At 61.0% G+C, this 56426-nt stretch carries 56 protein-coding genes (2 of these 56 only partly in view); 31 read left to right on the top strand and 25 right to left on the bottom strand.

Features of this window, described 5'->3' with window-relative positions:
• The 3 genes from APH28_RS04685 to prlC form a co-directional block, all read right to left on the bottom strand.
• Window positions 1–1554, bottom strand: the 5' portion of a protein-coding gene (locus tag APH28_RS04685) for a M3 family metallopeptidase (RefSeq protein WP_060507810.1). 441 nt of this gene lie to the left of the window's left edge; only the first 1554 of its 1995 coding nucleotides appear in the window; it begins with the start codon at window positions 1552–1554; its stop codon lies beyond the left edge, outside the window.
• Between the two features lie 124 nt (window positions 1555–1678).
• The gene (locus APH28_RS04680) at window positions 1679–1960 is read right to left on the bottom strand and encodes a YheV family putative zinc ribbon protein (RefSeq protein WP_054884391.1); all 282 of its coding nucleotides are present in this window, start codon (window positions 1958–1960) and stop codon (window positions 1679–1681) included.
• Window positions 1957–4044, bottom strand: coding sequence for an oligopeptidase A (prlC, locus tag APH28_RS04675; protein WP_060507809.1), 2088 nt, complete (start codon window positions 4042–4044; stop codon window positions 1957–1959). Before prlC ends, APH28_RS04680 begins: the two co-directional genes overlap by 4 nt.
• Before the next feature lie 66 nt (window positions 4045–4110).
• Between prlC and APH28_RS04670 the strand changes: the two genes are divergently transcribed.
• Window positions 4111–4659: a gamma carbonic anhydrase family protein gene (locus tag APH28_RS04670; protein WP_060507808.1), complete on the top strand. Its 549-nt coding sequence runs from the start codon at window positions 4111–4113 to the stop codon at window positions 4657–4659.
• Between the two features lie 20 nt (window positions 4660–4679).
• The gene (locus APH28_RS04665; protein WP_060507836.1) at window positions 4680–5330 is read left to right on the top strand and encodes an HAD family hydrolase; all 651 of its coding nucleotides are present in this window, start codon (window positions 4680–4682) and stop codon (window positions 5328–5330) included.
• A 40-nt stretch (window positions 5331–5370) separates the two neighbouring features.
• Here the strand turns inward: APH28_RS04665 and APH28_RS04660 are convergent, their stop codons facing one another.
• Window positions 5371–6453 (bottom strand): aminopeptidase, encoded by a 1083-nt coding sequence (locus tag APH28_RS04660; protein ID WP_060507807.1) that lies wholly within the window; start codon window positions 6451–6453, stop codon window positions 5371–5373.
• 67 nt (window positions 6454–6520) lie between these two features.
• Between APH28_RS04660 and APH28_RS04655 the strand changes: the two genes are divergently transcribed.
• A complete protein-coding gene (locus tag APH28_RS04655) occupies window positions 6521–6934 on the top strand; it encodes a hypothetical protein (RefSeq protein ID WP_060507806.1) in 414 nt (137 codons plus the stop codon).
• 55 nt (window positions 6935–6989) lie between these two features.
• Window positions 6990–7403, top strand: coding sequence for a hypothetical protein (locus APH28_RS04650; protein WP_060507805.1), 414 nt, complete (start codon window positions 6990–6992; stop codon window positions 7401–7403).
• A gap of 32 nt (window positions 7404–7435) precedes the next feature.
• Here APH28_RS04650 and APH28_RS04645 read toward each other — a convergent pair whose 3' ends face one another.
• Both APH28_RS04645 and APH28_RS04640 read right to left on the bottom strand, forming a co-directional pair.
• On the bottom strand, window positions 7436–7669 hold the full coding sequence (locus tag APH28_RS04645) for a DUF1161 domain-containing protein (protein WP_060507804.1): 234 nt from the start codon (window positions 7667–7669) through the stop codon (window positions 7436–7438).
• 74 nt (window positions 7670–7743) lie between these two features.
• Window positions 7744–8169 carry an OsmC family protein gene (locus APH28_RS04640; RefSeq protein ID WP_060507803.1) on the bottom strand — a complete coding sequence of 142 codons (426 nt, stop codon included), beginning with the start codon at window positions 8167–8169 and terminating at the stop codon, window positions 7744–7746.
• Between the two features lie 154 nt (window positions 8170–8323).
• On the opposite strand from APH28_RS04640, the gene APH28_RS04635 reads away from it, so the two are divergent.
• On the top strand, window positions 8324–9328 hold the full coding sequence (locus APH28_RS04635) for an LLM class flavin-dependent oxidoreductase (RefSeq protein WP_060507802.1): 1005 nt from the start codon (window positions 8324–8326) through the stop codon (window positions 9326–9328).
• Window positions 9329–9366: 38 nt separating this feature from the next.
• Here APH28_RS04635 and APH28_RS04630 read toward each other — a convergent pair whose 3' ends face one another.
• Both APH28_RS04630 and APH28_RS04625 read right to left on the bottom strand, forming a co-directional pair.
• Window positions 9367–9588 carry a DUF1161 domain-containing protein gene (locus tag APH28_RS04630; protein ID WP_060507801.1) on the bottom strand — a complete coding sequence of 74 codons (222 nt, stop codon included), beginning with the start codon at window positions 9586–9588 and terminating at the stop codon, window positions 9367–9369.
• 104 nt (window positions 9589–9692) lie between these two features.
• Window positions 9693–9908, bottom strand: coding sequence for a dodecin (locus APH28_RS04625; RefSeq protein ID WP_056793784.1), 216 nt, complete (start codon window positions 9906–9908; stop codon window positions 9693–9695).
• Window positions 9909–10058: 150 nt separating this feature from the next.
• On the opposite strand from APH28_RS04625, the gene APH28_RS04620 reads away from it, so the two are divergent.
• A complete protein-coding gene (locus tag APH28_RS04620) occupies window positions 10059–10382 on the top strand; it encodes a YqjD family protein (RefSeq protein WP_060507800.1) in 324 nt (107 codons plus the stop codon).
• On the opposite strand, the gene APH28_RS04615 is transcribed toward APH28_RS04620, so the two are convergent.
• Window positions 10379–11275, bottom strand: a complete 897-nt coding sequence (locus tag APH28_RS04615; protein ID WP_060507799.1) for a LysR family transcriptional regulator — start codon at window positions 11273–11275, stop codon at window positions 10379–10381. The two genes, APH28_RS04620 and APH28_RS04615, sit on opposite strands and share 4 nt — an antisense overlap.
• Window positions 11276–11385: 110 nt before the next feature.
• Here APH28_RS04615 and trpB point away from each other — a divergent pair, with 110 nt between their 5' ends.
• The gene (gene trpB / locus APH28_RS04610) at window positions 11386–12603 is read left to right on the top strand and encodes a tryptophan synthase subunit beta (protein ID WP_060507798.1); all 1218 of its coding nucleotides are present in this window, start codon (window positions 11386–11388) and stop codon (window positions 12601–12603) included.
• Entirely contained in the window at window positions 12600–13409 is an 810-nt protein-coding gene (gene trpA, locus APH28_RS04605) for a tryptophan synthase subunit alpha (protein ID WP_060507797.1), read from the top strand. The genes trpB and trpA overlap by 4 nt, the downstream gene beginning before the upstream one ends.
• Before the next feature lie 112 nt (window positions 13410–13521).
• On the opposite strand, the gene APH28_RS04600 is transcribed toward trpA, so the two are convergent.
• Both APH28_RS04600 and APH28_RS04595 read right to left on the bottom strand, forming a co-directional pair.
• Window positions 13522–13854 (bottom strand): DOPA 4,5-dioxygenase family protein, encoded by a 333-nt coding sequence (locus tag APH28_RS04600; RefSeq protein ID WP_060507796.1) that lies wholly within the window; start codon window positions 13852–13854, stop codon window positions 13522–13524.
• 50 nt (window positions 13855–13904) lie between these two features.
• Window positions 13905–14804, bottom strand: a complete 900-nt coding sequence (locus tag APH28_RS04595; RefSeq protein ID WP_060507795.1) for a LysR family transcriptional regulator — start codon at window positions 14802–14804, stop codon at window positions 13905–13907.
• Window positions 14805–14912: 108 nt separating this feature from the next.
• Here APH28_RS04595 and betC point away from each other — a divergent pair, with 108 nt between their 5' ends.
• Both betC and choX read left to right on the top strand, forming a co-directional pair.
• Entirely contained in the window at window positions 14913–16430 is a 1518-nt protein-coding gene (gene betC, locus APH28_RS04590; RefSeq protein WP_060507794.1) for a choline-sulfatase, read from the top strand.
• A 14-nt stretch (window positions 16431–16444) separates the two neighbouring features.
• Window positions 16445–17368, top strand: coding sequence for a choline ABC transporter substrate-binding protein (gene choX, locus APH28_RS04585; protein WP_060507793.1), 924 nt, complete (start codon window positions 16445–16447; stop codon window positions 17366–17368).
• Window positions 17369–17495: 127 nt separating this feature from the next.
• Here choX and aroE read toward each other — a convergent pair whose 3' ends face one another.
• Together aroE and hemF are read right to left on the bottom strand one after the other, a co-directional pair.
• The gene (gene aroE / locus APH28_RS04580; protein ID WP_060507792.1) at window positions 17496–18320 is read right to left on the bottom strand and encodes a shikimate dehydrogenase; all 825 of its coding nucleotides are present in this window, start codon (window positions 18318–18320) and stop codon (window positions 17496–17498) included.
• Window positions 18321–18345: 25 nt separating this feature from the next.
• Window positions 18346–19257 carry an oxygen-dependent coproporphyrinogen oxidase gene (hemF, locus tag APH28_RS04575; protein WP_060507791.1) on the bottom strand — a complete coding sequence of 304 codons (912 nt, stop codon included), beginning with the start codon at window positions 19255–19257 and terminating at the stop codon, window positions 18346–18348.
• 135 nt (window positions 19258–19392) lie between these two features.
• Here hemF and APH28_RS04570 point away from each other — a divergent pair, with 135 nt between their 5' ends.
• A complete protein-coding gene (locus tag APH28_RS04570) occupies window positions 19393–20370 on the top strand; it encodes an NADPH:quinone reductase (protein ID WP_060507790.1) in 978 nt (325 codons plus the stop codon).
• Between the two features lie 149 nt (window positions 20371–20519).
• Here the strand turns inward: APH28_RS04570 and APH28_RS04565 are convergent, their stop codons facing one another.
• Entirely contained in the window at window positions 20520–21077 is a 558-nt protein-coding gene (locus APH28_RS04565) for an L-threonylcarbamoyladenylate synthase (protein WP_060507789.1), read from the bottom strand.
• Window positions 21078–21118: 41 nt separating this feature from the next.
• A complete protein-coding gene (dprA, locus tag APH28_RS04560; RefSeq protein WP_060507788.1) occupies window positions 21119–22216 on the bottom strand; it encodes a DNA-processing protein DprA in 1098 nt (365 codons plus the stop codon).
• 208 nt (window positions 22217–22424) lie between these two features.
• Between dprA and def the strand changes: the two genes are divergently transcribed.
• The 5 genes from def to APH28_RS04535 are packed head-to-tail and all read left to right on the top strand — an operon-like array spanning window position 22425 to window position 26951.
• Window positions 22425–22931, top strand: coding sequence for a peptide deformylase (gene def / locus APH28_RS04555; RefSeq protein WP_016712797.1), 507 nt, complete (start codon window positions 22425–22427; stop codon window positions 22929–22931).
• Window positions 22932–22991: 60 nt separating this feature from the next.
• A complete protein-coding gene (fmt, locus tag APH28_RS04550; protein WP_060507787.1) occupies window positions 22992–23924 on the top strand; it encodes a methionyl-tRNA formyltransferase in 933 nt (310 codons plus the stop codon).
• Window positions 23921–25228 carry a 16S rRNA (cytosine(967)-C(5))-methyltransferase RsmB gene (gene rsmB, locus APH28_RS04545; protein WP_060507786.1) on the top strand — a complete coding sequence of 436 codons (1308 nt, stop codon included), beginning with the start codon at window positions 23921–23923 and terminating at the stop codon, window positions 25226–25228. Before fmt ends, rsmB begins: the two co-directional genes overlap by 4 nt.
• Window positions 25229–25251: 23 nt before the next feature.
• Window positions 25252–26625 (top strand): Trk system potassium transporter TrkA, encoded by a 1374-nt coding sequence (gene trkA / locus APH28_RS04540; protein WP_060507785.1) that lies wholly within the window; start codon window positions 25252–25254, stop codon window positions 26623–26625.
• Between the two features lie 11 nt (window positions 26626–26636).
• Window positions 26637–26951: a tetratricopeptide repeat protein gene (locus APH28_RS04535; RefSeq protein WP_060507784.1), complete on the top strand. Its 315-nt coding sequence runs from the start codon at window positions 26637–26639 to the stop codon at window positions 26949–26951.
• Window positions 26952–27076: 125 nt separating this feature from the next.
• Here APH28_RS04535 and APH28_RS04530 read toward each other — a convergent pair whose 3' ends face one another.
• Together APH28_RS04530 and APH28_RS04525 are read right to left on the bottom strand one after the other, a co-directional pair.
• On the bottom strand, window positions 27077–27964 hold the full coding sequence (locus APH28_RS04530) for a lysophospholipid acyltransferase (RefSeq protein ID WP_060507783.1): 888 nt from the start codon (window positions 27962–27964) through the stop codon (window positions 27077–27079).
• A gap of 40 nt (window positions 27965–28004) precedes the next feature.
• The gene (locus APH28_RS04525) at window positions 28005–28556 is read right to left on the bottom strand and encodes a DNA-3-methyladenine glycosylase I (protein WP_060507782.1); all 552 of its coding nucleotides are present in this window, start codon (window positions 28554–28556) and stop codon (window positions 28005–28007) included.
• An 83-nt stretch (window positions 28557–28639) separates the two neighbouring features.
• On the opposite strand from APH28_RS04525, the gene glyQ reads away from it, so the two are divergent.
• From glyQ to APH28_RS04505, 4 genes are all read left to right on the top strand, one after another.
• Window positions 28640–29587: a glycine--tRNA ligase subunit alpha gene (glyQ, locus tag APH28_RS04520; protein ID WP_060507781.1), complete on the top strand. Its 948-nt coding sequence runs from the start codon at window positions 28640–28642 to the stop codon at window positions 29585–29587.
• Window positions 29584–31635 (top strand): glycine--tRNA ligase subunit beta, encoded by a 2052-nt coding sequence (glyS, locus tag APH28_RS04515; protein WP_060507780.1) that lies wholly within the window; start codon window positions 29584–29586, stop codon window positions 31633–31635. Before glyQ ends, glyS begins: the two co-directional genes overlap by 4 nt.
• Before the next feature lie 3 nt (window positions 31636–31638).
• Window positions 31639–32166: a D-glycero-beta-D-manno-heptose 1,7-bisphosphate 7-phosphatase gene (gmhB, locus tag APH28_RS04510; protein WP_060507779.1), complete on the top strand. Its 528-nt coding sequence runs from the start codon at window positions 31639–31641 to the stop codon at window positions 32164–32166.
• A gap of 64 nt (window positions 32167–32230) precedes the next feature.
• Entirely contained in the window at window positions 32231–33001 is a 771-nt protein-coding gene (locus tag APH28_RS04505) for a 1-acyl-sn-glycerol-3-phosphate acyltransferase (RefSeq protein ID WP_060507778.1), read from the top strand.
• Between the two features lie 177 nt (window positions 33002–33178).
• Here the strand turns inward: APH28_RS04505 and APH28_RS04500 are convergent, their stop codons facing one another.
• Entirely contained in the window at window positions 33179–34798 is a 1620-nt protein-coding gene (locus tag APH28_RS04500) for an MFS transporter (protein WP_060507777.1), read from the bottom strand.
• A 97-nt stretch (window positions 34799–34895) separates the two neighbouring features.
• The gene (locus APH28_RS04495; RefSeq protein ID WP_060507776.1) at window positions 34896–36542 is read right to left on the bottom strand and encodes a GMC family oxidoreductase; all 1647 of its coding nucleotides are present in this window, start codon (window positions 36540–36542) and stop codon (window positions 34896–34898) included.
• A 119-nt stretch (window positions 36543–36661) separates the two neighbouring features.
• On the opposite strand from APH28_RS04495, the gene APH28_RS04490 reads away from it, so the two are divergent.
• Window positions 36662–37549, top strand: a complete 888-nt coding sequence (locus APH28_RS04490) for a LysR family transcriptional regulator (RefSeq protein ID WP_060507775.1) — start codon at window positions 36662–36664, stop codon at window positions 37547–37549.
• Here the strand turns inward: APH28_RS04490 and APH28_RS04485 are convergent.
• Genes APH28_RS04485 through APH28_RS04475 form a run of 3 tightly spaced genes read right to left on the bottom strand, consistent with a single transcriptional unit; the run spans window position 37538 to window position 40534 of the window.
• Entirely contained in the window at window positions 37538–38356 is an 819-nt protein-coding gene (locus APH28_RS04485; RefSeq protein WP_060507774.1) for a sulfite exporter TauE/SafE family protein, read from the bottom strand. The genes APH28_RS04490 and APH28_RS04485 overlap by 12 nt on opposite strands.
• Window positions 38353–39609, bottom strand: coding sequence for an FAD/NAD(P)-binding oxidoreductase (locus APH28_RS04480; protein ID WP_371263062.1), 1257 nt, complete (start codon window positions 39607–39609; stop codon window positions 38353–38355). Before APH28_RS04480 ends, APH28_RS04485 begins: the two co-directional genes overlap by 4 nt.
• A gap of 40 nt (window positions 39610–39649) precedes the next feature.
• A complete protein-coding gene (locus APH28_RS04475; RefSeq protein ID WP_060507772.1) occupies window positions 39650–40534 on the bottom strand; it encodes an MBL fold metallo-hydrolase in 885 nt (294 codons plus the stop codon).
• A gap of 223 nt (window positions 40535–40757) precedes the next feature.
• Here APH28_RS04475 and APH28_RS04470 point away from each other — a divergent pair, with 223 nt between their 5' ends.
• From APH28_RS04470 to APH28_RS04460, 5 genes are all read left to right on the top strand, one after another.
• Complete coding sequence (locus tag APH28_RS04470) at window positions 40758–42047, top strand: sigma-54-dependent Fis family transcriptional regulator (RefSeq protein ID WP_060507771.1); 1290 nt, start codon at window positions 40758–40760, stop codon at window positions 42045–42047.
• 127 nt (window positions 42048–42174) lie between these two features.
• Window positions 42175–42543: an RcnB family protein gene (locus APH28_RS27805; protein ID WP_082432260.1), complete on the top strand. Its 369-nt coding sequence runs from the start codon at window positions 42175–42177 to the stop codon at window positions 42541–42543.
• Window positions 42544–43199: 656 nt separating this feature from the next.
• Window positions 43200–43601 carry a hypothetical protein gene (locus tag APH28_RS04465; RefSeq protein WP_012269857.1) on the top strand — a complete coding sequence of 134 codons (402 nt, stop codon included), beginning with the start codon at window positions 43200–43202 and terminating at the stop codon, window positions 43599–43601.
• Window positions 43602–43682: 81 nt separating this feature from the next.
• A complete protein-coding gene (locus APH28_RS27800; RefSeq protein ID WP_223296393.1) occupies window positions 43683–45080 on the top strand; it encodes a hypothetical protein in 1398 nt (465 codons plus the stop codon).
• 189 nt (window positions 45081–45269) lie between these two features.
• A complete protein-coding gene (locus tag APH28_RS04460; protein ID WP_012269855.1) occupies window positions 45270–45797 on the top strand; it encodes a hypothetical protein in 528 nt (175 codons plus the stop codon).
• Between the two features lie 101 nt (window positions 45798–45898).
• Here APH28_RS04460 and APH28_RS04455 read toward each other — a convergent pair whose 3' ends face one another.
• The 3 genes from APH28_RS04455 to APH28_RS04445 all read right to left on the bottom strand — a co-directional run bounded on the left by APH28_RS04455 (window position 45899) and on the right by APH28_RS04445 (window position 48847).
• Window positions 45899–46222, bottom strand: a complete 324-nt coding sequence (locus APH28_RS04455; protein WP_010951457.1) for a hypothetical protein — start codon at window positions 46220–46222, stop codon at window positions 45899–45901.
• A gap of 117 nt (window positions 46223–46339) precedes the next feature.
• The gene (locus tag APH28_RS04450; RefSeq protein ID WP_003253420.1) at window positions 46340–47014 is read right to left on the bottom strand and encodes a heavy metal response regulator transcription factor; all 675 of its coding nucleotides are present in this window, start codon (window positions 47012–47014) and stop codon (window positions 46340–46342) included.
• Window positions 47015–47503: 489 nt separating this feature from the next.
• Window positions 47504–48847 carry an OprD family porin gene (locus tag APH28_RS04445; RefSeq protein ID WP_003253422.1) on the bottom strand — a complete coding sequence of 448 codons (1344 nt, stop codon included), beginning with the start codon at window positions 48845–48847 and terminating at the stop codon, window positions 47504–47506.
• Window positions 48848–49250: 403 nt separating this feature from the next.
• Between APH28_RS04445 and APH28_RS04440 the strand changes: the two genes are divergently transcribed.
• The 5 genes from APH28_RS04440 to APH28_RS04420 form a co-directional block, all read left to right on the top strand.
• Window positions 49251–50522, top strand: coding sequence for a TolC family protein (locus APH28_RS04440; protein WP_010951456.1), 1272 nt, complete (start codon window positions 49251–49253; stop codon window positions 50520–50522).
• Between the two features lie 68 nt (window positions 50523–50590).
• The gene (locus tag APH28_RS04435) at window positions 50591–51841 is read left to right on the top strand and encodes an efflux RND transporter periplasmic adaptor subunit (protein ID WP_012269854.1); all 1251 of its coding nucleotides are present in this window, start codon (window positions 50591–50593) and stop codon (window positions 51839–51841) included.
• A gap of 24 nt (window positions 51842–51865) precedes the next feature.
• Window positions 51866–55027, top strand: a complete 3162-nt coding sequence (locus APH28_RS04430) for a CusA/CzcA family heavy metal efflux RND transporter (RefSeq protein WP_010951454.1) — start codon at window positions 51866–51868, stop codon at window positions 55025–55027.
• A gap of 162 nt (window positions 55028–55189) precedes the next feature.
• On the top strand, window positions 55190–55513 hold the full coding sequence (locus APH28_RS04425) for a DUF2790 domain-containing protein (RefSeq protein ID WP_003253432.1): 324 nt from the start codon (window positions 55190–55192) through the stop codon (window positions 55511–55513).
• A 202-nt stretch (window positions 55514–55715) separates the two neighbouring features.
• Window positions 55716–56426 carry the start of a heavy metal translocating P-type ATPase gene (locus APH28_RS04420; RefSeq protein WP_010951452.1) on the top strand. It continues 1287 nt past the right edge of the window, so 711 of the gene's 1998 nt are visible here — the first part of the coding sequence; its start codon is at window positions 55716–55718; the stop codon falls past the right edge of the window.

Here is a 56426-nt window from a genome sequence, read left to right as displayed (position 1 = left end):
TCGGCTCAGGTCTAGGCCATCCTGACGCGGGGCCGCAATGCTAGCCAGATAACTCGCATCCCATATCCAGCGCTCAAACAACTTGCCGAACAATTCCACGCCATCCGTACCCAGCTCGGTGACGTTTGACATGACGTGAGTGCCGGTACGCACGAGCAAATGATGGAGGGCGTGGCCGAACTCGTGATACAGCTTGCGCAGCGACAAATGGTCCAGGAGCGGTTCGGCGCCTGCCAAGGGCATTGGAATGTCAGTGGTGACCACCACGACAGCGGCCTGGTAGATCCCTTCGGCATCGACCCGCCGGTTGCGTACATAATTGGTGTACACCGCATCAGGTTGCTTGCCGGTATGCCCTGCTGCATCCAGGTACAGGCAACCGATGAGTGCATGATCTTGCCAGACTTCAAAGGTCTGAACGCTCTCGTCCCAAGTCGGTAGGTGGGTCGGTCGCAACTCAAGGGCAAAAAGTTGCTGCGCCAGGTTTTTCAGTGCTGTCACCACAACGCTCAACGGGAAATGCTCGCGGAACGTCTCATCGTCATGCGCTTGGCCGGTGGCTTCCTGGAGAGCGTCGACATCCCACGGCTCAACGCTTGGCAGGCCTTGCTCGACCGCCAACTGCTCAAGCTGCGCTCGCCATTTCGCCATTGCAGGACGAACAGCCAGCGCCAGCGCATGCAGAAACTCGCGAACCTGACTGGCTGAGCCTGCACTCTTGGATTGCAGGCTCAGTTCAAGATGATTGGCATGACCGAGTAAATGAGCTTTCTCATCCAAAAGTTCTGCCAGCTGCTGCAACAGGTTTCCGTTGTCCATCTGCGCATCAGCGCTCACGCCACGCAAGTGATAGGCACGGCAGACCTTTTCACGCAACGGCCGGTGTTTCGAGTGCCGAAGTACCGACTCAGTCACCGCGCTTTCGCAGTCGATCAACCACCCCTGCTTCCCTTCCTGGCGGGCACGCGCCGCCAACTGGTCGCGCAGCTTCTGTCGCAGACCGAGCAGTTCAGCTTCATTGTCGATCAGCAGGCCTGGCCGCGTGAGATTGCCTAAGAATTGCCCGCGCAAAGTAACGATCTGCGCTTGCAGAGCCAAAAGATGAGCTTTGTCCTTTTCGCTCAGCAGCGCGCCGCTAGCTGCAAACTTTGCAAGGTGCCAACGGAGAGTGGCGCGCTTGGAGGCGTCCAGATTCACGCCATTGGCCGTACTCGCCAGGCGCTCATACAGCGCCAGTAGCCTGCTGTTGGTGAATTTCTGGTCGAAACGCGCCACGGTTTTGCCGTAGTAATTGCCGAACGACTGCGCCCATTGCGCACCCTTGCCCACGAGTGGCAGAACAGCATAAAGCACTGCCAGCAGCTGCGCATCGAGGCCATCGATTGCCAGCACCAGATCGTCCCAGGTAGGCAGGGCATGTTGCTTTTCGATGATGCGCTCAATACCCAGCTCATGTTCACGCAGCACATGATCAAAGGCAGAGGCCATGTTTTCGAGGGTAATCGATGGATAATCGACAGGAATATGGCTGGCTTGCAGGAGAGGATTGTCCACGATACTTCACCTTGCTCACATGTAAGAGCAAGCGAGCATGCATGGCAGCCGGACGGCGAGTGGCCTGATTATCTACTACCCAGGCAGCCCGCCCGAGCACAAGGCCCGGGCGGTACCCACGGCTTCACTCGGCCGGCTTTTTCAGCTTCGGATTAGGGAAGAACTGCACGGTCTGGACCTTGGCTGGTGCCGCCTTCGGCGCCAGCTGGTTGACCCTTGTGCCAAGCTCCTTGGGCACCGACAGGCCCTGCTCGTTGAGGGTGTCGGTGAAGCCGCACGCCACACACTCACGGTGTGGCACGTCGTCTTCGCTCCACATCATCAGCTTGTCGGGCTCACTGCACGCCGGGCATACCGCCCCGGCGATGAAGCGCTTCTTGGTCTTGTTCACAGCTACCTCGCTCATGCCGCCGCAGCCTCGGTAAGGCCACTGTGGCGCAGCAATGCATCGATGGAAGGTTCACGCCCACGGAAGTCCACGAACAGCTCCATGGGTTCGCGCGAACCGCCGCGGGCCAGGATCGCTTCGCGGAACGCGCGGCCGGTCTCGGCATTCAGCACGCCTTCTTCCTCGAAACGCGAGAAGGCGTCGGCCGACAGCACCTCAGCCCACTTGTAGCTGTAGTAGCCCGCCGCGTAACCGCCAGCGAATATGTGCGCGAAGCTGTTAGGGAAACGGTTGTACGCTGGCGGGCGCATCACCGACACCTCGTCACGCACGCCTTCGAGCACCTGCAGTACGCTGCGGCCATCGCCGTGGCTGGCGTGCAGCTCGAAGTCGAACAGCGAGAACTCCAGCTGGCGCACCATCATCATGCCGGACTGGAAGTTTTTCGCCGCCAGCATCTTGTCCAGCAGGTCCTGGGGCAGGGCCGCGCCGGTTTCGTAGTGGCCGGAGATCAGCGCCAGGCCTTCCGGCTCCCAGCACCAGTTTTCCATGAACTGGCTCGGCAGCTCGACCGCGTCCCAAGCCACACCGTTGATGCCGGAAACACCGGCATGCTCGATGCGGGTCAGCATGTGGTGCAGACCGTGGCCGAACTCGTGGAACAGGGTGGTGACTTCATCGTGGGTCAGCAGCGCAGGCTTGCCGGGTGCAGCCGGGGTGAAGTTGCACACCAGATTTGCTACCGGGCTCTGCAGATCGCCGCCAGCCGTACGACGTCGGTCACGGGCGCCGTCCATCCAGGCACCGCCACGCTTGTTGGCGCGGGCGTACAGGTCGAAGAAGAAGCGACCGACGTGCTGGCCGTTTTCCTTGATCTCGAACAGGCGCACGTCCGGGTGCCAGCTGTCGAAGCCCTTGAGTTCGGCGATCTCGATGCCGTACAGGCGCTGAACGATGCTGAACAGGCCGCTGAGCACCTTGTCGATCGGGAAGTAGGCGCGCAGGGTTTCCTGCGACACGCTGTAACGCTGCTCACGCAGCTTCTCGCCGAAGTAACCGGCATCCCAGCTGGCCAGCTCCGGGCAGCCCTGCTCGGCAGCGTAGGCCTTGAGCTGCTCCAGGTCCTGGGCGGCAAACGGCTTGGAGCGCTTGGCCAGGTCACGCAGGAAGTTCAGCACCTGGTCGCTGGACTCGGCCATCTTGGTCGCCAGGCTCAGCTCGGCGTAATTCTTGTAGCCCAGCAGCCCGGCCAGTTCCTGGCGCAGGTCGAGGATCTGCTGCATCACCGGGCCGTTGTCGAACTGGCCGGCATTCGGGCCCTGGTCCGAGGCACGGGTGCAGTAAGCGGCGTACAGCTCTTCACGCAGGGCGCGGTCGCTGTCGTAGGTCATCACCGCGTAGTAGCTGGGGAATTCCAGGGTGATCAGCCAGCCTTCGAGGCCCTTGGCCTGCGCGGCAGCGGCCATCTGCGCCTTGGCCGAATCGGTCAGGCCGGCCAGCGCGGTTTCGTCGGTGACGTGTTTGGACCAGGCCTGGGTGGCGTCGAGCAGCTGGTTGGAGAAACGGCTACCCAGCTCGCTGAGCTTGCTCTGCACTTCGGCATAACGCTGCTGCTGGTCGGCCGGCAGGTCGATGCCGGACAAGCGGAAGTCACGCAGGGCGTGCTCGAGGATAGTCTTTTGCGCCACGTCGAAGCCGGCGGCTTCCGGGCTGTTGGCCAGTGCCTGGTAGGCGTCGAACAGCGCACGGTTCTGGCCCAGTTCGGTAGAGTAGGCACTCAGCGCAGGCAGGCAGGACTCGTAAGCCTCGCGCAGTTCCTGGCTGTTGCACACCGCATTGAGGTGGCTGACCGGGCTCCAGGCGGCGCCCAGGCGGTCGTTCAGTTCGTCCATAGCCAGCACCAGGCCGGCCCAGGTAGGGTTATTGCCCTGCTGTTCGAGGATCTCGGCAATGGCTTTACGGTTGTCGGCCAGGATCGCTTCGATCGCCGGCAACACGTGTTCGGCACGGATTTGCGAGAAGGGCGGCAGATCGTAGGACTGCAGAAGTGGGTTGTTCGCACTCACGGTTCGGATACCTTGGCAGGAGAAACACTGCCCCATCTTAATTACAATCGTCGCCGACCGCAGCAGGCAGCCTGCCTATCGGCACAGATGAGAGACGCTATCATGGCCATCCGCAGTTTCCAGCAACACACTCCGAAAGTGGGACTCCGGGCTTTCGTCGACCGATCGGCGGTGGTCCTGGGCGATGTGGAAATCGGCGAGGACAGCTCTGTCTGGCCGCTGACGGTGATCCGCGGCGACATGCACCGCATCCGCATTGGCGCGCGCACCAGCGTGCAGGACGGCAGCGTGCTGCACATCACCCATGCCGGGCCCTTCAACCCCGACGGTTATCCGCTGATCATCGGTGACGAGGTGACCATCGGCCACAAGGTGATGCTGCATGGCTGCACCCTGGGCAACCGCATTCTGGTCGGCATGGGCAGCACCATCATGGATGGCGCCATTGTCGAAGACGAAGTGATCATCGGTGCCGGCAGCCTGGTGCCGCCAGGCAAACGCCTGGTCAGTGGCTACCTGTACATGGGCAGCCCGGTGAAACAGGTCAGGTTGCTCAACGAACAGGAGCACGCCTTCTTCCCTTACAGCGCCGGCAACTACGTCAAGCTCAAGGACCAGCACTTGGCCGAAGGCTACGACCAACCGGAATGAACCCGACTACCGAGACGAACATGCATCAGCAGAACATCCTCTTCGACCTCGACGGTACCTTGACCGACCCGCGTCAGGGCATCACCCGCTCGATCCAGTACGCCCTGGCCAAGCTGGGCATCGACGAGCCCGACCTGACCCGCCTCGAACACTTCATTGGCCCGCCACTGCTGCAGGCCTTCATGCAGTTCTACAGCTTCGATGAAGCCAAGGCATGGGAAGCGGTGAATTTCTACCGGGAGCGTTTCCGTGTCACGGGTTTGTACGAAAACCTGGTGTTCGAAGGCGTGCCAGAGCTGCTGGAAGCCCTGAACGGGCAGGGCCGGACGCTGTATATCGCCACGTCCAAACCCTGGGAATTCGCCCGGGAAATTGCCCGGCACTTTGCTTTCGACCACCACTTCAAGGTGATCTACGGCAGCGAGCTGGATGGCACGCGGACCAACAAGGTCGAGCTGATCCGCCATTTGCTGGATCAGGAAGGGCTGGATCCAGCGCAGACGCTGATGATCGGCGACCGCAAGCATGACCTGATCGGGGCGCGCAGCAATGGCTTGCAGGCGGTGGCGGTAGGGTATGGGTTTGGAAGCAAGGAAGAGCTGGTAGCCGAGGCGCCAAATTTTCACTTCGCTACCGTGGCCGATATGCATCAGGCCTTTATCCGCGGTTGAGGGCCATGGGGCTGCTAAGCAGCCCCAAGATCTCACAGGCTCATATCAACCGCTGCAACGCCGCCTTCCTGTCCGCAGCCGGCAACCGCCCAAGCTGCTCAACCCGCAGGTAAAACTGCGACCAGTCCCCATTCACCTCGCGGAACAAAGCCGAAAACGCCGGCACCCACTGGTCATAAAGCCCGAACGGCAACAACTTGGCATTGCTCAACGGCGAATAGATCCAGGCGTCATAGCGCTTGTCGCCCTTCCACTGGCTGTCCCGCACCTGCTTGTATTCACTGCGCAAGCGCTCGAACTCCGCCTGCTTGGCCACCCGCTTGTGCGCATCGTCCAAGGGCCCTGCATAAATCGCCTGCAACCGCTCGCGGCTGGCCAGCACCAAGCGGATGAACTGGTCACTCTGCTGCAACTGATCCGTCCCGATCGCCGCTAGCCCGCGCGCTGCGCGCCATTGCCGCGTGCCTTCCTGCTCGACGAAGGTGGCGAATGACTCGTTGAACTCGGTGTCATCCTGCACATAAAAGCGCTGATGGGCCAGCTCATGGAAGATCAGCGTGGCCAGCCGCTCATCCCCCCAGCCGACCATCGACGACAGGATCGGGTCATCGAACCAGCCCAACGTCGAGTAGGCTTCGACCCCGCTCACATATACATCCAGGCCTTGCTCGCGCATCAACGCCGCCGCACCCCGCGCTGCACCCTGGCGGTAGTAGCCACGGTAGGCGACGCAGCCGGCGATGGGGAAGCAATGCGTCACGGGCTGCAGCGACAGTTCGGGTGTTGCGAACACGTTCCACACCACATAGGGGCGATGCAGGTCGGCATAGAGCCTGTAGCTGCGGTTATCAGGGAGTTTCAGCTGTTCGCTGGCAAATACCCGCGCATCTTCGGCGTGGGCGAGACGCGCCCGCAACATCGGGCTGCTGGCGGGGTCGGCGATCACCGTGTCCACAGGCTGACGGGCCCGTAACAGCTGCCATTGCCCCTCGGCCAACTGACCGTAATAGCCCAAGGTACTGCAACCGTTCAGCAGAAAGGCGCCCAGCAGCGGAACCAAAGCCCTGAAAAGGCGGTCGAGTGGCCCAGGGCCTGAGCGCTTGAAAAGAACAAAGAGATCCATCTGGGGCTATCCATCTCGCTCAGGGCCAATGCGCTCCAAGACTATCTCGCCAAGGGGGAGTTTCGCCATGCGTGCACTGTTGGTCACCGGCTCATTGCTGCTGGTATCTGCCTGTTCGACCCTGCCTGACCCGGACCCGAACCTGGCCTGGGTCGACCTCAGCCCCTACGGCGATACGTCGCTGGATGCGACACAGGTGGACGAGCGCGACTGGGCCGACAGCCGCTACTTCGAAGTGCAGCCCGGCAGCCACGAGCTGACCGTGCGCTATCAGTTCCCGGTCACGCCGAGCAATATCGGCCCGGTCGACGAGCCACTGTGGCGCGATTGCCAGGTCAAGCTGACCTTCAAGGACTTCAGCGCCGGTCAGCGCTACCAGCTGCATGCCGGCAGCATCGGCTTCCGCCCCTGGATCAAGCTGTACGACCACCAGCAGAAACTGGTCGGGCAGGGCCTGCCAGCGGGTTGCCAACGCACCTGAACGGCACAAACGGCGCTATGCTTGTAACTCGTGTATCGCGAGTGGGAGTTTTGCCATGCGCCAGCCCATGATGCTGATCGCCCTCAGTGCACTGGGGGCTTGCGCCAGCCCCTTGCCGCCCGTCGACCCTGCCAAGGCCTGGGTCGACCTCTATACCGTGACCCCTGGCCGCATTCTGATGGCCGATCGCCTCGACGGCCAGCGCCTGGACGATGGCCGCTACTTCCAGGTAACCCCTGGCAAGCATGAGCTGGTGGTGCGGTTCGACTATGAAATCTATGCCGGCGGCATGCTCACCAGCCCCAAGGAGCGGACCTGCTACCTGACCGTACGCTTCGACGAATTCAAGGCCGGCGAGCGCTATCGCCTGGAGGCGCGGGCACCGGTGATGGAGCCGCAGGTGCTGCTCTACGACGCCAGCCGCAAGGTGCTGTTGAACGAGCCAAGCGACGTGTTCTGCATACCCTGAAGCACTGGGGCCGCATTTGCGGCCCCAGTCATTTACCGGTCGTTCTTCTGGTAGATGATCTTCTTCGTCCCGCCATCACAGGTGCCGACGATCATGTTCTGATCCTTGACCTCACTGTTGGGCACGATTTCCAGCGTGTAGGACATCACACCCTGGGCCTGGATCTTGGCTTCAATCTCGGCCTTGAGTTCTTCGCACGGTTTTACCGCCGCCAATGCAGAAGTGGCCACAAGCGAAGCCAGCACGGCGATTGCTACGCGAATCATGGAACGGCTCCTGGCAAGGCAGCTGAGCTGCCGACGCTGTTTAGACTACAGCAAACCGCCGCCGTTGCGCCGCCTTAGCCCACCAACGCGGCGTCCAGGCTGATCTTCGCGTTAAGCACCTTCGACACCGGGCAACCGGCCTTGGCCTTGTTGGCGATTTCGAGGAACTGCGCTTCACTGGCCCCCGGCACCTTGGCCTTGAGGATGAGGTGCACGGCGGTGATCGCAAAACCGTCGGGCTGCTTGTCCAGCGTGACCTCGGCAATGGTATCGATGCGATCGGCAGTGAGCCCAGCTTCACCGAGCATCATCGACAACGCCATAGAGAAACATCCGGCATGGGCCGCGCCGATCAGTTCTTCCGGGTTGGTCCCGGGCGAACCTTCGAAACGGGTATTGAAACCGTAGGGGTTCTGCTTGAGAGCGCCGCTCTCGGTCGAAAGCAGGCCTTTGCCATCCTTCAGGCCACCTTGCCAGATCGCCGATGCCGTCTTTTTCATGATGCCTCCTGGTCGTAGGGTTACTTAACTACAGTTACGAGGTCAGCGTCCTACGGCAAGTTCAGAGCAATCGCTCAGTAAGCATTGAATCCTTCAAATCTGCCCATACAGAGTCAAAAGGGCCTCCGGGCCAACCACTCTTGCGGAGGCTCCGATGACGCAGCTGCGTGACCTGAAGATTTCTACCCTCGACCTGGTGCCCGTGCGCGCCGACAAAGGCCCGGCGCAATCGCTGCACAACTCGCTGGACCTGGCTCGGCATGTCGAACGGTTTGGCTACAACCGCTTCTGGGTGGCCGAGCACCACAATATGGACGGCATCGCCAGTTCGGCCACTTCTGTACTGATCGGCTACCTGGCGGGTGGCACTTCGACCATCCGCGTCGGTTCTGGCGGCATCATGTTGCCCAACCATGCGCCACTGGTGATCGCCGAACAGTTCGGTACCTTGGCCAGCCTGTATCCTGGCCGCATCGACCTGGGCCTTGGCCGTGCGCCAGGCTCCGACCAGATGACCGCCTACGCCCTGCGTCGCGACCGCGCTGGCAGCGCCGACGATTTCCCGGATGATGTCGAGGAGCTGTCGCGCTACCTCGGCCCACGCACCGATGATCAAAAGGTGATCGCCGTGCCCGGTCACGACACCGACGTCCCCCTGTGGCTGCTCGGTTCGAGCTTGTTCAGCGCCCAGCTGGCCGGCATGCGCGGCATGCCGTACGCCTTTGCCTCGCACTTCGCCCCGCGCTACATGCATGAGGCGATCCGCATCTATCGCGACCACTTCAAGCCTTCGACCACACTGGACAAGCCCTATGTGATGCTGGGGATTCCGATGGTGGTGGCAGAAACGGACGAAGAAGCCGAATACCTCGCAACCTCGGTGTACCAGCGCATTCTGGCGTTGATTCGAGGCCAGAGCCTGATGCAGAAGCCGCCTGTGCCGAGCATGGATGGGCTGTGGCTGCCCCATGAGCGCGATGCGGTGGGGAGTTTCCTCGGCCTGGCGATGATCGGCAGCCCGCAGAAGGTGAGGGCCAAGGTGGAAGTGCTGCTGGAGCAGACTGGGGCGGATGAGCTGATCTTTACCTGTGACCTGTATGAGCATGCGGATCGCATTCGATCCTATGAGCTGATGGCACAGGCCCTCAAGGCCGAGTAAGTATCTTCGCGGGCAAGCCCGCGAAGAAAACCATCGCATTAGCCGCGGCGGTAGACAATCTCCTTGCTACCGCCTTCACAGCTGCCGATTACCTTGCCAGCCGGCTCGCCCTTCTTGACGATTTCCAGCTTGTAACCCTTCACACCCTTGGCATCGAGCTTCGAGGCGATCTCGGCCTTGAGCTCTTCACAGGGTTTACCGGCGGCCATTGCCCCACCGGCCAGCATCATCAAACCCACCGCCAGCATCAGTTTCTTCATCGATCGCATTCCTTGTACAGATGAGAAAGACCACGAGGGCGCCGCCAAGGCACCCTCCGGTGTTATAACGCCATCACGCCGGGCCATTCCAGCCCACGAATGTTTCAGCTGTTGGCGATGCGGAAGCCAACCTTCAGCGTGACCTGGAAATGCGCGGCCTTGTTGTCGCGGATGTGGCCACGGGTATCGATCACTTCGAACCACTCCAGGTGTTTGATGCTCTTGCCAGCTTCGGCCAGGGCATTGTTGATCGCCTCTTCGATGCTGGTGGGGGACGAACCCACCAGCTCGATCTTCTTGTACGTGTGATGATCGGTCATGAACGCTCTCCTTGGGTGACAGTGAGATTGAGCCTAGCAGCGCAGGCCTGGTTTACCTGCGAGCCGCCACCGTTCAGTAAAGTTCGATCGCACTTTCTCGCAGCTCCGGAGTCGCAATCCTTACAGTCCATACTGCAAAGGAGAGTCAACATGCCCCGCAATTCGCTGCGTAAATCGTCCCTGGAAAGCATGGAAGCGGAGATCGAAAGCCTCCTGAAAAGCCTGGAGAACCTGAAGCACGATGCGTCCGAGGAAACCCAGAAGTCGGTGAAGGCAATGCGCAGCAACGCCGAAAGCGCACTGCGCCATTCGCGCAGCCTTGTCAGCGATGCCTATGAAGAAGTGAAGGCTCGCACCCGCCAGACCGGCATCGCCACCCGCGACTACGCCCAGGAGCACCCGTATACCACTGCCGGCGTTGCCATAGGGGCACTCGGCCTGCTGGCGGCGTACCTGCTGTGCAAGCGCAACTAAGCACTCTGCCTGGTCAGCTCGGCGCGTAACCACTGCGCCAACTGCTCGGCGCGCCCGTCTGCGGCGCGCCGAGGTACCCACAGCGCCAGCGCGGCAGGGGTCGGCGAAAAACCCCATGGCGCGCTCAGGCGCCCCGCTCGCAGATCATCGGCAACCAGAGGTTGTGGCGCGATCGCGACACCCAGGCCGGCAACTGCGGCCTCCAGCAAGTAATACAAATGCTCGAACGCCTGGCCGTACTTCAACGCGCCAGCCTCCAGCCCTTGTTCAGTCGCCCAGGTTGGCCAAGCCTGCGGGCGCGAGGTGGTGTGCAGCACGGCTTCGTCCAGCAGGGCCTTGGCAGGTGCGGCCTGCAAGCGGTCGAAGCCGGCGAAGTGTGGGCTTAGCACCGGGCCGATGCGCTCCTGAGCCAGCACGTGGACCTGCATGTCCGCGGGCCATGGCGGTTCGGCGTATACCAGCAGGGCATCCAGCCCGGGGCGACGCGGGTCGAGGTCGCCTTCACCCGCTGACAGGTGCAGGCGTAACTCGGGCAGGTCGGCCTTCAGCCGCCCCAACCGAGGGATGAACCAGCGCGCCAGCAGGCTGCCGGAACAGCCCAGCACGAATGGCGCCTCGCTCACATCACGGCTCAACTCGGCGCACACACTGCGCAGGCGGTCGAACGCCTCACCACTGGCGTCACGCAGGCGCATCCCTGCATCTGTGAGTTTGATGCCGCGCCCGTCCTTGACGAACAGGGCCACGCCCAGGTGCTCTTCAAGCACCTTGATCTGCCGGCTGACGGCGCCATGGGTGACGTGCAGCGCTTCGGCCGCCTGGCTGACGCTGTTGAGCCGGGCAGTGGCCTCGAAGGCACGCAGGGCGTTGAGGGGAGGGAGGTCGTGGGCCATTTTACCTGTGAGTTTTTCTGACAAGTTTGCGCAATCTTATCGGTTTTCAGCTGGGCTTGCCGTGGTTAGAGTAAAGCCCATCACTCATTCATCACGCCTTGGAGCGCTCCATGACCCAGTCCCAATACCGTCCCGGCCCCGACGCCAACGGCCTGTTCGGCTCGTTCGGCGGCCGCTACGTGGCCGAAACCCTGATGCCGCTGGTGCTGGACCTGGCCCGCGAATACGAAGCGGCCAAGGCCGACCCCAAGTTCCTCGAAGAACTCGCCTACTTCCAGCGCGACTACATCGGCCGCCCGAACCCGCTGTACTTCGCCGAGCGCCTGACCGAGCACTGCGGCGGCGCGAAGATCTTCTTCAAGCGTGAAGAGCTCAACCACACCGGCGCGCACAAGGTGAACAACTGCATCGGCCAGGTGCTGCTGGCCAAGCGCATGGGCAAGAAGCGCCTGATCGCCGAAACCGGTGCTGGCATGCACGGCGTGGCCACCGCCACTGTCGCTGCGCGCTTCGGCCTGCCTTGCGTGATCTACATGGGTGCCACCGACATCGAGCGCCAACAGGCCAACGTGTTCCGCATGAAACTGCTGGGCGCTGAGATCGTCCCGGTCACCGCGGGCACCGGCACCTTGAAAGATGCCATGAACGAAGCCCTGCGCGACTGGGTCACCAACGTCGACGATACCTTCTACCTGATCGGCACCGTGGCCGGCCCGCACCCGTACCCGGCGATGGTCCGTGACTTCCAGTCGATCATCGGCAAAGAAACCCGCGCCCAGCTGCAAGAGAAGGAAGGCCGCCTGCCGGACAGCCTGATCGCCTGCGTGGGCGGTGGCTCCAACGCCATGGGCCTGTTCCATGAGTTCCTCGAAGAACCGAGCGTACAGATCATCGGCGTCGAAGCCGGCGGCCACGGCGTGCACACCGACAAGCATGCCGCCAGCCTGAACGGCGGCGTACCGGGCGTGCTTCACGGTAACCGCACCTACCTGCTGCAGGACGAAGACGGCCAGATCACCGACGCCCACTCGATTTCTGCCGGCCTCGACTACCCGGGCATCGGCCCCGAGCACGCCTACCTGCACGAAGTGAAACGCGTCGAGTACGTCAGCATCACTGACGACGAAGCACTGGATGCGTTCCACGCCAGCTGCCGCCTGGAAGGCATCATTCCGGCCCTGGAAAGCTCCCACGCGCTGGCCGAAGCGATCAAGCGCGCACCGAACCTGCCCAAGGACCACCTGATGGTGATCTGCCTGTCCGGCCGCGGCGACAAAGACATGCAAACCGTGATGAACCACATGGCAGCCCAGGAGAAACAGGCATGAGCCGTCTTGAACAACGCTTCGCCGAACTGAAGGCCGAAGGCCGCGCCGCGCTGGTCACCTTCGTCACTGCCGGCGACCCGGGCTACGACGCTTCGCTGCAGATCCTCAAGGGCCTGCCGGCAGCTGGCGCCGACGTGATCGAACTGGGCATGCCGTTCACCGACCCGATGGCCGACGGCGTGGCCATCCAGCTCGCCACCCTGCGCGCCCTGGAAGCCGGCCAGACACTGGCGAAGACCCTGCAGATGGTTCGCGAATTCCGTGTGGATAACCACACCACGCCAATCGTGCTGATGGGTTACTACAACCCGATCCACCGCTTCGGTGTGGATAAGTTTGTCACCCAAGCCAAGGCCGCCGGCGTCGATGGCCTGATCATTGTCGACCTGCCGCCAGAGCATGACGCCGAGCTGGCCACCCCGGCCCAGGCTGCGGGCATCGACTTCATTCGCCTGACCACCCCAACCACCGACGACGCGCGCCTGCCGCGGGTGCTGGAGCGCAGCTCCGGGTTCGTCTATTACGTGTCGGTGGCGGGCGTGACTGGTGCCGGCTCGGCGACTACCGAGCACGTGACCGAGGCAATTGCCCGCCTGCGTCGGCACACCGATTTGCCGATCAGCGTTGGTTTCGGTATTCGTACGCCGGAGCAGGCTGCCGCGATCGCGCGCCTGGCTGATGGTGTGGTGGTGGGGTCAGCGCTGGTCGACAAGATTGCCCAGGCCAAAGAGCCAGCTCAGGCAGTGAACGACGTGCTGAGCCTTTGCTCGGCACTGGCTGAAGGTGTGCGCGGCGCCCGTCGCTAAACCGCGCCGCCTGCTTCGCGGGGCAAGCCCGCTCCTACAGGTACAGCGCCAGCCTCAGGCCCTGTGATACCCCTGTAGGAGCGGGCTCGCCCCGCGAAGAGGCCAGCACAGGCTATCCACCGAAAATCGATAGATCCAAAGGCCTCACAGCCCCCATCCAGATCGCATGATCCCGGTGATCCGCCAGCTCATCCCCGGTCAGCGGATGAAGAAACACCACTAACCCCTTCCGATACAGCGCCAACCAAGGCAACACCACCCCCACGAACTCCGGCTCGAAGGCCAGCTGGCAGCTCCAGTCCGGGTGCGGCCCGACCGGTTTCTGGTGCATGCGCCCCATGGTCACAGGAAACAGCCGCGCCGCCTCCTCGCACAGTTCACGAGCCTGCTCGATGGTCGAGGCGTCGTAGTAAACGTGAGCGTGGTAACCCTTGATCCTCTGCACGATAACTCCTGAAGACGAACGATGCGTATGACTATACGCCGAACTCGCCGCTACTGACGGCGCTCCTGCTCCAGCCAATCCACGAACCGTTCGATCAGCGCCCCGCGTCGCTTGCGCGGCGGCAACACCGCGTAATACCCCCGCGTCGAGCGCAAACTGCCCTGCAACGGCCGGCACAGCAGCCCTTGTTCCACCAACCCATCCACTAGGTGCCCCCAGCCAATCGCCACCCCTTGCCCGGCAATCGCCGCTTGAATCAGCAGGGTGTAGTTATCGAACCGCAACTGCCCGGGCGGCGGCGGGCTGGCCACGCCGTACCCGCGAAACACGCCCGCCCAATCAAACCATCGGCTGGCCTGCTCACCGCGCAAATGGAGCAATGGCAATCGTTGCAAAGCCACGGCTGACAAGGGTTTGCCATGGGTCAGCCGTGGGCTGCAGACCGGGAAAACCTCCTCGTCGAACAACCAGCGGCTCTCGCCCTGATGGAAGCGCCCATCACCAAACAGCACCGCCACATCGATATCCGGGCGCAGCATCCCCTGGCTGCGCTCGCCGGTCACCAGGCTCACGTCCACCTGTGGATAAGCCTCGTGAAAGCGCTGTAGCCGTGGCATCAGCCAGAACGCCGCAAACGCAAAGTCGGTGGCCACCTGCAGCACTTCACGCTGGCCGCGCCCACTGGCCAGGGCAAGGCCATCATCCATGGCCTGCAACCCTTGATGTACCTGCTCGAACAGCAGCTGGCCGGCCTCGGTCAGCTCGATGCCGCGGTAGATGCGGTCGAACAAGCGTGTGCCGAGCTGCGCCTCCAGGCGCTTCACCTGTTGGCTTACTGCCGGTTGCGTTGTGCCCAGTTCCAGCGCGGCTGCGGTAAAGCCACGCAAGCGGGCAGCGGCCTCGAACACGCGCAAGGCATCCAGCGACAACCCGGCAAGGTAATCAAACATAAGCAAAGCTAATCCCAGACATTGCCCGTCATGGGCTTTACCCATGTTATCCACAGTCGCATCTTGGTAGGCAAGCGGTTCGCATAATCCTCAACGATGGAAGCCACCATGACGCGCCCGAATATCCTGTTCATCATGGCCGACCAGATGGCCGCGCCCTTGCTGCCTATCTACGGCCCTACGCCGATCCAGATGCCACACCTGAGCCGCCTCGCCGAGCAGGCCGTGGTGTTCAACTCGGCCTACTGCAACAGCCCGCTGTGCGCACCGTCTCGCTTCACCCTGGTCAGCGGTCAGCTGCCGAGTCGCATCGGTGCCTACGACAACGCGGCCGATTTTCCCGCCGACGTGCCGACTTATGCACACTACCTGCGCCGCCTGGGCTACCGCACCGCGTTGTCGGGCAAGATGCACTTCTGTGGCCCGGACCAATTGCACGGCTATGAAGAGCGCCTCACCAGCGACATCTATCCGGCCGATTACGGCTGGGCGGTGAACTGGGACGAGCCGGACGTGCGCCCGAGCTGGTACCACAACATGGCCTCGGTGCTGCAAGCCGGCCCGTGCGTGCGTACCAACCAGCTGGATTTCGACGAAGAGGTAGTGTTCAAGGCGCGCCAGTATCTCTACGATCACGTGCGCGAAAACGACGGCCGACCGTTCTGCCTGACCGTGTCCATGACCCACCCGCACGACCCGTACACCATCCCCAAACGCTACTGGGATCGCTACGAGGCTGTGGATATCCCCATGCCCCACGCCGAGTTCAACCAGGCAGAACTCGACCCCCACTCGCAGCGCCTGCTCAAGGTCTATGACCTGTGGAACAAACCGCTGCCTGTGGACAAGATCCGCGACGCCCGCCGTGCCTACTTTGGCGCCTGCAGCTACATCGATGACAACATCGGCCAGCTGCTGCAGACACTGGAAGAATGCCACTTGGCCGACGACACCCTGATCGTGTTCTCCGGTGACCACGGCGACATGCTTGGCGAGCGCGGCCTCTGGTACAAGATGCACTGGTTCGAGATGTCGGCGCGGGTGCCGCTGCTGATCCACGCGCCCAAGCGCTTTGAAGCAGGCCGGGTCAGCGCCTCGGTGTCGACCTGCGACCTGCTGCCGACCTTGGTCGAACTGGCCGGTGGCGCTGTGGATAACAACTTGCACCTGGACGGCCGCTCGCTGCTCGGCCACCTGCAAGGGCAGGGCGGCCATGACGAAGTCATCGGCGAATACATGGCCGAAGGCACCGTCGGCCCGCTGATGATGATCCGCCGTGGGCCGTACAAATTCGTGTACAGCGAAGACGACCCCTGCCTACTCTATGACCTGAGCCACGACCCGCACGAGCGGGAGAACCTCACCGGCAGCCCGGACCACCAGACGCTGCTGCAGGCATTTGTCGATGAAGCACGCCAACGCTGGGATATGCCCAGCCTGCGCCAGCAAGTGCTGGCCAGCCAACGCCGCCGCCGCCTGGTGGCCGAGGCGCTGGCCATCGGCAAGCTGAAAAGCTGGGACCACCAACCGCTGGTGGACGCCAGCCAACAGTACATGCGCAACCACATCAATCTCGACGACCTCGAGCGCAAGGCACGTTATCCACAGCCCGCACCCCTGGATTGAGAAAAGAGGCCGCCATGCACACGTTCTCCCCCTTTGTACTCGCCCTGGCTCTAGCCACCGCCACGGCCCACGCCGCCGACGGCGACACACAATGCAGCACCGTGAAAATGGCCGACCCCGGCTGGAGCGACATTGCCTCGACCAACGCGGTCGCACGGCTGCTGCTGGAAAGCCTGGGCTACCAGGTGAAGATTGACAGCCTGGCGGTGCCGATCATTTACGGCGGCCTCAAGGACGGCCGGATCGATGCCTTCCTCGGCAACTGGATGCCGGCGCAGCAGGGTTTCCATGACAAGTTCATCGCCAATGGCGTTGTGCAAAAGCTGTCGCGCAACCTCGAAGGCACCGAGTTCACCCTGGCGGTACCGGATTACGTGTGGAACGCCGGCGTGAAAGACTTCGCCGACCTGCAGAAGCATGCCGACCAGTTCGATAAGAAGCTCTACGGCATCGGCTCCGGCGCCCCAGCAAACCTGTCGCTCAAGGAAATCATCGACAAGAACGAATTCGGCCTGGGCCAGTGGAAGCTGGTGGAGTCCAGCGAGCAGGCGATGCTCGCGCAGGTGGACAGGGCAGTGAAGAAGCAGCAGTTCATCACCTTCCTCGGCTGGACGCCGCACCCGATGAACGTGAAGCTGAAGATGCACTACCTGACGGGCGGCGAGAAGTGGTTCGGCAGCAAGGGCGAGGTGTACACGCTGACCCGCAAGGGTTATCCACAAGCCTGCCCGAATGCGGCCAAGCTGCTGGGTAACCTGAGTTTCACCCTGGACATGGAAAACACCATCATGGCCGAGGTTGTGGATAAGAAGATCAGCTTCGATGAAGCGGCCAAGGCTTGGGTAAAACAGCATCCCGAGCGGCTGGAAGGGTGGTTGGCGGGGGTGACTACCAAGGCTGATGGCGATGCACTGGAGGCCGTCAAAGCCAAGCTGTGATTACAGCTCATCCCCCCTTGTGGGAGCGGGTTCACCTGCGAACACCGGCAAAGCAGGTGCCATCCACCGCGGTGGCTTCTTCGCGGGCTCGCCCGCTCCCACAGGGAAAGTGCAATGCTGGGAGTAATCAGCCCCGGGCCAGCTGTCGGCGAAGCTCAGCCAACACAGGCGCCGTATCCGGCCGCACCCCACGCCAGATGAAGAAGGCCTCAGCCGCCTGCTCAGCCAGCATCCCCAAGCCATCCAGCACCTTTGCCGCTCCCAGCCTCTCGGCCCACACGCAAAACGGCGTCGGCTCCTTGCCATACATCATGTCGTAGCACACCGTGCGCCCCGCCTCGACCAGGCTGTCGGCAATCGGAGGCAGCTCACCAGCCAAGCTTGCCGAGGTGGCGTTGATGATCACGTCCACCGGCTCCTGCAGCCAGGCAAACCCGCTGGCCACCACCGGCCCCAGTTCGTCGAACTCCCGCGCCAGCTGCTCGGCCTTCTCCACGGTACGGTTGGCAATCACCAGCGACTGCGGCTGGTGCGCCAAGATCGGCTCCAGCACGCCGCGCACGGCGCCACCAGCGCCGAGGATGAGAATGCGCTTGCCGGTCAGCTCGACCCCGGCGTTCACCGTCAGGTCACGTACCAGCCCGGCGCCGTCGGTGTTGTCGCCCTGCAGTGTGCCGTCAGCCAGCTTGCTCAGCGTGTTCACCGCACCGGCGCGCTGGGCACGCGAGGTCAGGCTGTCACACAGGCGATAAGCTTCTTCCTTGAACGGCACGGTGACGTTGCCGCCGCTGCCTTGCTTGAAGAAACCGCGCGCGCAATCGCTGAATTCATCCACAGGCGCCAGCAAGGTGGTGTATTCCAAGTCCTGGCCGGTCTGTTCGGCGAACAGGCGGTGGATCAGCGGCGACTTGCTGTGGCCGATGGGGTTACCGAAAACGACGTACTGGTCCATGGCGACTCCTTGTTTATCCACAGGCTTACTGGCCAAGCCAGTCGCGGTCCTGCAGGAAGTATTCGGTCAGGCGTGCTTCCTCGCTACCGGGCACGGCCTTCCAATCGTAGCCCCAGCGCACTTGCGGCGGCAGCGACATGAGGATCGACTCGGTACGGCCACCGGACTGCAGGCCGAACAGGGTGCCACGGTCATAGACCAGGTTGAACTCCACGTAGCGGCCGCGGCGATATTCCTGGAACTCGCGCTGCTGCGGGGTGTACGGGGTGTGCTTGCGACGCTGGACGATCGGCAGGTAGGCCTCGACGTAAGCATCACCGATGGCGCGCAGGAAGGCGAAACAGGTGTCGAAGTCCCACTCGTTAAGTTCGTCGAAGAACAGCCCGCCGATGCCACGCGGCTCGCCGCGGTGCTTGAGGTGGAAGTAGCGGTCGCACCAGGCTTTGTAGCGCGGGTACACGTCGGCGCCGAACGGTGCGCAGGCCTGTTCGGCCACGCGGTGCCAGTGGATACAATCTTCTTCATTGCCGTAATAGGGGGTCAGGTCGAAGCCACCACCGAACCACCAGACCGCCTCTTCGCCTTCCTTCTCAGCGATGAAGAAACGCACATTGGCGTGGGACGTCGGCACATGTGGATTGTGCGGGTGGATCACCAGCGACACACCCAGGGCCTCGAAGCCACGGCCTGCCAGTTCAGGGCGGTGGGCGCTGGCCGAAGGCGGCAGGCCGGCACCGAACACATGGGAAAAGTTGACCCCGCCTTTCTCGATCAGCTTGCCGTCGCCGATCACCCGCGTGCGGCCCCCGCCACCGGCTTCGCGCACCCAGGCGTCCTCGACGAAGCGGGCGCCGCCGTCTTCAGCTTCGAGGGCAGAGCAGATGCGGTCTTGCAGGTCGAGCAGGTAGGCTTTCACGGCCTCGGTGCGGCTAGTCATCGGGTCACCAGGAACGGGCAGGGAAGAATTCGCCGCGTAGCATACCACCGCCGGTGTGCGCGCCGCAGTTGACGGCGATCAAGCAAAGGCGTCCGATAGAAGGCCTTTTCCCGATCCCGACAACAGGAGTGCGAGATGGCCAAGCGTATCCAGTTCAGCCAGCATGGCGGCCCGGAAGTGCTGCAGCTTGTGGAATTCGAACCCGCCCCACCCGGGCCGCAGCAGGTGCGCGTGCGCAACCATGCGATCGGCCTGAACTTCATCGACACTTACTTCCGCAGCGGGCTTTATGCACCGCCGTCCCTGCCTTCTGGCCTGGGTACCGAGGCAGCGGGCGTGGTCGAGGCGGTGGGCGAAGGCGTGACCCGGCTCCAGGTCGGTGACCGCGTGGCCCATGCCGGCGGCCCCCTTGGCGCCTACAGTGAGGTGCATACGCTGCCAGAGGCCAACCTGGTCAAGCTGCCCGACAACATCAGCTTCGAGCAGGCGGCAGCGGTGATGCTCAAGGGGCTGACCGTGCAGTACCTGCTGAAACAGACCTATGAGGTGAAAGCGGGTGACGTCATCCTGTTCCATGCCGCAGCCGGTGGCGTCGGTTCGCTGGCATGCCAGTGGGCCAAGGCCTTGGGCGCCAAGCTGATCGGTACCGTCAGTTCCGCCGAAAAGGCCGAGCGAGCGAAGGCGCTGGGGGCGTGGGAAACCATCGACTACAGCCGCGAGGACGTGGCCAAGCGGGTGCTGGAGCTGACCGATGGCAAGAAGTGCCCGGTGGTGTATGACGGCGTTGGCGCCGACACTTGGCTGACCTCGCTGGACTGCCTGCGCCCGCGCGGGCTGATGGTGAGCTTCGGCAATGCTTCGGGCGCGGTGAGCGGGGTGAATCTGGGGATCCTGTCGGCCAAGGGGTCGCTGTATGTGACCCGGCCGACATTGGCGACCTATGCCAACAATGCCGAGAATACTCAGGCCATGGCGGATGATCTGTTTGCGATGATTGCCGGTGGCAAACTGGTTGTGGATATCCAGCAGCGGTATCCGTTGAGCGAGGCAGCGAAGGCGCAGGCAGAGCTGTCGGCGCGCAGGACTGTCGGCTCTACTGTCCTGCTGCCTTGAGCCGAACACTGCTCTCAAACCAGTAGATCATCCCCCTGTGGGAGCGGGCGTGCCCGCGAAGCAGCCACCGCGATAGATGGCACCGGCTCCGCCGTTGTTCGCGGGCGCGCCCGCTCCCACAGGGTATTGCGCCAGGCCCATTGTATGAGTCAGCCCGGCCGAACGACCTCGCCAGTAGCGAGGTTCCGAATCACACTCGGATTCTTCCGCCCCCCCAGCGCCCCACCGAGCACCAGGTCCAGCTGGCCATGGAAGTACTGCTCCACCCGCAAACGGGTCTTCGCCGCCGGGCGCCCGCCCGGGTTGCACGAGGTGGAAATCAGCGGCCCCACCAGCGCGCACAGTTCACGCACCAGCGGATGGTCACTGACCCGCAGCGCCACAGTGTCATGCTGCCCGGTCACCCACTCGGGCAACAGGTCCTGATGCGGCACCAGCCAGGTGTTCGGCCCTGGCCAGGTGCTGCCCATGCGGTCGATCCAGTCTTCAGGAAAATCCTCGAACAGGAAGTCGAACTGGCGGATGTTGTCGGCTATCAGAATCAGCCCTTTATCCACAGGCCGTGACTTCAGCGCCAGCAGGCGATACACCGCGTCCTCGTTCCATGGGTCGCAGCCCAGGCCCCAGACCGCCTCCGTCGGGTAGGCGATGACTGCGCCCGCCCGGATCTCACGTGCGGCTTGTTGCACACGAAAACTGCTCACCATTTGCGTTTCTCCGCCTTTAACCTTGCTTGCGCGCAGTGTACTTAGCCGGCGCGGGCAAACCAACGCCCGGCGACATTGCTGACCCGACCTTCAAGCTCCAGTTCCGTCAGCTGCGCCAGCACCTCGGCCAGCGGCCGGTCACTGAAGTGGGCCAGGTTTTCGCTAGTCTGTGGCGCGGCATGCAACAGGGCAAGCAGCGGATGCGCCGGTTTTTCCGCACCAGCGGGCGGCAAGTTTTGCCAACCGCGCAGGCTTTCCAGTATCTGTTCCACGCTCTCCACCAACAGTGCGCCATCGCGGATCAGCTGATGGCACCCCTTGGCCGCCGGGTGGTGAATAGACCCAGGAATCGCGTACACCTCGCGGCCTTGCTCTGCCGCCAGGCGGGCGGTGATCAACGAACCGCTGGCAAGGCTGGCTTCGACCACCAGCACGCCAAGCGACAAGCCGCTGATGATGCGATTGCGCCGCGGGAAGTTGCCCGGCAACGGCCCAGCATCGAGCGGGTACTCGGACACCAGTGCCCCGCCCCTGTCGACCATCATCCGCGCAAGGTCGCGGTGGCGTTGTGGATAAAGTTTTTGCAAGCCTGTTCCCAGCACAGCAATGGTGCCCCCGCCGACCTCCAGGGCTGCCCGATGAGCGGCACCATCAATGCCCAGGGCAAGCCCGCTGGTGATGGTGAAACCGGCTTGCGCCAGGTAGCGGGAAAATGCCCTGGCGGTGTCGAGTGCCGGAGGTGTGGCACGTCTGCTGCCCACAATGGCCAGCTGAGGTCGGTCAAGCAGTGCTGTATTGCCAGCCACGAAAAGCAGCGGTGGTGCATCGTCGATTTCCCCCAGCAGCGCTGGGTAGTCAGGGCTGTCCCACATCAGCAAATGCTGGCCCGGGCCCTCTAACCAGGCCATTGCAGCCAATGCACCATCACGTACTTCGCCACTGCGCCGCGCATCGATGGTGGCTTGTGGTATACCCAACGCGCGCCAGGCGGGGCCGGGAGCGCTGAGTGCCGAAGAAGCACTGCCAAAGGCTTCGAGCAGGGTGCGAAAGCGTCGTAATCCCGTCTCTGGGAGGCGGTGCAGACGTAATCGCGCCTCCAGTTCGGCTGGCGGACAGGGCGACGAATGGTTAATCGGCATAGGGATCATCCTTGATCGAAAAATGGGCCATCTACGTGGCACAACTTGTGGATAAGTTTGTGGGTAACACTTTGAAAAGCTGTCCATGATTTGGCGGCTATCAGGCCTATAGAGACCCTAGACGAGCTTTCACAGGTGCTGAAATCCCCGTTTCCCTTTATTATGTGTGCTCAGTTTTCAACCGACCGCACAGTGACTGCCTGACCCTATGGCCATCTTGAACATTCTCGAATTCCCGGACCCGCGCCTGCGCACCATTGCCAAACCGGTAACGGTGTTCGACGACGCCCTGCGTCAGCTGATCGACGACATGTTTGAAACCATGTACGAAGCCCCCGGCATCGGCCTGGCCGCCACTCAGGTCAACGTGCACCTGCAGGTGGTGGTCATGGACCTCAGCGAAGACCGCAGCGAGCCGCGCGTCTTCATCAACCCGACTGTCGAAGAGCTGACCCACGACATGGGCCAGTACCAGGAAGGCTGCCTGTCGGTACCCGGCTTCTACGAGAACGTCGATCGCCCTCTGCGTGTGCGGGTCAAAGCCCAGGACCGCGACGGCAAGCCTTACGAGCTGGAATGCGAAGGCCTGCTGGCAGTGTGCGTGCAGCACGAGTTCGATCACCTCAACGGCAAGCTGTTCGTCGACTACCTGTCGCAGCTCAAGCGCGACCGGATCAAGAAAAAGCTGGAAAAGCAGCACCGCCAGCAAGCCTGATCCTCATCTCCCAGAAGGCTTGCTCCGGCAAGCCTTTTTCTTTTTGGAAGCGAGAACTCCATGCGCATCGTCTTTGCAGGCACTCCAGAGTTTGCCGCCGAACACCTCAAGGCCCTGCTCGACAGCCCGTACGAGATCGTGGCCGTCTACACCCAGCCCGACCGCCCTGCCGGCCGTGGCCAGAAGCTCATGCCGAGCCCGGTCAAGCAACTGGCCGTGGCCCATGACATCCCGGTGTTCCAGCCGCCGACCCTGCGCAATGCCGAAGCACAGGCAGAGCTGGCCGCGCTGAAGCCGGACCTGATGGTGGTGGTCGCCTATGGGCTGATCCTGCCGCAAGTCGTGCTCGACATCCCGCGTCTGGGTTGCATCAACAGCCACGCCTCGCTGCTGCCACGCTGGCGCGGTGCAGCGCCGATCCAGCGCGCCGTTGAAGCCGGCGATGCCGAGAGCGGCGTGACCGTGATGCGCATGGAAGCCGGCCTGGATACCGGCCCGATGCTGCTCAAGGTGGTTACTCCGATCAGCGCTGACGACACCGGCGGCAGCCTTCACGACCGCCTCGCAGAAATGGGCCCACCGGCTGTAGTCCAGGCCATTGCCGGCCTGGCAGACGGTTCACTGCACGGTGAAGTTCAGGATGATGCCCTGGCCACCTACGCCCACAAGCTGAACAAGGACGAAGCGCGCATCGACTGGAGCCGCCCGGCCGTCGAGCTTGAACGCCTGATCCGTGCCTTCAACCCGTGGCCGGTGTGCCACAGCACCCTGGATGGCGAAAGCGTCAAGGTGCTGGCCGCAAACTTGTCCACAGGCAAAGGTGCCCCAGGCGAGATCCTCTCGGCCAGCAAGGACGGTCTCGTGGTCGCCTGCGGTGACCAGGCGCTGAGCCTGACCCGCCTGCAACTGCCCGGTGGCAAAGCGCTGAACTTCAGCGACCTATACAACAGCCGCCGCGAGAAATTCGCCGCCAGCAAGGTGCTGGGCCAATGAACCCACGCCTCGCCGCCGCCCGTGCCCTTACCGCTGTACTCAGCGGCAAGGCCTCGCTGAACAGCTCGCTGCCGGGACAACTGGACAAGGTCGAAGAACGCGACCGTGGCCTGACCCAGGACCTGGCTTTCGGCACCGCCCGCTGGCAGCCACGCCTGGACCTGCTGGCCGCGCAGCTGCTGCAAAAGCCGTTCAAGGCCGCAGACGCCGATGTGCACGCGCTGCTGCTGGTCGGCCTGTACCAGCTGTTCTACACCCGCATTCCGGCCCACGCCGCCATCGGCGAGACCGTCGGCTGCGCCGACAAGCTGAAGAAGCCGTGGGCCAAGGGCCTGCTCAATGCCGTGCTGCGCCGTGCCCAGCGTGAGGGCGAAGAACTGCTTGCCGGCATGGAGCGCGACCCGGTGGTGCGCACCGCTCACCCACGCTGGCTGCAGAAGTCGCTCAAAGCGTTCTGGCCAGATCAGTGGGAGGCCATCTGCGCCGCCAACAACGCCCATCCGCCAATGATCCTGCGGGTCAACCGCCGCCACCACAGCCGCGACGTCTACCTGGCGCTGCTGGCCGAAGCGGGTGTCGGCGCCAGCGCCTGTCAGTACAGCCGTGACGGCATCGTGCTGACCGAAGCCTGCGACGTACGCGGCCTGCCAGGCTTCGCCGAAGGCTGGGTGAGCGTGCAGGACGAGGCAGCGCAGCTGTCGGCCGACCTGCTCGAGCTGGCCCCCGGCCAGCGCGTGCTCGACGCCTGCTGCGCCCCAGGCGGCAAGACTTGCCACCTGCTCGAAACCGAACCGGCCCTGGCCCACATGACGGCCATCGACCTCGAAGCCAAGCGCCTGACTCGCGTGCGCGAGAACCTCGACCGCCTGCAACTGGACGCCGAGCTGATCGCCTGCGACGCCCGCGACACCGCGAGCTGGTGGGACGGCAAGCCGTTCCAGCGCATCCTGCTCGATGCGCCGTGCTCGGCCACCGGCGTGATCCGCCGCCACCCGGACATCAAGCTGACCCGCCAGGCCGACGACATTCCGGCCCTGGCCGCGCTGCAAGGTGAACTGCTCGATGCCCTGTGGCCGACCCTGGAAGTGGGCGGCATGCTGCTGTACGCCACCTGCTCCAGCCTGCCGACCGAGAACACCGAAGTGATCGACGCCTTCCTCGCCCGCACCCCGGGTGCCCGTGAGCTGGACCTGGCCACCGAAGCCGGCCTGCGCCAGCCCCACGGCCGCCAGCTGCTGGCGCAGGAGGGCGGCCATGACGGGTTCTACTATGCCAAGCTGATCAAGATCGCCGCCTCGCGGTAAGTACACAGGGTAGGGAGTAGCGGATGAAGATCATCATCCTCGGCGCAGGGCAGGTGGGCGGTACGCTGGCAGAGCACCTGGCCAGCGAAGCCAACGACATCACCGTGGTCGACACCGATGGCGATCGCCTGCGCGACCTCGGCGACCGCCTGGACATCCGCACCGTGCAGGGCCGTGGCTCGCTGCCGACGGTGCTGCGCCAAGCTGGCGCCGACGACGCCGACATGCTGGTGGCGGTGACCAACAGCGACGAGACCAACATGGTTGCCTGCCAGGTGGCCTACACGCTGTTCCACACCCCGACCAAGATCGCCCGGGTGCGCGAGTCGGCCTACCTGACCCGCGAAGAGCTGTTCGACAACGACCACATTCCGGTCGACGTGCTGATCAGCCCCGAGCAGGTGGTGACCAACTACATCAAGCGCCTGATCGAACACCCGGGCTCACTGCAGGTCATCGACTTTGCCGAAGGCAAGGCCCAACTGGTGGCGGTGAAGGCGTATTACGGCGGCCCCCTGGTGGGCCAGCAGCTGCGCCAGATCCGCGCGCACATGCCCAACGTCGATACCCGCGTGGCAGCCATCTTCCGCCGCGACCGGCCGATCACCCCGCGGGGCGACACGGTGATCGAAGCCGATGACGAAGTGTTCTTCATCGCCGCGAAGAAAGACATCCGCGCCGTGATGGGTGAGCTGCGCCGCATCGACGAGACCAACAAACGGATCGTTATCGCCGGTGGCGGGCAGATCGGCGAGCGCCTGGCCGAAGCCATCGAGAGCCGCTACCAGGTGAAGATCATCGAGATGAGCGCGGCACGCTGCCGGCACCTCTCCGACACCCTGGAAAGCACCGTGGTGCTGCAGGGCAGTGCCTCGGACAAGGACCTGATGCTCGAAGAGAACATCGCCGATGCCGACATTTTCCTGGCCCTGACCAACGACGACGAGGCCAACATCATGTCGTCGCTGCTGGCCAAGCGCCTTGGCGCGGGCAAGGTCATGACGATCATCAACAACCCGGCTTATGTCGATCTGGTGCAGGGCGGCGACATCGACATCGCCATCAGCCCGCAGCTGGCCACCATCGGCACCTTGCTGGCGCACGTGCGCCGCGGCGATATCGTCAGTGTGCACTCGCTGCGCCGGGGCGCGGCCGAAGCCATTGAGGCAGTGGCGCACGGCGATTCGAAGTCGAGCAAGGTGGTCGGCAAGGCTGTGGAGAACATTGCCTTGCCACCGGGTACCACCATCGGCGCAATCATCCGCGACGAAGAGGTGCTGATCGCCCACGACGACATGGTGATCGCATCGGGCGACCATGTGATCCTGTTCGTTGTGGATAAAAAACACATTCGCGATGTGGAGAAGCTGTTCCACGTTGGCTTGAGTTTCTTCTAGGAGAAGAGGGCATGCGCGAATCGCTTGAGAAGATGCTGGCCAAGGGTGTGGATAACCCGCTGCTGAGGTTTGGCTTGGGCAAGGCCTGGCTGGATGAGGGCAATGGCGCGGAAGCTGCGGTGCACCTGGCGCGCTGTGTGGAGCAGGATCCGAAGTATTCGGCAGCCTGGAAGCTGCTGGGGAAGGCTTATCAGCTGGTCGGTGACCTGCCGTCAGCACGCAAGGCCTGGGAGGACGGGGTCGTTGCGGCCCAGGCCCATGGTGACAAGCAGGCCGAGAAGGAAATGGCCGTGTTCCTGAAGAAGCTCAACAAAACCTCAAGCTGACGCGATCCCCTGTGGGAGCGGGCGTGCCCGCGAACACCGGCGAAGCCGGTGCCATGCACCGCGGTGCCTGCTTCGCGGGCATGCCCGCTCCCACAGAAGCCCTGCTATATCTGGCAGTGGATAACTCAGTACCAGCGCGGCTCGCCAGCCGGGCGCTTCTTGAAGCGCTTCATGCTCCACATGTACTGGCTCGGATATTCGCGCACATAACGCTCGACCACTTTGCTCATGGCCGCCGCCGACACATTCACGTCGGTGCTGTACATCTCTTCCGGCGCCGCTTCCAGGAACACCTTGAAGCCCGAGCCGTCCGGCAGCCGCAGTGCATGCAGGAACACCCCCACCGCCTTGCCACCGGCCAGCATGTTCGGTACGAACTTGCTGGTCAGCGCCTGGGTGCCCAGGAACGGCACGAACACGCCCGCCGATTCCGCCGGCTCCGGGTCGGCAGGAATACCCACCTGGCCACCGCGACGCACTTCCTTGATCACGCTGAGGATGCCTTCCTTGGTTGAAGGCGCCACGCGGTTACCCATCTGCACGCGCTGCTCACGCAACAGGTCATCCACCGCCTTGAGCTTCGGCGGGCGGTAGAAAATGATCGGTTTGCACTGGTTACAGTAGAAGTGGTTGAGCACTTCCCAGTTGCCCAGGTGGCTGGTGATGCCAACCACACCCTTGCCCGAGGCGAGCGCCTGCTCCAGCACTTCCAGGCCGTGCACTTCCTTGACCAGCTCAAGCGAACGCTGCGGCGGCCAGATCCAGGCACAGGCACTTTCGACGAAAGATTTACCGATATCCCGCAGCGCACGGCCGACCAGTTGCTCGCGTTCGACCGGGTCCATCTCCGGGAAGCACTTGGCCAGATTGATACGCACGACGTTGCGCGAGCCGTTGGGGATTTTCCACATCAGCCAGCCGATACCGGCGCCGACGCGCTGCACAGCGCCCCAGGGCAGCTTGGCAAACAGACGCAGCACCCCGACCATCAGGGCGCCCTTGAACTTTTCCACAGGCAATTCCTTATTTCAGCAAGGCGCGCATTGTAACCCCTCAGCGCAACAAGGCGGCGTAGCGATCGCAATCGGTGGTATGGTCCATGACCATGCCGGTGGCCTGCATGAAGGCGTAGCAGATGGTCGGGCCAACAAAGGTGAAGCCAGCTTTTTGCAGCGCTTTGCTCATCGCCTTGGCTTCGTCGGTGACCGCCGGCACGTCACCGCGGGCCTGGAAGTGGTTGATCTTCGGCTCGCCACCAACGAACGACCACAACCACTCGGCGGGGTTATCCACAGCCAGCCAGGCCTGCGCGTTGCGCCGGGCGGCCTTGAGCTTGAGGCGGTTGCGGATGATGCCGGCGTCCTGCATCAACTCCTCGATGCGCTCATCACTCATGCCGGCCAGTTTCACCGGGTCGAAGCCGTGCATCACCTCGCGATACCGCTCGCGTTTGCGCAAAACGGTGATCCACGAAAGCCCCGCCTGGAACCCTTCGAGCAAAAGCATCTCGAACAGCAACGCCGGGTCACGCTGTGGCGTTCCCCATTCCTGGTCGTGGTAGGCCTGGTACAACGGATCGTCGGTACACCAAAAGCAGCGTGGCATAAGGCTCCAATGAGTAGAGGGCGAGGCGAATCAGGTTATACTCCCGCTCTTTACATCCGCATCCCCAGATACAGGTGAATTTCGTGAGCCAGCCTACGCCAGCCGTGCGTACCTTCCAAGACCTGATCCTCGCCCTGCAAAACTACTGGGCAGCTCAAGGTTGTGTGGTGCTTCAGCCCTACGATATGGAAGTAGGCGCCGGCACGTTCCACACCGCTACATTCCTGCGCGCCGTGGGTCCAGAAACCTGGAACGCCGCCTATGTGCAGCCTAGCCGTCGCCCTGCCGACGGGCGGTATGGCGAAAACCCCAACCGCCTGCAGCACTACTACCAGTTCCAGGTGGTTCTGAAGCCGAACCCGGCCAACTTCCAGGAGCTGTACCTCGGCTCGCTGAAAGCCATCGGCATCGACCCGCTGGTCCACGACATTCGCTTCGTCGAAGATAACTGGGAATCGCCGACCCTGGGCGCCTGGGGCCTGGGCTGGGAAATCTGGCTGAACGGCATGGAAGTCACCCAGTTCACCTACTTCCAGCAGGTAGGTGGCATCGAGTGCTATCCGGTCACCGGTGAAATCACCTACGGCCTCGAGCGCCTGGCCATGTACATCCAGGGCGTCGACTCGGTCTACGACCTGGTATGGGCCGACGGCCCGTTCGGCAAGGTCACCTACGGCGACGTGTTCCACCAGAACGAGGTGGAGCAGTCGACCTACAACTTCGAACACGCCAACGTCGAGAAGCTGTTCGAACTGTTCGACTTCTATGAAAGCGAAGCCAACCGCCTGATCAAGCTGGAGCTGCCGCTGCCGACCTATGAAATGGTCCTGAAGGCCTCGCACACCTTCAACCTGCTGGACGCCCGCCGCGCCATCTCGGTGACCGAGCGCCAGCGTTACATCCTGCGCGTGCGTACCCTGGCCCGGGACGTGGCGCAAAGCTATCTGCAAGCCCGCGCACGCCTGGGCTTCCCGATGGCCACCCCTGAACTGCGTGACGAAGTGTTGGCGAAGCTGGAGGCTGCACAATGAGTGCTCAAGATTTCCTGGTAGAACTGGGCACCGAAGAGCTGCCACCCAAAGCCCTGGCCAGCCTCGGCGACGCCTTCCTGGCCGGCATCGAGAAAGGCCTGCAGGCCGCTGGCCTGAACTACACCGGCAAGCAGGTGTACGCAGCGCCACGCCGCCTGGCCGTGCTTATCCGCCAATTGGACGTGCAGCAGCCTGACCGCAGCATCAACATCGACGGCCCGCCCATGCAGGCGGCCTTCAAAGACGGCGAGCCGACCCAGGCTGCCTTGGGCTTTGCCAAGAAGTGCGGCGTAGAGCTGGCCGAAATCGACCAGAGCGGCGCCAAGCTGCGCTTCTCCCAGCACATCCCGGGCAAGGCCACCGCCAGCCTGCTGCCGACTATCGTCGAGGATTCGCTCAACGACCTGCCAATTCCCAAGCGCATGCGCTGGGCTGCAAGCCGTGAAGAGTTCGTGCGCCCGACCCAGTGGCTGGTGATGCTGCTCGGCGACCAGGTGGTCGACTGCACCCTCCTGTCGCAGAAGGCCAGCCGTGAATCCCGTGGCCACCGCTTCCACCACCCGGAGAACGTGGTCATCACCACCCCGGCCAACTACGTCGAAGACCTGCGCAAAGCCTACGTGCTGGCCGACTTCGCCGAGCGTCGCGAGCTGATCAGCAAGCGTACTGCGGAGCTCGCCATGCAGCAGGAAGGCACCGCTATCGTGCCGCCCGCGCTGCTGGACGAAGTGACCGCCCTGGTCGAGTGGCCAGTGCCGCTGGTGTGCTCGTTCGAAGAGCGTTTCCTCGAAGTGCCGCAAGAAGCGCTGATCACCACCATGCAGGACAACCAGAAGTATTTCTGCCTGCTGGACAGCGAAGGCAAGCTGCTGCCGCGCTTCATCACCGTGGCCAACGTCGAGAGCCGTGACCCCAAGCAGATCGTGCAGGGTAACGAGAAGGTCGTGCGCCCGCGCCTGACCGACGCCGAGTTCTTCTTCAAGCAAGACAAGAAGCAGCCGCTTGAAACCTTCAACGAGCGCCTGAAGAACGTGGTGTTCCAGGCGCAGCTGGGCACTGTCTACGACAAGGCCGAGCGGGTTTCAAAACTGGCTGCGTTCATCGCCCCGCTGATCGGCGGCGATGCCCAGCGCGCCAGCCGTGCCGGCCTGCTGTCGAAGTGCGACCTGGCCACCGAGATGGTCGGCGAATTCCCTGAAATGCAGGGGGTTGCCGGTTACTACTACGCGCTCAATGACGGTGAGCCGCAAGACGTCGCCCTGGCCCTGAACGAGCAGTACATGCCGCGCGGTGCTGGCGCCGAGCTGCCGCAGACTCTCACTGGTGCTGCCGTGGCCATCGCCGACAAGCTCGACACCCTGGTCGGCATCTTCGGCATCGGCATGCTGCCCACCGGCAGCAAGGACCCGTATGCCCTGCGCCGTGCTGCCCTGGGCGTGCTGCGTATCCTGATCGAGAAGCAGCTGGACCTGGACCTGAGCGCCGCAGTCGGGTTTGCGGTCAAGCAGTTCGGTGCCAAGGTCAAGGCAGCTGGCCTGGCCGAGCAGGTGCTGGAGTTCATCTTCGACCGCCTGCGTGCTCGCTATGAAGACGAAGGCATCGACGTTGCCACGTACCTGTCGGTCCGTGCCCTGAAGCCGGCTTCGGCCCTGGACTTCGACCAGCGCGTGCAGGCCGTGCAGGCCTTCCGCAAGCTGCCGGAAGCCGAAGCCCTGGCTGCAGTGAACAAGCGCGTGTCGAACCTGCTGAGCAAGGCCGAGGGCGCTATCGCCGACCAGGTCGAGCCAAAGTACTTCGACAATGCCAACGAGTTCTCCCTGTACTCGGCCATCCAGCAGGCCGACCAGGCCGTGCAACCGATGGCAGCGGCGCGTCAGTACAGTGAATCGCTGGCCCGCCTGGCGGCCCTGCGTGACCCGGTCGACGCCTTCTTCGAGGCGGTGATGGTCAATGCCGAAGACGCCAAGGTACGTGCCAACCGTTATGCCCTGCTCAGCCGCCTGCGCGGCCTGTTCCTGGGCGTGGCTGACATTTCGCTGCTGGGGTAAACCTTGAAACTGCTGATTCTCGATCGTGACGGGGTGATCAACCAGGACTCCGACGCCTACATCAAGACGCTGGAAGAGTGGATCCCGATCCCTGGCTCGGTCGAAGCCATCGCGCAGTTGAGCAAGGCGGGCTGGACGGTGGCCGTGGCCACCAACCAGTCCGGCATCGCCCGTGGCTATTACTCGCTGGCAACCCTAGAGGCCATGCACGCGCGCCTGCGCGCGCTGGTGGCCGAGCAGGGCGGCGAGGTGGGCCATATCGTGTATTGCCCGCACGGGCCAGATGAGGGCTGCGATTGCCGCAAGCCCAAGCCTGGCATGCTGCGGGCGATCGCCGAGCATTACCAGGTGGGCCTTGAAGGCGTCTGGTTCGTCGGCGACAGCAAAGGTGACCTGGAGGCCGCCCTGGCCGTCGGTGCACAACCCGTGCTGGTGAAAACCGGCAAGGGCGAGCGGACCCTGGAAAAAGGCGTCGCGGAAACTACACTGATTTTCGACGATCTGGCTGCCATCGCCAGAGAAATTATTTAACAACAGTGCGCCCTCTGGGCGCATTTTTCCTAGGCGGGCGTGCCCCGCAACGGTATTTGCCACTATGTCGATCCTGCAGGCGATCAGAATCTTTCTTTTTTACCTGCTGCTGGGCACCAGTTCGCTGCTGTGGTGCTCGCTGAGCTTCTTCGTCGCGCCGTTCTTGTCGTTCCCCAAGCGCTACACGTTCATCAACGTGTACTGGTGCCGTTGCGCACTGTTCCTTGTGCGCACCATCCTTGGCATCAACTACAAGGTCACCGGCGCCGAGAACGTGCCGGATGAGCCCTGCGTGATCCTGTCCAACCACCAGAGCACCTGGGAAACCTTCTTCCTTTCCCAGTACTTCTCGCCGCTGAGCCAGGTGCTCAAGCGCGAGCTGCTGTATGTGCCGTTCTTTGGTTGGGCCATGGCCATGCTGCGGCCGATCGCGATCAACCGCGACAACCCCAAGGAGGCCCTGCGCCAGGTGGCCAGCAAGGGTGACGAACTGCTCAAGCAGAAAACCTGGGTGCTGATCTTCCCGGAAGGTACCCGGGTGCCGTTCGGTACTGTGGGTAAATTCTCCCGCGGCGGTACCGCGCTAGCCGTGAATGCCGGGCTGCCCGTGCTGCCGATTGCCCACAATGCTGGCAAGTTCTGGCCCAAGACGGGCTGGGGCAAGCGCTCGGGCACCATCGAGGTAGTGATCGGCAAGCCGATGTACGCCGAGGGCACCGGACCGCGGGCCATCGCCGAGCTTAATGACCGTGCTGCTGCGTGGAACGAAGCCACCCAGCGGGCTATGGGTTCGCTGCCGCCGGTGGATGAAAAACCACAAGAGCAGATGGCCTGACCATCTGTGGATAACTTGTGTACAGTTTTTCGATAAGATCCCCGGATACGACGCTAAGTACATGAATTAGCTATTTATTTCTGGGTATGACATTTTTCTGAAAAACGTGCATAAGTTTTTTCGGGGCATAAGAAAACCGGCTTTTACAGCCGGTTTTTTTATGGCGTGGTGATAGCGTCAGACCTTGTCGATATCCACGTCCTTGGTTTCTTTCAAACAGAGGATCCCCACCACCAAGCTGATGCCTGTCACCAGCACCGGGTACCACAAGCCGTAGAAGATATCCCCGGTATACACCACCAGCGCGAACGACACGGTTGGCAGGAAGCCGCCGAACCAGCCGTTGCCGATGTGATAGGGCAGCGACATCGAGGTGTAGCGGATGCGGGTAGGGAACAGCTCGACCATCACCGCCGCCAGCGGTCCGTAGGTCATGGTCGCGATCAGGATCATCGCCACGATCAGCACCACCACCATCACCTGGTTGACCTGCCCCGGGTCGGCCTTGGCCGGGTAACCCGCCTGCTCGATCGCCGAGCGCATGGCTGTTTCGTCGAAGCCGTTGATGGTCTTGTCGCCAATGTTCACGACCACATCACTGCCGGCCACGCTCACCGAACTGTAAGGCAAGCCCTGCTTGACCAGGAAGGTCTTGACCTTGTCGCACGGGCTGTCGAAGCGCGCCTTGCCCACCGGGTCGAACTGGAAGGTGCAGCCTTGCGGGTCGGCGGTGACCACGATCGGCGCCTGGCGGCTGGCCGCGTCGATCTGCGGGTTGGCATAGTGGCTCAGCGCCTTGAACATCGGGAAGTACAACACGGTGGCCAGTAGCAGGCCGAGCATCAGGATCGGCTTGCGCCCGATGCGGTCGGACAGCCAGCCGAAGAACACGAAGAACGGCGCGCCGATCACCACGCTGATGATCAGCAGGGTATTGGCCTGGGCCGGGTCCATCTTGAGCATCTGGGTGAGGAAAAACAGCACGTAGAACTGCGCGGTGTAGAAGGTCACGGCTTGCCCGGCATTGATGCTGAACAGCGCGGTCAGCACCACTTTCAGATTGGGCCAGGAGGTGAACGATTCGCGGATCGGTGACTTGCTGACCTTGCCTTGGGCCTTCATTTTCACGAAGGCCGGCGACTCGTGCATGCTCATGCGGATCCAGGTAGAGATCGCCAGCAAGAAGATCGACAGCAGGAACGGCAGGCGCCAGCCCCAGGTTTCGAACTGGTCACCACTGATGTAGCGGCTACCCAGTACCACCAGCAACGACAACAGCAGGCCCAGGGTAGCGGTGGATTGGATGAACCCAGTGTGGAAACCACGCTTGCCGGGTGGCGCGTGCTCGGCCACGTAGGTGGCGGCACCGCCGTATTCGCCGCCCAGCGCCAGCCCCTGGAGCATGCGCAGGATCACCAGGATGATCGGTGCCGCGATGCCGATGCTGGCGTAGGTGGGCAGCAGGCCAACAGCGAAGGTCGACAGGCCCATCAGTACGATGGTCACCAGGAAGGTGTACTTGCGCCCGATCATGTCGCCCAGGCGGCCGAATACCAACGCACCGAACGGCCGCACCAGGAAGCCGGCAGCAAAGGCCATGAGGGCGAAGATGAAGGCGGTAGTGTCGTTCACCCCAGCAAAAAACTGCTTGCTGATGACCGCGGCCAGCGCCCCATAAAGAAAAAAGTCATACCACTCGAACACCGTCCCGAGGGATGACGCGAAAATGATTTTGCGTTCTTCACGACGGCTGGCGCTGCTGGCCGTCGCACCCTGCTCTTGGATGTAATCCGACATCGTTGCTGTCCTCGGCCCGCAGGCCACAGTGATTATTCTTGTTGTTCCACTGTCGGCAGCTTGTGACCGCCAGCTGCCGGTGTTGCACGCTCCCGGGTCAGGGGGTCGGTACTGCGTCTTCGTTCAGGTAGGTCTGGGTGGCGGCTCCTTTGAGGATCAGTTGCGCCGCCTTCTCGGCGATCATCAGGGTGGGGGAACAGGTATTGCCGGAGGTGATCTGCGGCATGATCGAGGCGTCGGCCACACGCAGGCCGGGGATGCCGTGCACGCGCAGCTGGTTATCCACAACGTCGAGGTCGCCGTTGCCCATGCGGCAGGTACCGACCGGGTGGAAGATGGTGGTGCCGATCTTGCCGGCCGCCTCGAACAGTTCTTCCTCGGTTTGCAGGGACGGGCCTGGTAAATACTCCTTGGGGTCGAAAGCGGCGAGGGCAGGCGCCTGGACGATGCGTCGGGTCAGGCGGATGGCGTCGGCGGCCACGCGTAGGTCCTGGGGGTCGCTTAAGTAGTTGGGATCAATCTGCGGCGTGCTGTTCATGTCTGCACTGCGGATATCGATGCGCCCGCGGCTGGCTGGACGCAGGTTGCACACCGACGCGGTGAAGGCCGGGAACGGGTGCAGCGGCTCGCCGAAGCGCTCCAGTGAAAGCGGCTGCACGTGATACTGCAGATTGGGTGTGGCCTGCTCAGGGCTAGAATGCACGAAGGCACCCAACTGGCTCGGCGCCATGGCCAGTGGGCCACTGCGGTCGTAGAGATACCGCAGACCCATGCCCAGCTTGCCCAACAGGCTGTTGGCCATCTGGTTGAGCGTGCGGGTGTTGCGGATCTGGTAAATCAGCCGCAATTGCAGGTGATCCTGCAGGTTGCCGCCGACGCCGGGCATGTCGTGGCGCACACCGATACCCAGGCTTTCGAGCAGCTTGCGCGGGCCAATGCCGGAGCGCTGGAGGATACCGGGCGACCCTACGGCGCCAGCGCAAAGGATGATCTCGCGGCGCGCAGCAAACTCATGCCAGGCGCCTTGCCAAAAGGCTTTAACCGCGCGGGCACGGGTGTTGTTCAACAGCACCTGGTCTACCTGAACGCCAGTCAGCACAGTGAGGTTGGGGCGGTCCTGGATCGGCCGCAGAAAGGCTTTGGAGGCGTTCCAGCGCACACCGCTGCGCTGATTGACCTGAAAGTATCCACAGCCTTGGTTGTCGCCAGTGTTGAAGTCATCGACCTTGCCAATGCCGCTTTGCTCGGCGGCGTCGCGGAAGGCATCGAGGATCGGCCAGCTGTAGCGCTGGCGCTCGACTCGCCATTCCCCCTCGGCGCCATGGTGTTCGCTGGCTCCGGCAAAGTGGTTCTCGCTGGCCTTGAACAACGGCAGCACATCGTTCCAGGCCCAGCCCGGGTTGCCTTGCTCGGCCCAATGGTCGTAATCGGCAGCCTGGCCGCGCATGTAGATCATACCGTTGATCGAAGAACAGCCGCCGAGCACCTTGCCCCGTGGATAACCCAGTGCACGACCGCCCAGGCCGGGCTGTGCTTCGGTCTTGAAGCACCAGTCGGTGCGGGGGTTGCCGATGCAGTAAAGGTAACCGACGGGGATGTGAATCCACGGGTAGTTATCGCGGCCACCGGCTTCGAGCAGCAGGACGCGGCTGGAAGGGTCGGCGGACAAACGATTGGCCAGCAGGCAGCCGGCGGGACCGGCACCCACGACCACGTAGTCGAATACAGAATCGGCTGACGGCATGTGCAACCTCGCGCCTGATTATTATTCTTGTCCCGATCCATCTTAGTGAGTAATTTCGACAAGGAAACACGAGATTTTACGCAGCCGTTGTGCGTTTTAGCACAGCCCTAAGGATCAGCATGTTCGACTGGAACGATCTGCGGTTTTTCCTCGAGTTGCAGCGCAGTGGCCGCCTGCTCAGCGCGGCCAAGCGCCTCAATACCACCCACAGCACCGTCGCCCGCCATATCGACAGCATCGAAAAGAGCCTGGGCACGCCACTGTTCGTGCAGCATGCCCAGGGCTATGAACTGACCCCGTCGGGGCAAGCCTTGCTCAAGCACGCCGAAGCCATGGAGAACGTGGCCCTGCTGGCGCAGGAAGAGATCACTCAGGCCATTACCCCGCTGGGCAAGATTCGCTTGGGGGTTACCGAAGGCATCGGCATCATGTTCTTCACCCCACGCATGAGCGAGCTGTTTGCCCGCTATCCAGGGCTGGAGGTGGAGCTGGTGGCGGTACCGCGCTTCGTCAGCATCCTCAACCGCGAGGCCGAGATCAGCATTCACCTGGAGCGGCCTAACGCCGACCTGCTGATCACCCGCAAGCTCACCGACTACCGCCTGGCGCTGTACGCCAGCCAAGACTATCTGGACCGGGCGCCACCCCTGCGCAACCGCGAGGACCTGGCCCGGCACAACTGGATAGGCTACGTCGATGATCTGCTGTTCAGCCAGGAACTGCTGTTTCTCAACAGTTTCTGCCGCGCACCGAATGTTTCTTTCCGCAGCACTAGCGTGATCGCCCAGCAAACCGCCGCCCGCGCAGGGCTGGGCATCGCCGTGCTACCCAACTACATGGCTCGACACGACCCGACACTGGTGCGTGTGCTGCCCAGCGAGACCATCCAGCGCAGCTACTGGATCTGTACCCGCCGTGAGTTGCACAAGTCGGTGCGCCTGCGGGTGGTGTGGGACTACCTGCTGGCGCTGTGCGCGGCGGAACAGGATCAGCTGCTAGCCGAATAGCGCTTTGCTGGCCAGCAACAGGGCCGCCAGCCAACCGGCCACGGCAAACAGCTGCTGAAGGCGCGGGCCGGCAATGCGGGTGGCCAATGGCCTGGCCAGGAGCAGGCCGATCACCGCACCGATGGCGAACGGCGCACCGATCTGCCAGTGCATCACCCCGGCCAGGCTGGCGCTGACCACACTGCCCGTGGAAACCAGTGCAATGACGGCCAGCGATGTCGAAACGATGCTCTTCATGCGCAGGTTGGTGTAGCGGTTCAAGGCCGGGATGATCACAAAGCCGCCGCCCACACCCAGCAGGCCAGAAAGCAAGCCGGACATCGCCCCGGTAAATGCCAGGGCGCGTGCGCAAGGTAGCGTCCAGCGCAAGCGCCCCTGCAGCGGGTTCAGCACGCAGGGCTCGATGTAACGATGGGCGTCGCTCCCTTCGCCGCGCAGCTCTTTGGCCGCCTTGCGCCAGATGCGCAGGCAGGCGTAGATCAGCACGCCTGCGAACACCAGCGCCAAGGGTGCATTGGGCAACCGGTGCGCCAGCATCAGGCCGAACGGCGCCGCGGCGATGCCGATCAAGGCGATGAACAGGGCCGCGCGATAACGCACCAGCCCTTCGCGCAAGCCGAGTACCGCCCCCACTGCCGCAGCAAGCCCCACGGCAAGCAAACCGATGGGCGCCGCTTCGACCATCGACAGGCCAAGCCCGAACACCAACAGTGGAACTGCCAGGATGCCACCACCCGCGCCGGTCAGCGCCAGCACCGCACCGATGATTGCGCCCAGGCCTGCGCCCAGCAGCTGATGCTCGATCACTGTGCGGCCTCGGCGTCCAACGGTTGCGGGCGCGCCATCCACTCACGGCCTTTGAGCATCCCCTGCCAATACAAGGGCGGCAGTATCCGTGCCTTGAGCAGCCAGGCCAGGCGTGTCGGCTGGCGCCCATCGAGCAGCCAGCGCGGGAAACTCGGTGCGACCTTGCCGCCATAGGTGAACTCGGCCAGGACGATCTTGCCGCGCTCGACGGTCAGCGGGCAGGAGCCATAGCCGTCGTACTGGGCCAGAGTAGGAAGGCGGCCCAGCGCTACCAGTACGTTGTTGGCAACCACTGGCGCCTGCTTGCGCGCAGCTGCGGCGGTCTTGGCGTTGCTGGTGTTGGCCACATCGCCCAGCGCATGAACGTTGCCGAATTGGCGATGGCGCAAGGTATGCGGATCGACATCGACCCAGCCGGCCGCGTCGGCCAAGGTGCTCTGGCGGATGAAGTCCGGCGCGACCTGTGGCGGCACCACATGCAATAGGTCGAAAGCTTCAATGCGGGTTTCACTGCTGCCGTCGAGTAGCGTGCGAACAAAGGTCGCACGCCGATTGGGCCCATCCACGGCCACCAGGCGATGGCTGTAGTTGAGGTCCACGCCGTACTTGTCGATGTAAGCCATCAAGGCCGGAACATAGTCGGGTACGCCGAAGAGCACGGCACCAGCATTGAAGAAACTGGCTTTTACATCCCCCAGCCGACCACTGCGCAGCCAATGGTCGCAGGACAGGTACAGCGCCTTCTGCGGCGCGCCTGCACACTTGATTGGCATCGGTGGCTGGGTGAACAGGGCACGCCCTTGCTTGAGCTTTTGCACGAGCTCCCAGGTATAGGGCGCCAGGTCGTAGCGATAGTTGGAAGTGACACCGTTGCGACCGAGCGTTTCGCTGAGCCCGTCGATGGCCTCCCAGTCGAGTTTGAGGCCAGGGCAGACCACCAGCTGTTCATAACTGATGGCGCGGCCACCTTCCAGCATGACCAGCTGGGCTGACGGGTCGAAGCCTTGGACAGAAGCCTTGATCCAGCGAACGCCCCGCGGGATGGCCGAGGCCATGGTGCGGGCGGTGCTCGGCGCTTTGAAAACGCCGGCGCCGACCATGGTCCAGCCTGGCTGGTAGTAGTGCACGTCGGCAGGGTCGATCAGGGCGATGTCCAGCGACGGGTCGCGGGCGATCAGGCTGGAGGCAGTGGCGATACCGGCGGCACCGGCACCGACGATGACCACCTTGTGGTGGTCGGCATTGGCAGGCATGGCAGTCAATCCTGGAATTTCTGGTAAAGGGGCAGGGCAGTCAAAGCTTGTTCAGCGGGATTTTCAGGTAGCTCACGCCGTTTTCTTCTGGCTCCGGGAACTGGCCACTGCGCATGTTGACCTGCACCGAAGGCAGGATCAGCACAGGCATGTCGAGGGTCTTGTCGCGAGCTTCGCGCATGGCTACGAAGCTGTCTTCATCGACACCCTGGTGGATATGAATATTGCTGGCGCGCTGCTCGGCCACCGTGGTGACGAACTGCATCTCGCGCCCGCCTGGCAGGTAGTCGTGGCACATGAACAGCTGGGTCTTGTCGGGGAAGGCGAGTAGCCGGCGGATCGAGCGGTACAGCGTACGGGCATCGGCGCCGGGGAAGTCGCAGCGAGCGGTGCCATAGTCAGGCATGAACAAGGTATCGCCGACGAACACCGCCGTCTCGCCAGCGTCCACGACCATATAACTGATGCACGCCGGGGTATGCCCCGGGGTATGCAGTGCTCGGGCATGCAGGTTACCGATCCGGAAGCCTTCCTCGTCTTCAAACAGCACGTCGAACTGGCTGCCATCGCGGGCGAAGCCAGGCTCTGCATTGAACAGCGTGCCGAAGACTTTCTGCACCTGGGTAATGTGCGCACCAATGGCCGTGTGGCCACCGAGCTTGCCCTTGAGGTAGGCGGCGGCCGAGAGGTGGTCGGCGTGCACGTGGGTTTCCAGCACCCACTGCACGTTGGCGTTCAGTTCCGTCACGCGCTCGATCAGGCAATCCGCCGAGGCGGTGCAGGTGCGCCCAGATTTGGGGTCGTAGTCCAGTACGCTGTCGATCAGTGCGCACTGACGGGTTTCACGGTCCATGACCAGGTAGCTGATGGTCGAGGTCGCATCATCGTAGAAGGCGTCCACGTGCAGGTTGTTGCCGATGATCATCACGTTCTCCAGATTATCTGCCGCGCCTTGTACAGGCGTAGGCAGTGGGAGGAGGTTTATCAAGATGCATGCCAGGCACTTTTCCAGATCGAGATCAATGAATACGGGCCACTGGTCATGGCTGTCAGAGCAGGTGGCAGTACCGATGGCAGTCGACTGTCAGCCAATGGCAGTGTTTGGCAGTCCTTGTTACCCTGCGCCAGGTTATCCAACCGGTGCCGTCATGCCTGAATATCATCCACTCATCCTAGCTCTGGTTTCCTACCTTGAGCACGATGCCCTGCCTACCATCGTGCTGGACACCGAGTACAACATCCTCGCGGCTAACGCGGCTTATCGCCGGCAGTTCGGTCGGGACGAGCAGGCACCGCTGGGCGAGAAGTGCCACCGGGTGTCGCATCACTATGCCGTGCCATGTGACCAGGCCGGCGAGCACTGCCCGATGCGCAAGGCATGGGACAGCAAAGTGCCCGAGCGTGTGCTGCACATTCATCACACGCCGCGTGGTCCCGAACACGTGGATGTGGAGCTGCGGCCAATCCTCGATGAACAGGGCAGGGTGGTCGCCTTCGTCGAACGCCTCACCAGCATCACCCTCGCGTCCGCGCAACCTCAAGAACAAGGGCTGGTCGGGCGGGCGCCTGCCTTCAAGACCGCATTGGCCAGCCTGCAGCGGGCGGCACCCGCGCAGATTCCTGTGCTGCTCCAGGGCGAGTCGGGCACCGGCAAGGAGCTGTTCGCCCGCGCCATTCATATGGGCAGCCCACGGGCCAATGGCCCGCTGGTCGTCGTCGACTGTACCGGCCTGACCGAGTCGTTGTTGGAAAGCGAGCTGTTCGGCTACGAGAAAGGCGCATTCACCGGCGCCAACCAACGCAAGATCGGCTTGGCCGAGGCTGCTCACGGCGGCACGTTGTTCCTCGACGAAATTGGCGAGGTGCCGTTGGCGATGCAGGTCAAACTGCTGCGCCTCATTGAGTCCGGAAGCTTCCGCCCGGTTGGCAGCCTGCGCACCGTGCACTCGGATTTCCGCCTGGTGTCGGCGACCCATAAACCGCTGAAGAAAATGGTGGGTGAAGGGACGTTCCGGGAAGATCTGTATTACCGCATCAGCGGCTTCCCGATCCGCCTGCCGGCGTTGCGCGAGCGTGTGGAAGATTTGCCGCTGCTGGCTGAGAGCCTGCTGCAACGTATGGCTGGCAAGCCCACACCGAGCCTGACTGAGGACGCGCTGAAACAACTCAAGCTGCATGGGTTCCCGGGGAACATCCGTGAGTTGCGCAACATTTTAGAAAGGGCTCGGCTGTTTGCCGATGACGGGCTGATCCGACCTGAACACCTGCCGGAAGATGTAGGGCCACAGCAGGCACCGGGTATTAGCCGAGGCCGAAACGATCTGGGTGATCTCGCGCACGCGCTGGAGCAATTCCAAGGATCACGCAGTGAGCTGGCCCGTCACCTGGGCCTGAGTGAGCGAACCTTGTACCGCCGTTTGAAAGCCCTTGGTTTGTAACCATCCGACCTTTACCCGACCTTTACCTCCGCCCTGACATTAAGTGGAAAACTTTGTGGTCTGATCAGTCAACCGCACCAGGCAGCCGCATTTAGCTGCCGGGCGTATACAGGCAGAGGATCAGCACATGAAGAAAGCCCTAACCGTACTCTGCGCCGCGCTTGTGCTCAGCACACCCTTGGCCAGCTTCGCTCAACCGGGCCCGGACCACTATGACGGTGGCCCATCCCGTCAGGGCAACCCGCCACACGGCCAACCCGATCGGCACGACCGCCATGACAATGGTCGGTACCCGGCCTACCACAACCCTAACTTCCGACCTGAAGCGGGCATGCCCACGCCTCATCAACAATGGCACCGTGGCTACGTTGTGGAACCGCGTTATCGCGCTGACCGCTACTGGGTGACCGACTGGCGTGCTCGCCACCTTTACGCACCGCCGCGTGATCATCGTTGGTTGTATGTGAACGGTGACTATTGTAGGTTCACAAAATAGGTGATAGGCCAGACCCCGTGAAATTGGAATCTTCGCCATTTTTTTTGTGAAATGAAGGGGTGCTTTTCACAGAAAAGCCGAGAAATCCCTACTCACCAATCACAAAAGTTGATTGGCCTGGAAAGGGCCGTTTACGACCGACGCGTGACTTTTCGGTAAGGGATGAGGAGTAGTCGCAGCGATCCTTTAGCTCCTAGTCTGGCGACCTTGGGTTCAGAATCCGACTGGCAATGCCCGCCGTCACTACTTCAGAGGAACCAGCTTCCTCTGCTGCCAAAATTGCGGGGGGCTCATGCTGGTACCCAGGCCCGACAAATGCGCAGTTGCAGCCCTCAATTGCAAGGCTATCCAAAGCGGCACGCGTGTCAATCAAGATCTGATGCATGACGATGGCCGGCCTCACGGAGGTGAAACCGGAGATTCAGATTGACTAAACCGACCCCGTAGACACCAACCTCCACGAAGGCCGCTATCGACCCAAAGCTGTCCTTCAAGAAAGGCAGCTAACGGCGAGAAGCGGTCATTTTGTATCTACAGGTTTCGGGGCGATTCACTCGTCTGATGCTCAGGAGCACCAGGATGGGCGTCAAGGAGGTGGTCATCTTGAGGTGGACTATGCTGACCAGTTGCTCTCAAATCTAATCGTGAGGTCCTCCATGGCAAACCCCAATCTGCTGGCTCTATTCAGAGATGAAGTCCTTCTGACCGGGCCTGAAAGCTCCCTTCCAAGCAACCTATCTCAGTTCTGGCTTGAGGAGCTCCAGAGTCATCTGGAGAGGTATTTCGACGGTTTGAACTCGGATTCAGATGCAGAAGAGAAGGATCTCGACATCTCTCTCCCACTCGCAGCGATCATCCACATCTTGTTCGCGAAGAATGGTGGGGAGGAGATATCCGAGAGCTCTGAAAAGCTGTACGAGTATTTCCAAGACTACCGGCTCGAACTGGCCCTTGAAGAGATCACGCGAAAGACTCATGTGGCTGCCGAGGCTGCAACCATTGAGACCATCTTCACCAACCGAGATGTCCTGGTGGAACAAGGCCCCCTTCTTCAATAGGTACCTCCACCGATGCCATCGCCGGCGGGCACGCTCCGAGGCATTGATGGAATGCATTTTGACGGCTGCCGAGATCAGCGAATGAAAGAAATTGCTGCGCCGATGTTCGATCTAATCGCTTTGTCGCTTCCACGAGGGTTGGGGTTTGGGGACAGCCCGCCAGTAGGGGCATGGCTTAGTGAGGACGGAATTTCTTGTGCCGCTCTAACCCGAAATATCAATTCCGGCAGCTTCGGAATTGTCACCTTGCGGCGTCGTGTCGATAGCGTGTGGGTGCTCCTCAGCCATGGTGAGTGCACCACTGGCGAGTCCGAAGCCCGCGCCTCAATCAGCCATTTTCTCTATACCCAAGCCCATCCGCTTCCACTCCCTTCAGGTGAACGACGACGTGCTCCTCTAAGCAGAATGGGTAAGCGCACACCAAGCGTGGTGTTCAAATCACTATTTGATCCAAGCCGCCGTATTGGGGCGTGGGCGCTGAATCAACTGTATCTCGCACTGCCATCCCCAGACAGAAATTGGGTTCCCGATTGCCAGACTGAGAATTTTCACACCCGCCTCTGGGAAGCCCACCTATTAGCGATTTTTCGTGAACAGGGACTCTTGGTCACCCAGCCTAAAGAATCACCCGATTTTCACATCGAGAATAGGCTGGGAGATGAGGCCTGGGTTGAAGCAGTGACAGCCAACCCGGAAGAGCGGTATGAGCATTTTGGCGCCTCGCCGGTCCCCCCACCCGCTGACCGACATGAGCGTTTCTTAGGAGCGGCTGCAGAAAGGTTTGCGAGGACCATCCAAAACAAATTGGACAAGCGTTACGAATCCCTACCGCACGTGGAGGGTAAGCCGCTCATTCTGGCCTTAGCCGATTTCCATGCGCCCAGTTCAATGCTGTGGAGCAGGGAGTCGCTCATCAGCTATCTCTATGGCTTTGCAGTTCACTCATCTGCGCATCGTGGTACGCACCTGATAACTGTGGAGGAAGAGACATCTCTGCTATCAGGGCGCCCCAACGGCCTATTTACGCTAATGGAAAATGCCCATCTTTCAGCGGTCATTTTCACCAATGCCTGCACAGTGCCAAAGCTCAGCCGAGTGCCGATCTCAGGTGGAGCTCATCTAGACGGGTACCGATACTTGCGGTTTGGTGAGTTTTTCGACCGTTCTCCGGGAGCATCACGAGGTATCCCATTTCTGTTGGATGTAGCGTCCAGCGACTACGGTCAGCTCTGGCCGCAATATGGCTACGAGCCGTGGTCTGCTGAAGTGGAGGTATTCCATAACCCTATGGCACTATACCCGGTGCCTAATGAGTTGATACCAGAAGTCACCCACTGGAGAGAAGTAAACGGAAGAGTCGAGTGCGAATCTTTCTTTGATGTATCCATACTCCGATCCAGAACACTCGTCCTCAGTGCAAACGCTAAGGTTCCGTCACTCGATGAGTTGCTGACAGCAGCCAGTCCTCCAGAGCTCTGACGGCGGCGGGGTGGCCGCATCGTTGCCACGCAGGTAGATGAGAATTTCTCAGCAAGCTACCCAGCCAGGGGAAGGACATGAGATCCCCTGCGCAATTCAGGACCGTTGAAGCGTCACCTCTCTTCGGGTAAAAGCATGACCGTCATACAACGCTACAACAGCGTCATACCCGAGAGCATAGGAAGAAAAATGTCGATCCAAGGACTAAAACGATACTTTGGAAACAAGATTCACGCAGTGATAATGATGGCCCCGCTTAAGCGGGAAATGATACGCCTCGGCATATGCACCCTTATGGCGATTATTCTGAATATCATCTTGTATACCGGCGTTGAAGTAGACGGCACCATCAAGCCGTGGGCAGAAACCCCGATAAAACTGTTTGCATCGTCGATGTTATTCGCCTTCATGATCAAGGCTTTTCTGCCAGTTCTCGGCTGGACGATACTGAAAGCAATGCTGTTGAGTGCGAACAATGCCTTCAGCGGCATACTGAGTTTTTTGGGCAATCAGTTCACAGGCGTCATGTACTGTACCGGAATTATTATGGGTTCTATCACGATTAAATTGTATATGGTTTCCGGGGTTTTAGACTCTGAGTTTGCTTATCTGTCCGCAATCGTATTTGCTTCCGGGGTTTTATATTTCTATGTGCTGCAATGCGCCATTCAAAAAACAATGAGTCCGGCCCTGCGTACACCAGCAGTACCGCGTTAAACCACTAGGCTGTGACTATTCATCTCTGGTGCTCAGTAGGCGCTCGCTCTGCTGAACCCTCACCCATACACAACCATTAATGGACTGGCCCGCCTTCGACTTTATGAAGAAGGCGAGCGAGCACGTGACTGATTGCGCATGTATTCCGAGATGAGACTTTCGAAATTGATGTCCGCCTCCTCAACGAGAATATTGACGTGACAGTACAGCTCTTCAGGACCTCTGAGATAATTGAAAATCCTTGATCTAACGATGCCGCAAACCCCTTCTTTGACCGCCGTAGAGGGGAGGTTGATAACATCGCCAACGCACGGGATAAGAGCTAGGCCATGGTCGCTGTTGAAGACAATGTCAGCTGGACAGGCATCAATGCTGGCATCGGATTGTCCTTGCGAAACCTGCTGATAATCAATGCTATACCTCATGTACAGCCTACCTCATTTGTTGAGTGAGGAATCAGCGCCGCGGATCGTAAACAGAAACCTCAAGTTCGCAAGCGACGGGAGCATGTAGCGGATTTTCGGTACTAGAGAGCTTGGCAACTATCGTTTTTCAAGCACATACCCTACGCCCCGAAGCGTATGTATCAGTTTGGTCTCGAAAGGGTCATCTATCTTGGCTCTGAGTCTTCGAATCGACACCTCTACAACGTTTGTGTCGCAGTCAAAATTCATATCCCAAACCTGCGAAATAATTTGGGTGCGGCTCAGCACCACACCGGTATTACGCATCAGGTAATGCAGTAACGCGAATTCTTTCGTGGTCAGGTCAATGCGCTGACCGTCCCTGAATGCCCTGTGCCGGCTCTGATCAAGCTCCAGGTCAGCGACGCGAATGACCTCTACGGATGCAGGGTGATCTGACCTGCGCATCAAGGCGCGAACCCGGGCCAGCAGCTCAGGGAACTCAAATGGCTTGATCAGGTAGTCATCTGCTCCGTTCTCCAGCCCCCGGACCTTATCCGCCAGCCGGCTTCTCGCCGTCAGCATCATGATACGGGAAGGGCAGTTTTTACGACGCAACAACTCAAGGACCTGCCAACCGTCCATCTCTGGCAGATTTATATCCAGGATAATCAGCTCATATTCGTGCTGCTTAGCCAAGAATAATCCATCTGACCCGGTGTGGACGCAATCTACGACATAGCCACATTCCGTCAGACCTTGACGCACATACTCCGCAGTTTTTACTTCATCCTCAATTACCAGAATTCGCATGGGATTTTGTCTCGATATCACTGAGCAATTAACCGCGCACGCGCGCCGGCATTATTGAAAGGGATGGTAAATCAAAATGAGCGTGCCGGGGCTCAAATGACGGATTTGTAATTTCTAGGTAATACAGTTGATAGTCTGGCGGTATATCTTGTCGCGGTTTGGGTTTGACAGTTGCGGGCCCTCTCTCCAGCAGGTGATTTGACCTTATGAAGTATTGGGTTATTTTCTTCTTTGTGCTGGCTTCGTTCCGCTCAGATGACGGCGAGGTCGCTCACATTGAAGAGACTGGTCATTGGTGTAGTCATGAACTTCACCGGCATGCGATGCGTACAATCGAACGCCTACTTGAATTTTAGGCAAAAAAAAGGCGCCCAATGGGCGCCAAATATCCACCTTTTACCAAAGGAGCACTTAAGCCACTCAAGGTGAATGCGTAATGCTCGTTTTACTAACAGGACCCGCCAATGGATAACTGGCCCAGTTAGCGAATTACAGAATCGAAAGCGGGTACTCGATGATTACACGAGTTTCATCCAGATCCGATTCGAAAGCAGTGGCACGCGTGGTTGCCTGGCGCAACCGGAAGGACAGATCTTTTGCCGGACCGGTTTGGACAACGTATTTGACTTCGACGTCACGCTCCCAACGCTTCTGATTGTCGAGCGGGTTGCCGTTGTCGTCGGTGCGCATGTAGAACTGGTTAGCGTTCGAGTAATCCGCACCCGAGCCTCTGGCGTAGCGCGTCATGAACGTCAGGCCTGGAATGCCGTAGCTGGTGAAGTTCAGGTCATAGCGCAGCATCCAGGAACGCTCTTTCGGCGAGTTGAAGTCGCTGTACTGGATGGAGTTGTCGACGAAAATCGAGTCCGACTGACGCAGGTAGTCGAAATCGTCGTCGCCGTTGTTGCGCTGATGCGACAGGGCCAGGGTGTGGGCACCGTAACGCACACCGACCTTGGCACTCCAGATGTTGTTGTCGAATTCACCCAGGCGCTTCTTACCTTCATCTACGGCTTTGTAGTAGTTGAAGCCACCGATCAGCGCCAGATCGTCGCTCAGCGGGTAAACCACGCTTGTGCCGGCGTAGTACTGATTCCAGACGTCTTTCAGCTGGCTGGCGTAGACGCTCACAGTCCAGTTGTCGTTGATCGAGTAGTCACCGCCACCGTAACCGATCCATGGCGAGTTGACCGGGCCGCCGTAGAACGTCACGAAGTTGTCGTTCAGGTTGCTTGAGACCGGCTGGCTCATCGCATGCAGACGACCACCCTGGAGGGTAAGGCCCTGGATGCTGGTGTTCTCAACGGTCACACCGCGGAAACTCTCTGGCAGCAGGCGAGAGTCACCCGATGCGACGACCGGGGTCGATGGGAAGACATCACCCACTTTCACGATGGTATCGAACAAGCGGACTTTGGCTGCGCCGCCGACCTTGGTGTATTCGTCGCGAGCTTCACCCTTGTTATCAACGGGCAGCACGTCGAAGGAGCTACGGCCGCCGTTGCGCCCATCACCGGTGTCGAGCTTGAGGCCGATCATGGCAAAGGCATCAACGCCAAAGCCAACGGTACCTTGGGTAAACCCGGAGTTGAATTTGCTGATGATCGCGTGCGCCCAGGCTTCGGAGTAGCCGTTCGTATTGCCCTTGCCACTGTTGTAAGTGGGGGCGGTGCTGTCGCGGTTATCACGGTTGAAGTAGAAGTTACGGTTCAACACTGTAAGGCTGCTGCCTTCAATGAAGCCTTCTGGCTTGTCTTCAGCTTGTGCCGAAATAGCATAGCTTCCAGACAGCGCAGAAACTGCCGCCAAATACAGTGGTACTTTGATTTTCATCCGATGCTCCTTTGATTCACGGCAGTTTTTATTATGTTTACCGGCGCGGGTGTCGTTAATTGTTCTGACCAGGCGGCGCGCCTAGCGTAGCGCGAGCTCATATTTGCAGGCCGAAGATAACGGGGGGGTGATAGGAAAATTACAATTTCGTCATCTACCTGTTGTTCGGGCCTTCGCACCGCGTGTTTGCCATCTCCGTTGCTTGTAACGAAATCATCGTGTCGGGTTTGGTTTCCCAGTATTTTCGGGCATTACAGGACATTCTTACGGAATTGTAATTTTCTAGCCACCCCTCTGATAGCTACCGCTCATTAGAGTGCCATCACCTAATCAAGTGGGGCTTGGCAGCTGTTTCGGCGTTCTCGCCAAGCTTTATCGAAGTTTGTGCACGAGGACCATCAAAGTGCCCCGGTATAACCGCAATGTCTTACCCAAGACCCCCGTCTCGCCCTGGAAGATCGCTGCACTCTGTGCAGTCATCTCTGGGTTGATGGCGCCTGCAGCCCTTGCCCAAAGCATCAGCTTGCCCCAGGCGCTTTCGACGGCCATGGATGCCAACCCAGACCTGGCCGCGGCCAGGCAAGAAATTGGGATCGCTGATGGTGCTCGCAAGCAGGCCGGGCTTATCCCCAACCCCACAATCTCGTATGACGTGGAAGACACCCGTCGTAACACCAGCCAGACGACTGTCTCTCTCAGCCAGACCCTTGAGCTGGGCGGTAAGCGGGGGGCTCGTGTTGACGTCGCCACATACGGGCAGACCGCCGCACAGCTTGAGTTAGACCGTCGCGTTAACGGCCTGCGTGCAGATGTCGTCCAAGCCTTTTACGCCGCGTTGCGGGCCCAGACAGGTCTCGACCTGGCCAAGCAATCTCTCGAACTGACTGAGCGCGGTCTTCGCATCGTCGATGGCCGTGTTCGCGCAGGTAAGTCGTCCCCAGTGGAGGCGACCCGCGCTCAAGTGCAACTGGCCGAAGCCCAGCTGCAAGTTCGACGTGCAGAAACGGAAAAAGCGACCGCTTACCAACAGCTCGCTCAAATTACCGGGAGCTCAGTCACCGTGTTTGATCGACTCGAATCGCCAACCCTCTCCCCGGGCTTGCCACCTCGCACTGAAGATCTGCTGGCTAAGCTCGACCAAACAGCAGAAATGCGTCAGGCCGTGGTGCAGATAGACAAGAGCGATGCCTCGCTCGGCTCAGAGAAAGCTCAGCGTATCCCGAACCTTACTGTCAGTGTAGGTAGCCAGTACGACCGCTCTGTGCGCGAGCGGGTCAACACTGTGGGCCTGTCTATGCCTTTGCCGCTGTTCGATCGTAACCAGGGCAACATTCTTTCCGCTTCTCGTCGTGCAGATCAGGCCCGGGACCAGCGCAATGCTGTTGAGCTGCGCCTGCGCACCGAAACCCAAACCGCGTTGAACCAATGGTCCACCGCCATGCAGGAGGTCGAGTCCTACGACAAGACCATTCTGCCTTCAGCCCAACAAGCCGTAGAGACCGCAACCCGCGGCTTCGAGATGGGCAAATTCGGTTTCATCGAAGTGCTGGATGCCCAGCGCACCTTGATCGTCGCTCGTGGCCAATACCTCGAATCGTTGGCAGCGGCGACCAATGCGCGTGCGCAGGTGGAAAGGGTTTATGGCGAAGTCGGCTCAACCGCCGGCACTCGCTGAACGGGCCAAACATTTTCTTCGGCACACAGCCTTGAACAAGCCGGTGCCTACGATCAGCAGGAGTAGCAATGGATAACAAACGCAAGATCGCCCTCGCGGTAGCCGCTGTGGCAGCCCTCGGATTTGGCAGCCTTGCCTGGAACAACAGTTCCGGACAGCAGGCCGCCAGTACTGCCGAGCATGGCGCTAACGATGGCCATGGCGACGAAAAGAAAGCCGCATCTGCCGCCAAAGAGGAAGGTGATGAGGGCCATGGTGAAGAAGGCCACAGCGAAGAGGGCGGTGAAGAAGAGGGCAAGCTGACGCTCAGCGCTGAACAGATCAAGGCCGCTGGTGTTGCCCTGGAAGCTGCAGCGCCTCGTGACCTCGGTACCGTCGTGAGCTTCCCTGGCGAAATTCGCTTCGACGAAGATCGTACTGCCCACGTGGTTCCTCGTGTTCCTGGCGTTGTTGAGGCTGTCCAGGCCAACCTGGGCGAGACGGTCAAGAAAGGGCAAGTCCTCGCGGTAATCGCCAGCCAGCAGATCTCTGACCTGCGCAGCGAACAACAGGCCGCACAGCGTCGCGTCGAACTGGCGCGTGTGACCTTCGAACGTGAGAAGCAACTGTGGCAGGACAAGATCTCTGCAGAGCAAGACTACCTCCAAGCACGCCAAGCGCTGCAAGAAGCGGAGATCTCCTTGGCCAACGCCAAGCAGAAGGTCGGCGCAATCGGTGCCTCGGTTAACTCCGTTGGCGGTAATCGTTACGAGCTCCGCGCTCCCTTCGACGCCGTGGTAGTGGAGAAACACCTGACCGTCGGCGAAGTCGTCAGCGAGGCGACCAACGCCTTCATCCTTTCCGACCTGAATCAGGTCTGGGCGACCTTCGCAGTTCCGCCGACAGATCTGGGCAAGGTCACGACTGGCCGTGCAGTGAAAGTCTCTTCGCCTGACATGAACGTCGAGGTCGAAGGGAAGGTGGGTTATGTCGGCAGCCTGCTGGGCGAGCAAAACCGTGCAGCTACTGTCCGCGTCACCTTGACCAACCCCAACGGCGCCTGGCGTCCAGGCCTGTTCGTAAACATTGCGGTCACCTTCCAGACCGATCGAGTTGCCGTAGCGGTCCCTGAGCACGCTGTGCAGACCGTTGAAGACAAACCTTCGGTATTCGTACGCACCCCAGATGGCTTTGACACCCGCCCGGTAAAACTGGGTCGCCGCGACAATGGGTACGTGGAAATCATCGACGGTATTGAAGCCGGCGCCCAGGTAGCAACCAGTGGCAGCTTCACACTCAAGTCCGAGCTCGGCAAAGCTTCTGCCGAACACGGTCACTGATGCGAACTGACAGGATGATTTCTCATGTTTGAACGTATCATCAGATTCGCCATCGAGCAGCGCATCGTAGTAATGATCGCCGTTCTGATCATGGCGGGTATCGGTATCTACAGCTATCAAAAGCTGCCCATCGATGCGGTACCCGATATCACCAACGTCCAGGTGCAGATCAACACTGCAGCGCCTGGTTACTCGCCCTTGGAAACCGAACAACGGATCACGTTTCCAGTTGAAACGGCCATGGCCGGTCTCCCGGGCCTTCAGCAGACCCGTTCCCTGTCTCGCTCTGGCCTGTCTCAGGTCACCGTGATCTTCAAGGATGGCACTGACATCTTCTTTGCCCGCCAGTTGATCAACGAGCGGCTGCAGGTTGCGAAGGAACAGCTGCCAGAAGGTGTAGAGGCCGTCATGGGTCCGGTATCTACCGGCCTCGGCGAGATCTTCCTGTGGACTGTTGAAGCCGAAGATGGCGCGGTCAAAGAGGACGGTACGCCGTACACCCCGACCGACCTGCGCGTGATCCAGGACTGGATCATCAAGCCTCAGCTGCGTAACGTCCCGGGTGTGGCCGAGATCAATACCATCGGCGGTTATGCCAAGCAGTTCCTGGTTGCGCCGGATCCAAAGCGCCTGGCTACCTACAAGCTGACACTCAATGACCTGGTCGCAGCGTTGGAAAGTAACAACGCCAACGTCGGTGCCGGCTACATCGAGCGTAATGGTGAACAGTTGCTCATCCGTGCACCGGGTCAGGTAGGCAATATCGAAGACATCGCCAACATCGTGATCACCAGTGTGGATGGTGCACCGATTCGCATCAGCAGCGTTGCTGACGTCAGCATCGGTAAAGAGCTCCGTACAGGTGCTGCTACTGAGAACGGCCGCGAAGTCGTGCTCGGTACCGTGTTCATGCTGATTGGTGAAAACAGCCGCACCGTATCTCAAGCTGTCGCCGCCAAATTGGCGGACATCAACCGCACCCTGCCAAAGGGCGTGGTGGCTGTGACTGTTTACGACCGTACCAACCTGGTTGAAAAAGCCATCGCGACGGTGAAGAAGAACCTGGTGGAAGGCGCGATCCTGGTTATCGCCATTCTGTTCCTGTTCCTCGGCAACATCCGTGCGGCTCTGATCACCGCGATGGTGATTCCGCTGTCCATGCTGTTCACCTTCACAGGCATGTTCAACAACAAGGTCAGTGCCAACTTAATGAGTTTGGGGGCACTCGACTTCGGCATCATCGTCGACGGTGCCGTGGTTATTGTAGAAAACGCGATCCGTCGACTGGCTCATGCGCAACATAAGCATGGCCGCATGCTCACCAAAACCGAACGCTTCCACGAGGTCTTTGCCGCGGCGCGAGAAGCTCGCCGGCCGCTGATCTTCGGTCAGCTGATCATCATGGTGGTGTACCTGCCGATCTTCGCCCTCACCGGCGTCGAAGGCAAAATGTTCCACCCGATGGCCTTCACCGTTGTGATGGCGCTGCTGGGTGCAATGGTCCTGTCCGTTACCTTTGTTCCTGCAGCTATTGCCATGTTCGTCACTGGCAAGGTGAAGGAAGAGGAAGGCGTGGTCATGCGCACAGCTCGACTGCGCTATGAACCGGTTCTGCAATGGGTGCTGGGACATCGGAACATCGCTTTCTCGGCCGCAGTAGCCTTGGTCGTGCTCAGTGGTTTGCTGGCAAGTCGTATGGGTAGCGAGTTCATCCCAAGCCTCAGTGAGGGTGACTTTGCGATGCAGGCCATGCGTGTGCCTGGAACGAGCCTCACTCAATCTGTCGAGATGCAGCAGCGTCTGGAGAAAGCGGTGATTGCGCAGGTGCCTGAAGTTGAGCGGATGTTCGCACGCTCGGGTACCGCAGAAATTGCATCTGACCCGATGCCGCCGAACGCCTCTGACGCCTACATCATGCTCAAGCCTCAGGATCAGTGGCCTAACCCGAAGAAGCCTCGTGATGAGCTGATTGCTGAAGTGCAGAAGGCCGCAGCGGGTGTTCCAGGAAGCAACTACGAGTTGTCGCAGCCAATCCAACTGCGTTTCAACGAGCTGATTTCGGGCGTGCGTAGTGACGTCGCTGTGAAAGTCTTCGGCGATGACATGGACGTGCTCAACAACACCGCCAACAAGATCGCGGCAGCGCTCAAAGCGGTCCCGGGCTCATCGGAAGTGAAAGTTGAGCAGACATCCGGCCTGCCGGTGCTGACCATCAACATTGACCGCGAAAAAGCAGCACGCTACGGCCTGAACATCGCGGATGTTCAGAACTCGATCGCTATCGCCGTGGGTGGCCGTCAGGCCGGCACGCTGTATGAGGGCGACCGTCGGTTCGACATGGTAGTACGCCTACCAGAGACCGTTCGCACCGACGTAGCGGGTATGTCCAGCTTGCTGATCCCGGTACCTGCCAATGCGGCACAGGGTGCCAATCAGATCGGCTTCATCCCGCTGTCCCAGGTCGCCAATCTGGACCTGCAACTGGGCCCGAACCAAATCAGCCGCGAGAACGGCAAACGTCTGGTTATCGTCAGCGCCAACGTTCGAGGCCGCGATCTGGGGTCCTTCGTTGAGGAGGCGACCGCATCGCTGGACAAGAAGGTGCAAATCCCTGCGGGCTACTGGACGACTTGGGGGGGCCAGTTCGAGCAGCTGCAGTCGGCTGCCAAACGCCTGCAGATCGTTGTTCCAGTCGCCTTGCTGCTGGTCATGACCTTGTTGTTCCTGATGTTCAACAACCTGAAGGACGGCATGCTGGTCTTCACCGGTATTCCATTCGCACTCACCGGTGGTGTTGTGGCGTTGTGGCTGCGGGACATCCCACTGTCGATCTCGGCAGGTGTCGGCTTCATTGCACTGTCCGGCGTTGCAGTACTGAACGGCCTGGTGATGATTGCCTTCATCCGCGGGCTAAGGGAGGAGGGACGAACGCTCAGACAGGCAGTCGATGAAGGTGCATTGACCCGTCTGCGACCTGTTCTGATGACAGCCTTGGTAGCGTCCCTGGGCTTCATCCCGATGGCTTTGGCCACCGGCACCGGTGCCGAAGTTCAGCGGCCATTGGCGACGGTGGTGATTGGCGGGATCCTGTCCTCCACCGCACTGACCTTGCTGGTACTGCCTGCCCTGTATCACTGGGCACACCGCAAGGATGAAGACGGCGACGAGGCCGAAGTGGTTAGCTAACAGCCTCCGCTAAAGAGAAGCCCACAACACGTGTTGTGGGCTTTTTTGTTTAAAGTGAAGTAGATGCACTTACCTTTCAAAATTGTAAGTTTCTCGTCATGCCGGTGATGCCTATGCATTGCTAAGGTTACGCCCGAGAAGTTTTGAAATTGAGAGGGTTTTATGAAAAAGCTAATTATCGCTGCTGCACTTGTTGTTTTCTCGGTGGCTTCGCAGGCCAACACTTTCTCCGAGAGCAAGCAGCTTCAATACACCAAGGAACACCAGACCGCAGTGGCCAAGTACGCGGAGAAAAATGGCAAGCCAATGCCAGAGATTCAGGATTACAAATATGGCATGAAGATAGACGTTGCGAAATTCGTACGTCAGTCGCAGGACCCCCGTACCTGCCAGGTCTATCCACGGTTGATGACCTTCGAGGACTCCCAGGGCACGCTCAAGACTGTTCGTTACTCGATGTATTCGCAATGCATCAACAACAAGTAGTAAACGATTTGAACAGAACAATTAGAGAATTCATAAATGCCAGGCAGTGCCTGGCATTTTTTATTACGCCCGATACCCCATAGCTTCGAAATGTTAACGCCTGGGCTCGGGCAAACCGTGCAATAGATCTTAGCCAACCAACAGAGACGGCTCCCCAACTGCAGAGGGCAATTGGAAGCCTTGACCCCAGAAGGGACGAGTTATGAAGAGTTTGCTTGAACGCCCTGATGACCAAGCCGGGCATGAAGGTCATAGCCATGAGCATGGCGGCATTTTTGGAATGAACACAGAGCTGATTTTCGCGCTGATCTGTGGTGCTCTCCTGGGTGCCGGAGCTCTCGCAGGAAAACTTGGCCTGATTGATCGTCTGCCTCTGATTCTGTACGTGTCGGCCTACGTGTTCGGTGGATGGTTCACCACTAAGGAAGCGGTTACCAACATCCGTCAGAAACGCTTCGAGATCGACTCGCTGATGCTTCTCGCCGCAGTCGGTGCCGCGAGCATCGGCGCCTGGGCGGAGGGGGCTCTGCTGCTGTTCCTGTTCAGTCTGGGGCATTCCCTTGAAAGCTACGCGATGGGGCGGGCCAAGAAAGCGATTGAGGCACTGTCCAAGCTCGCACCAGCCACCGCGATCGTACGCAGAGCAAATGGCACGGTGGAGATGCCCGTGGAGCTGCTGGTTCCCGGTGACGTTGTCATCGTGCGCCCCAATGACCGCCTGCCGGCCGATGGTTTTGTAGTCGTAGGCTCCTCAAGTATCAACCAGGCGCCAGTAACCGGTGAGAGCGTCCCCGTGGACAAGCAACCTGTTCCTGATGCCGAACTCGCACGCAGCAAGCCAGATGCAGTGGATGCAGCCTCGAAAGTCTTCGCCGGTACCATCAATGGCGAAACGCTCATCGAGGTTGAGGTA

The sequence above is a fragment of the Pseudomonas sp. NBRC 111124 genome (genome assembly GCF_001320245.1).
Classification (GTDB): Bacteria; Pseudomonadota; Gammaproteobacteria; order Pseudomonadales; family Pseudomonadaceae; genus Aquipseudomonas.
Note: the sequence above shows the minus strand (reverse complement) of the source record. Positions and strands in the feature narration are given on the sequence as shown.

Bases quoted from the DNA above. Each gene is read 5' to 3' on its own strand.
- APH28_RS04455 (WP_010951457.1), bottom strand. From the start codon at position 46,222: ATGAGGTATAGCATTGATTATCAGCAGGTTTCGCAAGGACAATCCGAT.
- APH28_RS04445 (WP_003253422.1), bottom strand. From the start codon at position 48,847: ATGAAAATCAAAGTACCACTGTATTTGGCGGCAGTTTCTGCGCTGTCT.
- trpB (WP_060507798.1), top strand. From the start codon at position 11,386: ATGACCCAGTCCCAATACCGTCCCGGCCCCGACGCCAACGGCCTGTTC.
- APH28_RS04465 (WP_012269857.1), top strand. From the start codon at position 43,200: ATGGCAAACCCCAATCTGCTGGCTCTATTCAGAGATGAAGTCCTTCTG.
- APH28_RS04505 (WP_060507778.1), top strand. From the start codon at position 32,231: ATGTCGATCCTGCAGGCGATCAGAATCTTTCTTTTTTACCTGCTGCTG.
- APH28_RS04435 (WP_012269854.1), top strand. From the start codon at position 50,591: ATGGATAACAAACGCAAGATCGCCCTCGCGGTAGCCGCTGTGGCAGCC.
- APH28_RS04640 (WP_060507803.1), bottom strand. From the start codon at position 8,169: ATGAAAAAGACGGCATCGGCGATCTGGCAAGGTGGCCTGAAGGATGGC.
- fmt (WP_060507787.1), top strand. From the start codon at position 22,992: ATGCGCATCGTCTTTGCAGGCACTCCAGAGTTTGCCGCCGAACACCTC.
- APH28_RS27805 (WP_082432260.1), top strand. From the start codon at position 42,175: ATGAAGAAAGCCCTAACCGTACTCTGCGCCGCGCTTGTGCTCAGCACA.
- def (WP_016712797.1), top strand. From the start codon at position 22,425: ATGGCCATCTTGAACATTCTCGAATTCCCGGACCCGCGCCTGCGCACC.
- APH28_RS04665 (WP_060507836.1), top strand. From the start codon at position 4,680: ATGCATCAGCAGAACATCCTCTTCGACCTCGACGGTACCTTGACCGAC.
- hemF (WP_060507791.1), bottom strand. From the start codon at position 19,257: ATGACTAGCCGCACCGAGGCCGTGAAAGCCTACCTGCTCGACCTGCAA.
- choX (WP_060507793.1), top strand. From the start codon at position 16,445: ATGCACACGTTCTCCCCCTTTGTACTCGCCCTGGCTCTAGCCACCGCC.
- APH28_RS04680 (WP_054884391.1), bottom strand. From the start codon at position 1,960: ATGAGCGAGGTAGCTGTGAACAAGACCAAGAAGCGCTTCATCGCCGGG.
- APH28_RS04615 (WP_060507799.1), bottom strand. From the start codon at position 11,275: ATGGCCCACGACCTCCCTCCCCTCAACGCCCTGCGTGCCTTCGAGGCC.
- APH28_RS04475 (WP_060507772.1), bottom strand. From the start codon at position 40,534: ATGATCATCGGCAACAACCTGCACGTGGACGCCTTCTACGATGATGCG.
- betC (WP_060507794.1), top strand. From the start codon at position 14,913: ATGACGCGCCCGAATATCCTGTTCATCATGGCCGACCAGATGGCCGCG.
- APH28_RS04495 (WP_060507776.1), bottom strand. From the start codon at position 36,542: ATGCCGTCAGCCGATTCTGTATTCGACTACGTGGTCGTGGGTGCCGGT.
- APH28_RS04570 (WP_060507790.1), top strand. From the start codon at position 19,393: ATGGCCAAGCGTATCCAGTTCAGCCAGCATGGCGGCCCGGAAGTGCTG.
- APH28_RS04635 (WP_060507802.1), top strand. From the start codon at position 8,324: ATGACGCAGCTGCGTGACCTGAAGATTTCTACCCTCGACCTGGTGCCC.
- APH28_RS04535 (WP_060507784.1), top strand. From the start codon at position 26,637: ATGCGCGAATCGCTTGAGAAGATGCTGGCCAAGGGTGTGGATAACCCG.
- dprA (WP_060507788.1), bottom strand. From the start codon at position 22,216: ATGCCGATTAACCATTCGTCGCCCTGTCCGCCAGCCGAACTGGAGGCG.
- aroE (WP_060507792.1), bottom strand. From the start codon at position 18,320: ATGGACCAGTACGTCGTTTTCGGTAACCCCATCGGCCACAGCAAGTCG.
- APH28_RS04500 (WP_060507777.1), bottom strand. From the start codon at position 34,798: ATGTCGGATTACATCCAAGAGCAGGGTGCGACGGCCAGCAGCGCCAGC.
- APH28_RS04480 (WP_371263062.1), bottom strand. From the start codon at position 39,609: ATGCCTGCCAATGCCGACCACCACAAGGTGGTCATCGTCGGTGCCGGT.
- APH28_RS04450 (WP_003253420.1), bottom strand. From the start codon at position 47,014: ATGCGAATTCTGGTAATTGAGGATGAAGTAAAAACTGCGGAGTATGTG.
- APH28_RS04650 (WP_060507805.1), top strand. From the start codon at position 6,990: ATGCGCCAGCCCATGATGCTGATCGCCCTCAGTGCACTGGGGGCTTGC.
- rsmB (WP_060507786.1), top strand. From the start codon at position 23,921: ATGAACCCACGCCTCGCCGCCGCCCGTGCCCTTACCGCTGTACTCAGC.
- APH28_RS04645 (WP_060507804.1), bottom strand. From the start codon at position 7,669: ATGATTCGCGTAGCAATCGCCGTGCTGGCTTCGCTTGTGGCCACTTCT.
- APH28_RS04595 (WP_060507795.1), bottom strand. From the start codon at position 14,804: ATGTTTGATTACCTTGCCGGGTTGTCGCTGGATGCCTTGCGCGTGTTC.
- APH28_RS04660 (WP_060507807.1), bottom strand. From the start codon at position 6,453: ATGGATCTCTTTGTTCTTTTCAAGCGCTCAGGCCCTGGGCCACTCGAC.
- APH28_RS04670 (WP_060507808.1), top strand. From the start codon at position 4,111: ATGGCCATCCGCAGTTTCCAGCAACACACTCCGAAAGTGGGACTCCGG.
- APH28_RS04490 (WP_060507775.1), top strand. From the start codon at position 36,662: ATGTTCGACTGGAACGATCTGCGGTTTTTCCTCGAGTTGCAGCGCAGT.
- trkA (WP_060507785.1), top strand. From the start codon at position 25,252: ATGAAGATCATCATCCTCGGCGCAGGGCAGGTGGGCGGTACGCTGGCA.
- APH28_RS04655 (WP_060507806.1), top strand. From the start codon at position 6,521: ATGCGTGCACTGTTGGTCACCGGCTCATTGCTGCTGGTATCTGCCTGT.
- APH28_RS04620 (WP_060507800.1), top strand. From the start codon at position 10,059: ATGCCCCGCAATTCGCTGCGTAAATCGTCCCTGGAAAGCATGGAAGCG.
- APH28_RS04565 (WP_060507789.1), bottom strand. From the start codon at position 21,077: ATGGTGAGCAGTTTTCGTGTGCAACAAGCCGCACGTGAGATCCGGGCG.
- APH28_RS04525 (WP_060507782.1), bottom strand. From the start codon at position 28,556: ATGCCACGCTGCTTTTGGTGTACCGACGATCCGTTGTACCAGGCCTAC.
- APH28_RS04430 (WP_010951454.1), top strand. From the start codon at position 51,866: ATGTTTGAACGTATCATCAGATTCGCCATCGAGCAGCGCATCGTAGTA.
- APH28_RS27800 (WP_223296393.1), top strand. From the start codon at position 43,683: ATGAAAGAAATTGCTGCGCCGATGTTCGATCTAATCGCTTTGTCGCTT.
- APH28_RS04470 (WP_060507771.1), top strand. From the start codon at position 40,758: ATGCCTGAATATCATCCACTCATCCTAGCTCTGGTTTCCTACCTTGAG.
- APH28_RS04625 (WP_056793784.1), bottom strand. From the start codon at position 9,908: ATGACCGATCATCACACGTACAAGAAGATCGAGCTGGTGGGTTCGTCC.
- trpA (WP_060507797.1), top strand. From the start codon at position 12,600: ATGAGCCGTCTTGAACAACGCTTCGCCGAACTGAAGGCCGAAGGCCGC.
- glyS (WP_060507780.1), top strand. From the start codon at position 29,584: ATGAGTGCTCAAGATTTCCTGGTAGAACTGGGCACCGAAGAGCTGCCA.
- APH28_RS04425 (WP_003253432.1), top strand. From the start codon at position 55,190: ATGAAAAAGCTAATTATCGCTGCTGCACTTGTTGTTTTCTCGGTGGCT.
- APH28_RS04630 (WP_060507801.1), bottom strand. From the start codon at position 9,588: ATGAAGAAACTGATGCTGGCGGTGGGTTTGATGATGCTGGCCGGTGGG.
- prlC (WP_060507809.1), bottom strand. From the start codon at position 4,044: ATGGGGCAGTGTTTCTCCTGCCAAGGTATCCGAACCGTGAGTGCGAAC.
- APH28_RS04460 (WP_012269855.1), top strand. From the start codon at position 45,270: ATGTCGATCCAAGGACTAAAACGATACTTTGGAAACAAGATTCACGCA.